Genomic DNA, 54,757 nt, shown 5'->3' with positions numbered 1-54,757 from the left:
CACCGTCGGCCCCTACTCCCAGCAGCAGTGGTACACCCGCGACAGCTCCGTCGGCGGCTGGACCAACGCCGTCTGGAACATGACCTTCTCCGGCGTCGAGGGCGCCCCCGCCCAAAGCTTCCCCAACCCGCCCTACACCACCCTCACCACCACCCCCGTCTCCCGCGAAAAACCCTTCCTCTACCTCGACGGCAACGCGTACAAGGTGTTCGTCCCCGCCAAGCGCACCAACGCGCGCGGCACCACCTGGGGCAATGGCGCGCCGCAGGGCCAGTCCCTGCCGCTCGACCAGTTCTATGTCGTCAAGCCGGGCGCGACCGCCGCGACGATCAATCAGGCGCTCGCCCAGGGGCTCAATCTGCTGTTCACGCCCGGCATCTACCACGTCGACCAGCCGATCAATGTGAACCGCGCCAACACCGTCGTGCTGGGGCTCGGGCTCGCCACGATCGTCCCGGACAACGGGGTGACCGCCATGAAGGTCGCGGATGTGGACGGGGTGAAGCTGGCCGGCTTCCTGATCGACGCCGGTCCGGTGAACTCTCCGACCCTTCTGGAGGTCGGCCCGCAGGGCGCGGCCACGGACCACTCCGCCAACCCGACCACCGTGCAGGACGTGTTCATCAGGATCGGCGGCGCCGGCCCCGGCAAGGCCACCACCAGCATGGTGATCAACAGCGATGACACGATCATCGATCACACCTGGGTCTGGCGCGCCGACCACGGCGCCGGCGTCGGCTGGGAGACCAACCGCGCGGATTACGGTATCCGGGTCAATGGTGACGATGTGCTGGCCACGGGGCTCTTCGTCGAGCACTTCAACAAGTACGACGTGGAGTGGTACGGCGAGAACGGCAGGACGATCTTCTTCCAGAACGAGAAGGCGTACGACGCCCCCAACCAGGCCGCCATCCAGAACGGCACCATCAAGGGCTACGCCGCCTACAAGGTCGCCGACACCGTCAACAACCATGAGGGCTGGGGTCTGGGCAGCTACTGCAACTACACCTCGGACTCGACCATCCAGCAGGACCATGGCTTCCAGGCGCCGGTGAAACCCGGAGTGAGGTTCCACGATCTGCTGGTCGTCTCCCTGGGCGGCATGGGCCAGTACAACCATGTGATCAACAGCATCGGGTCACCCACCTCGGGCACGTCGACGATTCCCTCGACGGTGACCTCGTTCCCGTAGAAGGTCCCACAGCAGGTCCCACAGGACGTCCTGTACGACGTCCCGTACGAGGTCCCGCGTGAAGGGGCCCGGCCTCGCACCGCGCACCACGCGCCGAGGCCGGGCCCCGCCCGTTACCCGACCCGTGGGCCGACGCCGTGCACTGACCCGGTGTAGCGCCCTCGTACGGCGCAACCATTCATACGATCGGCCGGGCGGCACACCGTAAAGCTGCGGCTTCCCGTGACGCGCCAGATGATGCGCCGAAGGCCCCGCCGCCCACGGGCCGGGCGCGGAACGTCTGCATCGAAGACGCGAGCGAGACCCGCACAAACAGCCGATGCCCGGAATGCACCGTTATGAACCTGTGCCCAGACTGACGGGATGTCGGGCAAACAGAGCGCGGGGCTCCTCGTGTACCGGGTCACGGACACCGGTGCCGAGGTGCTCCTCGGGCACATGGGCGGGCCGTTCTGGTCCGGCCGCGATGCCGCCGCCTGGTCGATCCCCAAAGGTGAGCACGGACCGGACGAGCGGCCGGAGGACGCCGCGCGCCGGGAGTTCCAGGAGGAACTGGGCCTGCCACCGCCCGACGGACCGTGGATCCCGCTCGGCGAGGTCCGGCAGCGGGGTGGCAAGACGGTCACGGTCTGGGCCGTAGAGGGGGATCTCGATCCCGCCCTCGCCGTGCCCGGCAGTTTCACCATGGAGTGGCCGAGAGGATCGGGTGTCCTGCGCGAATTCCCCGAGCTGGACCGTGTCGCCTGGTTCTCCCTGGAGAACGCCGTGGAGCCATTGGTGACGGGGCAGCGGGTCTTCCTCGACCGGCTGAGCGAGTGCATAGGTGACGGCCACAGGCCGTCCCCGCCCAGCCGCTGACCCCGCCATCCAGGTGCCGCCAGGCCGCGCCGTCCATCCGGTTCATTCAGGAAAGGGATCTTCTCCGTGCCCCGTCGTCCCCATGTCTTCGTCGCCGCCAGTACGGCGTTGCTCGCCGCCGCGGTCTTCCCCGCGACCGTGCTCCCCGCCCTGGCCCTGCCCGCCGAGGCGCCGCACGCCCCCGCTCCGCACACCCCCCTGTCCTTCGACCCAGCGGCCCGCGTCCCCGTGGCGTCCGCCCCTGTATCGCCCGCCCCCGTTACGCCCGCCCCCGTACCGTCCGCCCCGGTATCGCCCAAACGCCACGGCGCGCCGGGGCCCGCGGCCGGGCCGCCCGCCGGTAAAGAATCGTTCAGGCGCGACGGGTTCCCCGAGGACGGACCGGTCACCGCGGCGGCTCTGCTGTCCCGGGCCGGCGGCTGCGACCAGATCTCCAACGGGCGGTACCGCACCCGCGAGAGCACTCCGGCCACGATCCCGGTCTGCGACGCCAGGGGCGCCGTGTTCTGGGAGGCCGACATGGACATCGACTGCGACGGCCAGGCCACGGCCCACTGCAACCCCTCGGCGGACCCCTACTACCAGGACACCACCTCCTATACCCAGGCCGACGGCCGGGCGCTCAATGCGGAGGAGCTGCCCTATATCGTCGTGCCGCTGTCCAGCTCCATCTGGAACTTCCGCTCGTCGGGCATCCGGGGCGGATCCGTCGCGGCGGTCATCCACCGCGACAAGGTGGAGTACGCCGTCGTCGGTGACACCGGCCCACCGGGGATCATCGGGGAGGCGTCGTACGCGACGGCACGCGCGCTCGGAATCGTGCCCGACCCCTCGGGCGGCGGAGTCCCGTCGGGCGTGACGTACATCGTCTTCAAGGACTCCGAGATCTCCCGGCTGGACGACCAGGAGACCATCACGCGGCGGGGCGACGAGCTGGCGAAACAATTCATCAGGGACAACTGAGCGGAGCCGGCGGGAAGAACACCGGATAGCCGACGGGAGACGAGAGCACCGCGCAGACATCGCAGACGTGCGGCGGGAGCCCCGCCCTTGGGCCGGACCCCCGCCGCACACACCGCGTCCTTCCGGACGGGAGAAGGCTCAGACGATGCCTTCCGAAATCTCCGACTGCTCGCGCGCGTTGCCGTACGCCTGCGGGGTGCTGTACGAGCCACGGGCTATGTACCACCAGGCGGTCGCCAGGATCAGCACCACGGCCAGGGCGATCACGGCGTAGTTCATCGAGTCGATCGTCACCGGGTTCGACTGGGGCAGGCAGAAGAGGACGGTGACCAGAGCCACCCACACCACGGCGATCCAGCCGACCGGCTTGCTCCAGCGCCCCAAAGTCCAAGGTCCCGGCTCGAAGCGGTCCTTGGCGCGCAGCTTCAGGAAGATGGGAATGGCGTACGCCGGGGTGATCCCGATGACGTTGATGGCCGTCACCGCGCCGTACGCCGTCGCGGAGTACAGGGACGGCACGGCGAGCACACCCGCGACGATGACCGACAGCCAGACCGCGGGGACAGGGGTCTGGGTACGGCTGCTGACGCGCCGCCACAGCGCGGAGCCCGGCAGGGCGTTGTCGCGGCTGAACGCGAAGACCATCCGGCTGGCCGCCGCGACCTCCGCGTTGCCGCAGAACAGCTGCGCCACGATCACGAGCAGCAGCAGCGCCGTGGCACCGCTCGTACCGAGGGCGTCGATCAGGATCTGCGCGGGCGGCACGCCGGTGGCGCTGTTCTGGGCGCCCGCGTAGTCCTGGATGGCGAAGGTGAGACCGGCCAGCAGGGCGAAGCCGGCGATCCAGGAGACCCAGATGGCCCGGACGATCCCGCGCGCGGCGGTGACGGAGGCGTTCGAGGTCTCCTCCGAGAGATGGGCCGAGGCGTCATAGCCGCAGAAGGTGTACTGCGCGAGCAGCAGCCCGATGGCGGCCACGTAGAGCGGGTTCTGCCAGCCGGTGTCATTGACGAACTCGGTGAAGACGAACGACGGCGACTGGTGGTGGTCGGGGACGATCGCCAGAGCGCCGACGATGATGGCGACGCCGACCAGATGCCACCACACGCTGATCGAGTTGAGCACGCTGACGAGCTTGACCCCGAACAGGTTCAGCACGGCGTGCAGCAGCAGGATGCACAGGAAGATGACGAAGGTCCAGCCCGGGGTGGGGCTGAAGCCGAACTGGAGGTTGAGGAAGGCTCCGGTGAACAGCGCGGCGCCGTAGTCGATTCCCGCGATCGCGCCGAGCAGTCCGAGCAGGTTGAGCCAGCCGGTGTACCAGCCCCACTTACGGCCGCCGAGCCGGTCGGCCATGTAGTAGAGGGCGCCCGAGGTGGGATACGCGCTGGTGACCTCGGCCAGCGCCATGCCGACGCACAGCACGAACAGACCGACGCCCGCCCAGCCCCAGAGCATCACCGAAGGGCCGCCGGTGCCCATGCCGAAGCCGTACAGGGTCATACAGCCGGACAGGATGGAGATGACCGAGAAGCTGATGGCGAAGTTGCCGAAGCCGCCCATGCGGCGGGCGAGGACGGGCTGGTAGCCGAGCTCACGCAGCCGCTGCTCTTCGTCCTTCTGGGGCATCGGACCGGCCTTCGACCAGGTCGGTGGCGACGTGGACATGGAATGTACCTCCGGTGAGAAACAACAAGGGGGGACGGGTACGGAAGGTGCTGCCGGGGGGTGGGGACGCGAGCGGCTTCGCAGTGGGTGCCGCTCAGCCGTCCGGCCCGCCCCGCGGGTCGCGGGCCGCCGCGAGACACCGGGCGCGGGCGCGCAGGAACACGTCCTCGGCCTGCGCGGCGTCGCCGGGACTGCGCGTACGATACGCCCACGGCACGGAGACGTAGTACGGCCCCAGAGCCTCGAACACCCGGGCCCCCGCCTCGAATTGGAGCGATCCCCACAGCGCGTGCGCCAGCTGGTTGAGGTCGAGCAGCGAGGCCTCGGCCAGCACCGCGTGGTCGAACCACAGTTGCAGGGCCCGCAGCGCGTCACGGGTGGCGTCCTCCGTGACCCAGTGGAGGTCGAGCGCCTTCTCGTGGCCGTTCTCCCGGCGGTAGCGCTCCACCCGTACGAACAACGGCATGACGTGCAGCGCCGAGCCCTCGGGCGCCGAAGAGGCCGCCCACTGGACGAAGTTGACCGCTTCCGAGAGTGATCCGTCGGCCCGCCGCGCGTAAACGAACTGGAGCATGCGGTGGTACGCCTCGCGGTTGTACGGATCGCGTTTGTCGGCCTCCGAGAGCAGGGCCCAGGGACCGGGGAAGAGCATCGGCCCCGGCGGCGCCAGCCGGTGTTCCTCCAGCCTCTGCCTGCCGTCGAGTTGGGACAGGGCCAGCAGACATACCCAGGGCACCGGGTCGGCGGGAGCCTGGCGCGCGGCGGTGCCGCACGCCTCCCATGCCTGCTGCCACAGCTCCTGTGTGCGGGCGTGTCCCTCGCGGTGGGCCCGTACGGCGCGCTCCACCAGGACGCGGGTGTGCATCACGAGTGCGGCGACGCTTCTGGGCTCTTCGGACAGCCATGCCTGTACGGCGTCGGAGCCGGCGGCGACGGTGGCGAGCACCTGGGTGCGCTGGGTCCACAGGGCCCAATCGGGCGTGTCGGCAAGGAGGTTGCGCATCGAGACCCAGCGGCCGGTGCGCAGATCCTGGACGGCGGCGCGCAGTTCGTTGTCGTGGCCCGCCGGGTGGTAGACGGGGCGCATATTGTCGCTCGCCATCAGCTCGGCCCCGTCCGCGCGCGCGAGGACGGCGGGGCGGGGGAAGCTAGGGCCTGTTTCGGAAGTCCCGCCTGCCTGGCGGCGCCTGGCACGCACGCTCGCGGCGTTGTCGGGATCACCCCAGTACGTCCAGTACTGGGGCGACCCTCCGCCTTGCGATCGCACGCACCGCAGCGACATCCTGCCGCTGCCGCGGCGGGCGCCAGGCCCGCCCTGCGGGCGGACGGCGCTACTTCCGAAACACGCCCTAGCACCGGCCCTCCGTTCCCGGCCCCGGTGGCCCGGGGACACGGCGGTGACGGATGCTCCCCCGTCCCGGGATTCCGGAACTCCCGTGCCGCGGCGGCCGGGAGACGCCGGCCGCCGCGGGCTGCCTACAGGACGTACTGAGCCGGGCATGCCCGAGGAGGCGCCTGGCTGAAAATATGTTCGTCATAGATCCTCTAGGACGGTGGGGGGTGGAGCGATCCGGCGTCGTCGCAGAAGGCACAGACCTGCCATGCCGCAGGTGAGGAAGAGCCGAAGAGCACTCCCTGCCACTGCGGCGATCAGTGTAGGGGTCAGAGTGACATGGCTCGAACACTTTGCTGATCTTTCGCAACTCTCTGTTGATCAAAGCAGGTTGGACGCCCTCCGGCGGCGACGCCCGGACGATTTCCTCGGAGCGCGGGGACGGACCGCCGTCGCACCCGCGCACGGACGGTCCAGAGAACCCTTGACGCCCGCTCTGGCCTGCATCACGCTTTCGCTCAGCGATCAGGACCCCGCCGCGATCGCCGCGACCTCGTGCCCCCTCCGCGACCGAAGAACGGGATATGCCGCCAGCCCAGCACTCGCCCCACCCCCGCGCCGGATCGACCACCCTGCCGGTACTCGCCCTTGACCAGGGAACCTCGTCCACCAAGGCGCTGGTCATCTGCCCCGAACGAGGAGTGATCGGTACGGGTTCGGCCCCGGCGCCGCCCCGCTACGGCTCCGGCGGAATGGTGGAGGTCGATCCCGCCGTCCTGCTCCGCTCCGTACTCGACGCCGGGCACCAGGCGCTCGCGGACGCCGGGGAGCCGGTCGCGGCCGTCGGTCTGGCCAACCAGGGCGAGACGGTGCTCGCCTGGGATCCGGGTACGGGCACGCCGCTCACCGACGCGATCGTCTGGCAGGACCGGCGCGCGGAACCGCTCTGCGCCGAACTCGCGCCGCATGACGACCGGTTGAGGCAGCTGACAGGGCTTCCACTGGACCCGTACTTCGCCGCGCCCAAGATGGCCTGGATCCGGCGCGAGCTGACCCGCGAGGGCGCCGTCACCACCAGCGACTCCTGGCTGATCCACCAGTTGACCGGCGCGTTCGTCACCGACGCCGGCACGGCCGGGCGCACGCAGCTGCTCGACCTCGACCGGGTCGACTGGTCACCGGAGGCGCTGGACATCTTCGGGCTCTCCGGCGAGGCGCTGCCCCGAATCGTCGACGCGGCGGGACCGGTCGGCACGACCAGCGCCTTCGGTGCCGAGATCCCGCTGACCGGGCTGCTCGTCGACCAGCAGGCGGCGCTGCTCGCCCAGGATGTGACCGAACCGGGATCCGCCAAGTGCACATACGGCACCGGCGCGTTCCTGCTCGCACAGACCGGCGGCCTGCCGCGCCGGGGGACGTCGGGGCTGGTCAGCTGTGTCGCCTGGCGGCTCGACGGACACACCAGCTACTGCCTCGACGGACAGGTCTACACGGCCGCTTCCGCCGTGCGCTGGCTGACGGATCTCGGGGTGATCTCGGGGGCCGCCGATCTCGACACGGTCGGCTCCTCCGTACCGGACAGCGGCGGCGTGACCTTCGTACCCGCGCTCGCGGGACTCGCCGCGCCGTGGTGGCGCGGCGATCTGCGCGGCTCGATCACCGGCCTCGGCCTGGACACCGGCCCGGGGCAGCTCGTCCGCGCGCTCTGCGAGGGCATCGCCGCCCAGGTCGTGGAGCTGGCCGACGCGGTGGCCACCGAGCTCGGCACGCCATTGACGAGCCTGCGGGTGGACGGCGGTCTGACCCGGTCGGCGCTGTTGATGCAGACCCAGGCCGATCTGCTGCAACGGCCCGTCGAGGTCTCGGCGTTGCCCGATGTCACGGCGCTGGGGGTGGGCGCCCTCGCGCGTCTCGGTCTCGATCCCGCGCAGTCGTTGCGGCAGGTGATCCCGGAGTGGAAACCGGCCGCGGTCTACGAGCCGAGGATCGGCGCGGACGAGGCGGCGGAGCGTCTGGACGTCTTCCGCGCGGAGGTGGCGGCGCTGCTCGACCGTACTCCCCCGCCCTGAGCCGCGCGTCCCGGAACGTACCGAAGCGAACGCGAAGAGAACCCACGCGAATCGAACCCTGGCCCGAACCCCCGTCCCGGCCTGTCCCTGGAGCACCATGACTGTCACGACCTCGGGCACGCTGCCGGACGAGGTGTACGACGTCGCTGTCATCGGCGCCGGAGTGGTCGGCACGGCCATCGCCCGTGAACTGACCCGCTACCGGCTGCGGATCGCGCTGGTGGAGGCGTCCGACGATGTCGGCGACGGCACGTCCAAGGCCAACACGGCCATTCTGCACACCGGTTTCGACGCCGTGCCCGGTTCGCTGGAGTCCCGGCTCGTACGCGAGGGACAGCGGCGGCTGGCGGAGTACGCCTCGCGGACGGGGATCCCCGTCGAGCCGCTCGGCGCCCTGCTCGTCGCGTGGGACGAGGAACAACTGGCCGCGCTGCCCAGGCTGGCGGAGAAGGCCGAGCGCAATGAGTACCACGCGACACGGATCATCGGCGCGGACGAGCTGTACTCCCGCGAGCCTCATCTCGGCCCCGGCGCGCTCGGCGCGCTCGAAGTCCCCGGCGAGAGCATCATCTGCCCCTGGACGACGACGCTCGCGTACGCCACCCAGGCCGTCAGGGCCGGGGCGGATCTGCATCTCAACTGCCGCGTGGAGAGCGTCGCCGGCGCCCTCGGCGACGAGACGCCGCATGAACTGACCACCGGCCGTGGCGTATTGCGGACGCACGCGCTGATCAACGCCGCCGGACTGTACTCCGACGAGATCGACCGGCTGCTCGGCCGCACCGACTTCACCGTCACCCCGCGACGCGGTCAGCTCATGGTCTTCGACAAGTTCGCCCGCGATCTGGTCCGGCACATCCTGCTGCCGGTGCCCACCGCGCTCGGCAAGGGGGTGCTGGTGGCGCCCACGGTGTACGGCAATGTGATGCTCGGCCCGACCGCCGAGGATCTGGACGACAAGGCGGCGACCGGATCGACGGCCGAGGGGCTGGACTTCCTGCGGGAGAAGGGCGGACGGATCATGCCGGAGCTGCTCGACGAGGAGGTGACGGCTGTCTACGCGGGGCTGCGCGCCGCCACCGAGGACGACGACTACCGCATCCGGTCCCATCCCGGCCGGCGCTACATCACCGTGGGCGGTATCCGCTCCACCGGGCTGACCGCGTCCATGGCGATCGCCGCCCATGTCGTGGAGTTGCTGGCCGACTCCGGCCGGGACCTGGGCGCGGCGCGGGAGCTCGAACCGCTACGGATGCCGAATATCGGCGAGGCGTCACCGCGGCCGTACGAACGCGCCGATCTGATCGCGGCGGACCCGGAGTACGGCAGGATCGTCTGCCACTGCGAACGGGTCTCGCGCGGGGAGATCCGCGACGCCCTCGCCAGTACCGTCCCGCCCCGCTCGCCCGAGGGGCTGCGGCGGCGTACCCGTGCCCGGGGCGGCCGGTGCCAGGGCTTCTACTGCGGCGCCACCGTGCGCGCCCTGCTCGCCCCCGAAGCCCCCGACACGTTCAGTACGTCCGGCACGTCCGGCGGCGGCGAGCCATCCCTGCGGCCGGAGGTCGGACCATGAGCGCGACAGCAGACCGGGACGCCGTGTCCTCCGTCCCCGGCCCCGGCCGGCGGCGGCGCTCGGTCGATGTGCTGGTGGTCGGCGCGGGTCCGGCCGGTCTGGCCGCGGCCGAGCGACTGGCCGCCTCGGGCGCCGGTACGGTCGAGGTCGTCGACCGCGAGGAAGAGGCCGGCGGCGTCCCACGCCACTGCTTCCACACCGGATTCGGGGTGCGTGATCTGCACCGTCCGATGAGCGGTCCCGCGTACGCCCGCCACTGGCGCGATCTGGCGACCGGAGCGGGAGCGACGCTGCGCACCGGTGTCTCCGTCACCGGCTGGGCGGGACATCACGGGCGCGAGGACTCCCCCGGCGGCCCCGGGCCGCTCACCGTGGAGACCACCGGACCCGAGGGCCTGGAAAGCCTCTCCGCCGGGGCGGTCGTGCTCGCCACCGGCGCGCGCGAACGTCCGCGCGGCGCACGGCTGGTGCCGGGGACACGGCCGGCCGGGGTGTTCACCACCGGGGAGCTGCAACAGGCCGTCCATCTGCACCATCAGCGGATCGGGGTACGGGCCGTCGTCATCGGCGCCGAACCCGTCAGCTACTCCGCCGCGCGCACGCTGCGGAGCGCGGGCGTGGAGATCGCGGCGATGGTCACCGAACAGCCGCACCACCAGTCCTCCTGGGCCTCGGGCCTCGGGTCCCGGCTGCGTCACCGCGTTCCGCTGCTCACCGGCACGACCGTCACCGAGCTGCTCGGCCGGGGCCGGCTCACCGGCGTCGCGTTGCGACACGACGACGGCAGGACGACGACTGTCGGCTGCGACACGGTCGTCTTCACCGGGGACTGGATCCCCGACCATGAGCTGGCCCGCCGGGGCGGGATCGCCCTCGACCGGGGCACCCGTGGCCCGGCGGTCGACACCGCGTTCCGTACGGCCGCGCCCGGCGTCTTCGCCGTCGGCAATCTGCTGCACGCCATCGAGCCCGCGGGCACCGCGGCCCGGGAGGGCCGGCTCGTCGCCGGGCCCGTGCTGCGGTATCTGACGGACGGCGCGTGGCCGGGCGGTCAGGTGCCGGTGGAGGTGGACGCGCCCCTGCGGTGGGTCGCGCCGAACCGTATCGACCCGCGCGGTCCGCGCCCGCCGCTGGGCCGCTTCACGCTCCGTACGGCACGTTCGGCGGACCGGCTGTCGTTCCTCGTCGTCAGCCAGGACGGACGGGTGCTGCACCGGGCACGGCTGCGGCGTGGCGCGGTGCCGAACCGGCCGCTGTACGCCTCCGCCGACTGGATCGACCGCGCCGACCCCGGGGGCGGCCCGGTCGTGATCAGCGCGGGCTGAGCCCCTGGCCGCGGTGCCGCCGCGCCGCACGCGTACGGGCTCGGAGCGCGTACGGGCTCAGAGCTGGTCGGACCCCAGGACCGCCGCATAGAAACCGGCGCGCGCGGCGAGCGGCGTCAGCTCACTCGCCCGCCGGGCCGGGAAGCAGACCAGCGGATAGCAGTCCGACTCTATGTCCAGCACGGCGAGCGCCACCCCCAGATCCAGATGGAGCCGCCCTGCGTCGTTGAGGAAGGCGGCGGTGTCCAGCGCCACCGGGTCCGTGCCGTCCGCGTTCTCCGGGTCGGCGAGGGACCACGGGTCGACGGCGGGACGGGATTCGAGGGCCCGGAGCTGGCGCCTGATCTCGTCGCCGTCCTCCTTCCAGTCGACCTCGGCCAGCAGCCCCTGGGCGGTGAGGGCGTCGACGAGCGCGATCCACGCGAGGTTCTCGATGGGCGCATCGATCCCGCGGTCTTCGAGCCGCGTGGCATGCGTACGTACGTAGGCGTCCGGATCCTCGTACGCGAACAGGACCTCTTCGGCGACGGCCGCGCGGCCGGGCGCGAGGAGCTCGGCCAGCGCGGTGAGCGCCTGGGCGGCAGGGTCGGAGGCGGAGGCGGGACGGTCCGTCATGATGACTGGCTCCTCAGAGGTCGGCTCAAGGATCAGCGCGGGGATCGGCTCAGGGCAGGAACCGGCGCGGGGTTCAGGGAATCCAGGTGTTCAGCGCTGGAACACCGGCTCGGGAAACACCCTCCCACGCGGGTCTGACAACGGGCCTGTTCGCGCGAGGCCGCGGAAAGAGGAGCGGCCCCACCGGCGAGGGGGGACGCACCGGTGGGGCCGGGAGAGCTCGGGCGGCCGGGGGCGGCCGCGAGCTCGGCTCCGAGGTGCGTGTGCCCGGTCCGCCGCGACGTATGCCCACGAATTTCGAAGACCCCCCGCACGGGCCGCGCCTTCCCCGCAGAGTGAACGGTGAGTGACCGGCTCCGGTCCTGTGGCCATGGGCACGGCGACGGTTCACCGACGCGGTGATCCCTGTGTGGTGATGGGTGTTGGCCGTTGGAACGTCGTTCACGCGCAGGCCACGCCCGGTGTCAACCATCGAGGAGTAGCCAGGGGGCCGTCCCCGGCGCGCTTGTTGATGCGCTCGCACTCGGGAGACCGCAGAATGACACGCATACACTCCGCAGTCACCGCCGTCGACCGCCGCTCCTTTCTCGCTGCCACCGGAGCGGTCGGCGTCTCCGCCGGGATCGGGCTGGCGCTCGGCGCGGGCGGCGGTTCCGGGGAGGCGGCCGCCGCGCCCGGAACCGCCGCACCCTCCGTCCCCAGCCCCCGCACCCCGGCCGCCTCTGCCACGCCCACCCGTACCGTCCCGGCCCGTACGACGCTGGATTCGGTGGCCGCGCCCCGCGACTCCGCCGCGGCCTTCCGGCGGCTCGGCGACGGTCCCGGCTGGCGCAGGGTCGTCCGCGAGACGCTCGCGGCCCCGCGGCCCGGCCGCGCCCAGCGGCGTACCGTACTCAGCTCCTTCGTCCAGCTCACCGATCTGCATCTGGTGGATGTCCAGCACCCGGTGCGCACCGAGTATCTGCGCTCGCAGCAGCTCTCGGGGTGGCGGCCTCAGGAAGCGCTGACCGTGCCGGGGGCGGTGGCCCTGATCGAGCAGATCAACGCGCTGAAGGAGGGGCCCGCGACCGGGGCGCCGCTGTCCTTCGCCGTGACGACCGGCGACAACACCGACAACAACTCCCGGGCGGAACTGGACTGGTTCCTCACGGTGATGAGCGGTGGCCGTATCTCCCCCAACACCGGTGACCTCCAGCGCTACGAAGGGGTGCAGAACTCCGACGAGCGGTTGTTCTGGCACCCGGAGGACTCCCGCCGCGACACCGACAAACGGCTCGGCTACCCCCGTATCGACGGGTTCCTCGACGCCGCGATCCGCTCCGTGAACAGCCCGGGGCTGCGGATCCCGTGGTATTCGACCGTCGGCAATCACGACGGCCTGGCGAGCGGCGCGATGGCCGACCCGTCCGGTTTCCTCGCGGAGTTCGCCGTCGGTGCGAAGAAGCTGTACGGCATCCCCGACGCCGAGGCCAAGCAGCTGCTGAAGCTCCTCTCGAAGGGCGGGGACCCCAACGGGGCGAAGCTGATCGACCTGCTGCGCCGCTCGAAGCGCGCGATGCGGTCCATCACCGCCGATCCGCGCCGGGCGCCGTTCGGTCCGCGCGAGTATCTGACCGCGCACCTCGATCCGGCCCGGGCGGGCGCCGGTCCGGCCGGCCATGGCTACACCGCGGCCAATCTGGACAACGACACGCTCTACTACACGTTCCCGATGGGCGAGAACGTCACCGGCATCAGCCTCGACACCACCGACCGCGGCGGGCACTACACCGGCTCGCTCAACACCGCCCAGCTCAACTGGCTGAAGCGCAAGCTCGCGGAGCACCGGGACGGATACGTCGTCATCTTCAGCCATCACAACAGCTGGACGATGACCAACACCCACCCCGACCCCGCACACCCCGGCGAGGCCCGGCACCACGGCGACGAGGTCCTGGCACTGCTCAAGCGGAACCGCAATGTGCTGGCCTGGGTCAACGGGCACAGCCACCGCAACTCGATCCTTCCGCACGGCAGCTTCTGGGAGATCTCCACCGCCTCGCACATCGACTTCCCGCAGCTCGCGCGGGTCATCGAGATCACCGACAACGGGGACGGCACGCTCTCGCTGTTCACCACGCTGATCGAGTCGGCGGCGCCGCACAGGACCGACTTCGAGGATCTCTCGCAGACCGGTCTCGCCGCCCTCTACCGGGAGCTCTCGCACAACGCGCCGGGCTCGACCACCGCTCCGGCGGGCAAGTCCTCCGACCGCAACACCGAACTGCTGCTGAGCCGCTGACACCGCCGGCCGTTCACCGCGCTCAACAGATGACGCCGCCAAGGAAGGGACGCGCAGCCATCCACCCCGGTCCTGCCCGCGACCGCGCTCATCCGACCCGGCACACTGTCGGGGGCGGTTCCGGATCCGGTGCCCGCCCGACGACCGCCGTGGGAGGCACGATGGCGCTGCAGATCAGCGCGACCAATCCGGAGCAGCCGGCCGTGCTGCTGGATCTGCCGTGGAACACTCCGCTCGACCAGTGGCCGGATGAGTGCCTGGTCGCGCTCCCGCGCGGTATCTCGCGCCATGTCGTGCGCTTCGCCTCGGCGGGGCCCGAGGTCGTGGCGGTCAAGGAGATATCCGAGCGCGGGGCGGTCCGCGAGTTCGGTCTGCTGCGTGATCTGCACCGGCTCGGGATCCCGGCCGTGGACCCGGTCGCGGTGGTGACCGGGCGCGTGGACGCGGACGGCGCGCCCCTGGAGCCTGCGCTGATCACACGGCATCTCAAGGGATCGCTGCCGTACCGCTCGATGTTCGAGTCGACGATGCGGCCGACCACCGTCAAGCGGCTGATGGATGCGCTGGCCGTCCTGCTCGTACGACTCCATCTCGCCGGGTTCGCCTGGGGCGACTGCTCGCTGTCCAACGCGCTCTTCCGGCGTGACGCGGGCGCGTACGCCGCGTATCTGGTGGACGCCGAGACCGGGCAGATCCAGCAGAACCTGAGCCGGGGACAACGCGATTACGACATCGAGCTGGCGCGCGTGAACATCGCCGGGGAGCTGATGGACCTGGAGGCGTCGGGCGCGCTGCACCCTTCCGTCGATCCGGTGCCGTTCGGCGCGGCGATCGTCCAGCGGTACGAGGATCTCTGGCACGAGGTCACGCGCGAGTCGGTCTATCCGGTGGACAAGCGGCACTACATCGACCGCCGGATCCGCCGGCTCAACGATCTCGGCTTCGATGTCGCGGAGATGCAGATCGAGCGCTCCCCGGTGGGTGACACGGTCACCTTCCTGCCGAAGGTGGTGGACGCGGGCCATCACCAGCGGCAGCTGCTGCGGCTGACCGGCCTGGACGCCGAGGAGAACCAGGCGCGCCGGCTGCTCAACGACCTGGAGAGCTGGATGGCCGGCGAGGAGGACTACGCGCCCGGCGATCCGCTGGGGGCGCGGCCCGAGGTCCTCGCCCACCGCTGGGTCCGCGATGTCTTCCGGCCGACCGTACGGGCCGTACCGCTGGAGATGCGCGGCGAGATGGACGCGGCGCAGATCTACCACGAGGTGCTGGAGCACCGCTGGTATCTGTCGGAGGCCGCCGGGCGCGATGTCGGCCTGGACGCGACGATCGCGGACTACCTCGTGAACGTCCTGCCGCACACGGTGAACGCGATGACGCCTCCGGGGACGGACACGACGGGCGGTCTCTCGCCCTGATTCCGGGGCCCCGCGCCTCACTGGCCCCGCGCTTCACTGGCCCCGCGCCTTACTGGAGAGCGCGTACCGCCGCCGCGAAGACCGCGGGCATCCGAGCCGCCGCCGGGACGATCAGCCGGGCTCCCGTCGCGTGGCCGCCGACCCTCAGCAACCCCTCCGTCAGCAGCCGGTGGCGCCGGGACAGCGCGCGCCATCGCCGCTCGTACTCCTGCGGCCGGCCGGCCCGCAGACACCGTACGGCCGCCTCCGCCGAGGCCAGCGCGAGCGCGATGCCCTCGCCGGTGAGGGCGTCGACATACCCGGCCGCGTCGCCGACGAGCAGCACCCGGCCCGCGCTGCGGCGGCGTACCCGCTGGCGCAGGGGGCCGGCGCCGCGCACGGCGCCGACCGGCTCGCCGTCCAGCAGCGGCAGCAGCCGCGGGAATCCGGCCAGATGGTCGTCGTAACCGCCCTTCGCCGTGGTCAGGACGGCCACCCCGACCAGATCGTCCGCCAGGGGTGTCACATACGCCTCCCCCGCCCGCCCGGACGAAGACCAATGCACCTCCACGAAGTCCGTCCAGGGCTTCATCCGGTAGTGCCGCCGCTGCCCGTACCGCCGGGGCCGCCGGTCCGGAAGGTCCAGGCCGAGGCGGTGCCGTACGGGTGAGCGCAGCCCGTCCGCGGCGACCAGCCAGCGCGCCCGCAGCCCGCCCGCGGTCACGGAGTCCGCGCTCTGCTCCACCTCGCCGACCCGGCCGGTCACGGTCCTGACACCGGCCTCGGCGGCCCGTCGTGCCAGCGCGGCGTGGAGTTCCGTGCGCCGCACCCCGAGCCCGGGTCCGTCGTCGAACGGCGCCTCGGCCCGGTGGGTGCCATGGACATAGCGGATGCCGCGCAACGGATGGCCCGGGAGGAGGTCGAGGCCGAGGGCGGACAACGCGCGTACGCCGCTCGGCATCACGCCTTCACCGCACGCCTTGTCGACGGGGGTGGTGCGGGGTTCGATCACGACCGTCTCCAGGCCGGCCAGCGCGGCATGGACCGCGGTGGCGAGACCGGCGGGTCCGCCGCCCACCACCAGCAGATCGATCATGGCCGGGCGCCGGCGGTGGCGGACTCCAGCGCGCGGTTCTCGCACCGTATCCGGATCGTCAGCAGCACCGCGTTGAACGCGGTGAACAGCAGCGCGGTGATCCAGGCGCCGTGCACGAGCGGCAGCGCGATCCCCTCCGCCGCCACCGCCACATAGTTGGGGTGCCGCAGCAGCCGGTACGGGCCGCCCGTCACCAGCGGAAGTCCCGGCACGACCAGCACCCGGGTGTTCCAGCGCGGGCCGAGCGTACGGATGCACCACCAGCGCAGCGCCTGCGCGGCCAGCACGACGGCGAGCATCGGCCCGCCGAGTGCCGGGTCGAACGGCCGGTCGGCCAGCCATACTTCCGCGAGACAGCCGAGCAGCAGCAGGGTGTGCAGGGCGACCATCGGCGGGTAGTGCCGCCGCCCCCGCTCGACGGCGCCGCGCGCCAGACTCCAGCGCGCGTTGCGGCGGGCGACGACAAGCTCGGCCACGCGCTCCGCGCCCACGGCCAGTACCAGCGCGGTGTACCAGATCATGTCTCCCGTCCCTCCCTCTCTTCTCCCCGTCCCTCTGTCTCTTCTTCCTGTCGCTCTTTGCCGACGCCGCCGGCCCTACCAGCGGAGCAGCACGAGCTCGGAGCAGAATCCGGGCCCCATCGCCAGCAGCAGCCCGTACGTACCGGGCGGTGGCGGGCGCTCGGCCAGCGTGTCACGCAGTACATGCAGTACGGAGGAGGACGACAGATTCCCCACCGCCGCCAGCGAACGCCAGGTCATGTCGAGGGCATCGGCGGGCAGTTCCAGCACCTCTTCGACGGCTTCCAGCACCTTCGGCCCGCCGGGATGGCACACCCACGCGGTGATGTCCTCGCGCGTCAGCCCGTTGTCGGCGAGGAATCCGGCGACGTCCGCGGCGAGGTTCTTGCGGACAAGCTCCGGAACGCTCGCGTCCAGAACGATACGGAAGCCGGAGCCCGTGATGTCCCAGCCCATCGCCTGCTCGGTGTCCGGATACAGATGGCTGCGCGTTTCGACGACGACGGGGCCGATGGGCCGGCGCCGGGGGCCGCAGGCGACGACGGCCGCGGCGCCGTCCCCGAAGAGCGCGGTGGCGACGAGGTTGGCGGACGAGACGTCGTCGCGCTGGAAGGTGAGCGAGCACAGCTCGACCGAGAGAAGGACGGCCACATCGTCGGGCCGCCCGAGCAGATAGTCGTGCAGCCGCGCGATGCCCGCCGCCCCCGCCACACAGCCGAGCCCGAAGACCGGCACTCTCTTCACGTCGGAGCGCAGTCCGAGCCGCCCGACGAGGCGCGCGTCCACGGACGGCGCGGCAATACCCGTCACCGAGGTGAACATCAGCAGATCGACATCGCGCGGGGAGAACCCCGCCGCGTCGAGTGCCCCGCCGACGGCCTCGGCTCCGAGCGGTAGCGCCCCGGCGATGAAGGCGTCGTTCACGGCCCCGAAGTCCTTGAGCCCGTCGTACTGTTCGAGTGGCAGTGCCGTATGGCGCGTGTCCACGCGGGCGCCGCGGTGCAGCCGGTCGAGTACCTGCCGGTCGGCACCTGCGGGCAGACAGGTCTTGGCGACCATGTCCGTGATGTCGTGCTGGGCGTACCGATGCGGAGCCAGGGCTCCATGGACGGCTGCGATGCGAGTCATCTGCGGTCCGAGGTCGGGGGCGACTGACGTGCAATCCCTGCCCCCGCTCGGTCGTGCCACACACGAAGTCGCCTGTACGGCCCCTCAGGGTCGGTTTCACGACCGCGCCATGACGGGCGGTCCGGCGTCGGGAGCCGTACGGACGTGACGGACCGCCCGCTGTCGGTGGGGCTGCCTACGATGGGCGCGTGGACGTTACCGAGCAGGCGGGGAGCACCGTGCGTAGGCCGCTCGGCGGGGCGCCCGGAGGGTGGCCGCGCCAGTTGGCCGCGCTGCTGGGGGCGTGCCATCCGGGGCCCACGGTCGCGGTGACGCTGCTGGTCGCGGGGCTCGCGGTGGCCGCCGGGCAGGACGCGTCCGGCTGTCTGCTGGTGACCGCCGCCGTCCTGACGGGGCAGTTGTCGGTCGGCTGGAGCAATGACGCCGTCGACGCGGCGCGGGACACGGCGGCCGGCCGGCGCGCCAAGCCCGTGGTGGGCGGGGCCGTCGGCGTGCGTACCGTACGGGCCGCGGCCCTGACGGCGCTGGCGCTGTGCGTTCCGCTGTCGCTGGCGTACGGGGCGCTCGCGGGCGTGGTGCATCTGCTGGGGGTGGCCGCGGCCTGGCTGTACAACGTCCGGCTGAAAGCGACGGTGCTGTCGTGGCTGCCGTACGCGATCGGGTTCGCGTCCCTGCCCGCCTTTGTGACGCTCGGTCTGCCGGGACAGCCCCGGCCGGACTGGTGGATCGTCACCGCCGCGGCGCTGGTGGGGGTCGGCGCCCATCTCGGCAATGTGCTGCCGGACATCGAGGCGGATCTCGCCCTGGGGGTACGGGGCTGGCCGCAGCGGCTGGGGCCGGCCGCGGTGCGGCTGCTGCTGCCGGCCCCGCTGGTGGCGGCGACGGTCCTGCTCGCGCTCGGCGGAGTGGGCGCGCTCGGTGCCGTCGCCGTCGCCCTGGCGCTGATCACGGCGGTCGGCGGCTCACTGCTGGGCCGCCACCGTCCCAAGGCGCCGTTCCTCGCGGCGATCGTGGTCGCGGGCGCCGATGTCGGGCTGCTGCTGTGGCAGGGGGCCGCGCTCAGCTGACCCGGCTCGGCCGGACCCTGCGTCGACCGCGGTACGGCGTCAGCCGGAGGCGCCGAGCCGGTCGCGGAGGAAGGCGATCGTACGCTCCCAGGCGAGCGCGGCGGATGCGGCGTGGTACGCCTCGGGGCGGCCGTCGTTGAAGAAGGCGTGGCCCGCCCCCGAGTAGAGATGGAGGACCGGAACGATCCCGGACTGGGACTCGATCGCGGTACGCAGCTCCTTGAGGGACGACGGCGGAACGGTGTCGTCGTCCTCGCCGTAGTGGCCCAGGATCTCGGCCTTGAGGTTCGAGAAGTCGGGCACTCCGTCCCGGTTGACGCCGTAGAACGGTACGGCCGCGGAGATCCGCTGGTCCTTGGCGGCGAGGCTGAGCACGAATCCGCCGCCCATGCAGAAGCCGACGGTGCCGATCGTGTCGCCGTCCGTCTCGGGCCGCGCGAGCAGATAGTCGACGGCGCCGGAGAGAAGCTCGACGCCCCGCTCGGTGGGCAGTTCGCCCATCATGCGCAGCGCCTCGCCGGAGTCATGGGCGACCCGGCCGCCGTACAGATCCGGGGCGAGCGCGACAAATCCCGCCCGTGCGAAGCGGTCGGCGATGTCCTTGATGTGGGCGGTCAGGCCCCACCACTCCTGGATGACGATGACGCCGGGGCCGTGTCCGGCGGGCGGTACGGCGAGATAGCCGTACGCGGTCGTTCCCGCGCTCGGGAACGAGACGTTCTGCAGGGTGGATTCGGTGGGCGCGGTGGAGTCGTTGGAGTCGATCGGCTCGGTGGCCATGGCGGGTGCTCCCAGCTCTGGTGCGGTGACGGGGCGACCTCGCGATCGTATGAAAAGGGGGCGTCCGGCGGGTGTACGCCTCTCCGGACCGCGCCCGGGTCCACCCGACGGGCACGCTGCGGCGGTCTCGCGCGTTGTCGGAGTGGCTCTGTGTGACACCTGAGGAGAGATGACGGAATGGCCCTGTGGGACCGGTTCAAGGAATCCGCCGCGACGATGCAGACGCAGCTCATGGCGAAGAAGAACGACCTCAAGAGCGGCTCGTTCCGCGACGCGAGCATGGCGATGTGCGCGCTGGTCGCCGCGGCCGACGGCTCCGTCGACCCCGCCGAGCGCCAGCGGGTCGCCTCGTTGATCGCCACCAATGAGGTGCTGCGGAACTTCCCCGCGGAAGACCTCCAGCGCCGCTTCGACGACTATCTCAACAAGCTGACGGCCGACTTCGCGTTCGGCAAGGTGGGCGTCCTCCAGGAGGTGGGCAAGGCCAGGAAGAAGCCCGTCGAGGCACGGGCCGTCATCCAGATCGGCATCGTCATCGGCGGCGCCGACGGCGACTTCGACAAGACGGAGCAGGCCGTGGTCCGCGAAGCCTGCTTCGCGCTCGACCTGCCGCCGCACGAGTTCGACCTCTGATCCGGCCGACCGGTCGGATACGCGCGGGGCGGTGGCCGTCGGCCACCGCCCCGCGGTCGTACGTCCAGGTCCCCTGGCGTCCTCGCTCAGCTCTTTCCGCGCCGCCCGGCGGGGTCGGTCCTGAACGCCCATGCCATCTCGGGCTCCAGCGCGAAGCGGAAGAGCCGCTGGACCGGTGGCGTACAGAGCAGCGTGACGACCACGCCCGCGAGGACGGTGACGAACACCGCGCCCATGGGCCGGTGCAGCCAGTCGGCGTCGTACCAGTCCCAGGTGCTCGCGCTCTGGGCGAGGAATCCGTGCAGCAGATAGCCGCAGAGCGTGCCCGCTCCCAGCACCGTGAACCACATACGGCGGCCGGGAACCCAGGCGAAGAAGCAGGCGGTCAGTACGAGGGAGCAGCCGAAAAGGGCGAGCGTCATCAGAATCCCGCTCCACCAGGGCGCGCCCAGTTCCTGCGCGCTGTCGCGGTGGAAGAACCACGCCATGTTCATCCGGGTGACGGCCCAGTACGCGAAGACGACCGTGGCGGCGAAGACCGGAACGGCCAGGAGGCGTACTTCCCTGCGGCGGACGAGCTGGAAGTGCTCGGGCTTGAGCCGCAGACCGAGCACGAAGAACGGCAGGAACTGCAGGACCCGCTGGAGATCGAGGTCGTCGCCGATGTCCGGTGAGAGGGTGGCGAGCATGGCGATCGCCAGCGCGACCGGGAGGGGCCACCGCACCAGACGCCAGATCGGCGCCGTCATCCGCCAGACGAAGAGGGCGAGCAGGAACCAGGTCAGATACCAGGGGTCGAGCAGGGTGATCCGCATGGACGGATCGTCCGCGGCCCATCGGCGGAAGAGGCTGTAGGCGACCTCGAACACGATGTACGGCACGGCGATGCCGGTGATCAGCCGGCGCACCCGGTCGGGACGGAAGTCGAAACTTCGGGAGAAATAGCCGGAGATGATGATGAACGCCGGCATATGGAAGGTGTAGACGACGATGTAGAGCGCCGAGACCGCCCGGCTGCCGTCCCGCAGCGGCTCCCACGCGTGTCCCATCGCGACCAGCACGATCGCCAGGAACTTGGCGTTGTCGAAGAACGCGTCCCGCTTCTTGGCCGGTGGCGCGGCCGACGCGGCTTCCGCCGGTTTCGCGGTCGCCGTGACCCGTACCGACTGATCAGTGAGCTGCGTCACATGGCCTCCCAGAGGGAACCCAGATCAGCGAACACGCCTCTTACAGAAAATGTGGGGGGAAAACGAGGGGCAAACATTCAAGGCACCCTAACCAGGGCTCGCGCCGCCTCTCCACCTGGGTGGCGCGGATCGGGCGGCCCCTACCGAGCCGTCACACACTCGCCACACGGCCTCCTTCCGGCCACATCCCCTCAGGCCGCGAGGAGATCCCTCCACTAGACCTTGAGAAGGTCCGCCGCGAGCTGGTCGATCCTGGTCCGCCAGGCTGCCAGGGCCGCGTCCGCGTCGGCGCCCTCGGGACCGGTCTGGGTCAGCACCAGCCGGGCCCCGTGCCCCGTCCCCTCCCCCAGCTCCCAGGTGACCGACCCCCCGGGCCGCCAGGTGTAGGTGAGCGACCTCGGCGCCCGGACCTCCGCGACATGGCCCGCCGGTACGTTCTCGGCGGTGAACCCGATGGGGACGGGCAGGCCCGCCACCGGCTCGATACCGGCCGACAGGACGTCCCAGACGGTCGCGGCCGGCCGCACCAGCTGACGTTCCAGCCGGATCCGCGGACCGGCGGTGTCGCCCCCGGCCGGCTCGGTGGTGCCACGGCCGAGGCCGAACCGCCGCACGTACGTCTCGTGCAGTTCGCCCGTGTCACGGCCGACGGTGACCGGGCCACCGGCGAGCAGCTGGGCCAGGGCGGTGATGCAGAGGTGCCAGCCGGAGGCGAAGCTCGCCGCGCCGGGAAGATCGTCAAAGGTGTGGACGAGCGTGAGCAGCGAGCCCTCGCCGTCGGGCGTGATGGACCAGCTCAGATGGTCGGCGCCCCAGGTGAACGCGAAGAGGCGGGGCTCGTCGACGTCCGTGACGGTGCCGGTCATGCCCGGTCCGCTGACACCGGGGAAGTGGAAGCCCATCGCGCCACCGGGGGTGAGGTCGACGGTCACCTCGGAGGGGAACCACTGGGCGAGAGCGGCGGGTTCGGTGAGCGCGGCCCAGACCCTCTCGGGAGGGTGCGGGAGCCTGCGTTCCATCCGCAGGGCGGTCCGGCCGTCGGGGGCGGTCGTGAGCGTGTCGTCCTGGGAGATGTCGTGCCAGGTGTGGTCGTACGGGGTGCCGTCGTGCGGGTTCGTGTTCATGAGGGGTGTCCTCCATCGCGTCGAGACCTGCCGGACCCCGGCGAGGCCGGCGTCGCGCGGTACCCGCAGATGCTGGCATATGACCCCAGGGCAATGGACGCTCCATCGCGGCGCGGTGTCATGAAATTTCCGCCATACGGGGCGGCGATTACGCTCCGAATCTGGCCGGATCCGTGTCGTGACAGGACGTCAGTAAAGGCTTCATAGTTGGAAGTTCGGGCATTCCAGGGTCGTTTTCCACTCCCCCGGGAAATCGCTCCGCCACGGCGCCCGACGGCACCCGCGCAACGTCACTGCAAAAGCACTGCGGCCCAGGCCATCAGGCCCACGGAACGGCGCAAGGAGAGCGGCCGTGCATGACGAATTCCTGTGCCATGTCACCGCGTACGGAATCAGCGGTGGACAGCGTATCGGCGTTCCGCTGGGAACATATCGCGCTCCCACTCTGGCACTTGCACTGTGGTGGTTGCGGGATCGCGCGACCTGGATCGCGGAACGGCTCGATCCCAGCCCGGAAAGCGAACATTTTCCGGCCGCCGCGCTCACTCCGGTGGCGCAGAGCGTGCCGGACGTACCGACGACACTCCGGACCTGGCGGGACGACACGGCCCATCAGGACATGGTCGCCGAGCATTTGGCGGCCGGGCGTCTCATCCGTGTCGCCACCCGCGACGACACCACGGAATACGAGTTGCTGGCGGAATCGGTGGACGCGCTGCGTATGGACCGCGCGCTGCCGGCTCTGATCACACCGGAAGCCCTGCCGGAGCCGCTTCGCCGGGAACGCCCGCTGGTCGCTTCCGCGCCGGCCTCCGCCCACGAGTACCGAGGACACGGCGGCGATCCGGGCCGGAGGATCGGGGGTGATGATTCCTTCGGGGACACCTTGGAGTTCGGCCGGATATACCGGTAGGGCGGATTACGGGGGAATCCCGGGTTATCGGTGACGGCGCCGCCGGTCAGCGCTCGGGGTTCTCTCCCTGCGCGATCTCGATATGGGTGTGCAGGTCGCTCGCCGCCCCCACGGCCGAGACGCCGGACAGCGTCAGGCACACCAGCAGGGCGCCCGCGACGAGGCGGCGGGTCCGGGGCGTGAGCGCGGGCCGGCCGCTCGCGCCGGTGCCGAGCAGCGCGGCGACCCGCCGGGGCACGGGGCCCGCGGTCGCCGCGAGTACGGTGCGGGGCCTGACCGCCCCGGACAGGCCCGGCACACCGCGGGCGGCCAGCGCGGCGCGCCCGATCGCACGGGCGGCCAGACGCCGGTCGCCGACGGCCGCCGCGGCGGCCTCGTCCGCGGCGCGCTCCAGCGCGTAGCCGAGCGGCTCACGCAGCGCGCGCAGGGCGGGGTGGCAGAGCGCCGCCAGCTCCGCCGCCGCGAGCAGGACATGGTGACGGCCACGCAGATGGGCGCGTTCATGGGCGAACAGCGCCTCACGCTCGGGCGGTTCCAGAGCGCGCAGCATGCCCGTGGTGACGACGATCCGGCCGGGGCGCCCCGGCAGCGCGTACGCGTCGGGCCGGTCGTCCCGTACCACCGCCAGCTCGTCGTCCGTACCGCCGGTGACGGTCCTGGCCCGGCGCAGTTCCGCCCGGTCGCGCCGCGCGGCGGCGGTGAGGGCCGCCGTACGCCAGACCAGCAGCGCCCCGGCGACGAGCGCGAGCGCGATGGTCACCGGAGGCGGTCCGGCCGTCAGCGGCTCGGCGAGTTCACCGAGGACGGCGACGGCGGGCAGATACGACGCGCCCGGCACGACCAGCAGCACCAGGGCCGCCGAGCTGCTGACGGCCAGGACCAGCGCGGCGGCGGTGAGCAGCCAGGCCGCGCGGCGCGGCGGGAGAACGGCGGCGACCCGGCAGGCGGCGGGCGCCGCGAGGAAGGGCATCAGCAGCGGGATCAGTACGAGGTAGGTCATCCGGCCTCTCCGCCGTCCAGCAGGGAGCGCAGCATCCGCTCGTCCTCGTCGTTGAGCTGGGAGACGAAGCGGGCGAGCACCGCGCTGCGGTCCTCGTCCTTCGCCAGCTCGGAGTGCATACGGCGGGCGGTCAGCCCGGGGGCGTCCTCGGTCGGGGAGTACGCGTAGCCGCGCCCCGATCGGATGCGCGTGACACTGCCCTTCTCGTACAGCCGCGACAGAATCGTGGTGACGGTGGTGCGGGCGAGCGATCCACCGAGCGCTTCCTGGACGCGTCCGGGCGTGAGCGGCTCCTCGGCCGCCCACAGCGCGGCGAGCACACCGGCTTCCAGCTCCCCCGCCGGCCGCCGCTCCGCGCCGTCGTCGCCCATGGGAACGCTCCTCCCGTTCTCTTCGTCTACAGTGAAGTAGACCGTCTACAGAACTGTAGTCAATCAGATCGTCAGCGGGACACCTCTGTCCATCCTCCGTCCACCATTATGGGAGCAGCCCTTCAATGGACGTATCCGCCCTCGCGACGATGCCGCAGGCAGTGAACCTTCTCGACGCGGGATCACTGCTCTCCGCGTTCGGCGCCCTCGGCATCGCCTTCGTCCTCTTCGCCGAGACCGGCCTCCTCGTCGGCTTCTTCCTCCCCGGGGACTCGCTGCTCTTCACCGCGGGGCTGCTCTGTGTCTCCGGCGCGAACGGGACCTCGCATCTCTCGCTCCCGCAGGTCCTGATCGCCTCGGTCCTCGGAGCGCTGCTGGGCGCGCAGACCGGCTACTGGATCGGCCGACGGGGCGGCCGGGCGCTGCTGGCGCGCAGCCGCGCCCGCAAGCTCCACGAGGGAGCGGCCCGCGCGGAGGAACTGCTCGACCGGTACGGCCACGCGAAGGCCATCGTGCTCGCCCGCTTCGTCCCGGTCGTACGCACCGTGCTGAACCCGCTGGCCGGCGCCCTGAACGTGCCCGCACGCCTCTTCACGCTCTGGCAGGTCCTCGGCGGCGTGGTCTGGACCGTCGGTCTCGTGCTCGCCGGATACGCGCTCGGCTCGTCCGTACCCAACGTCGACCGTTATCTGCTGCCCATCGTCGCGGTGATCGTGATCATCTCGCTCATTCCGCTGGCCCTGGAGGTACTGCGCTCGCGCCGGGCGGGCACATCCCCGGCCGGGACCGGAGCCGCCGGATCCGTGTCCGAGTCCCCCGAGGAGGCGCGTTGACGGCGAGCGCGTGGGCGGGGACGGCGTCCGCGTCCGAGGACCGGTGGTTCGACGAGGGCCTGTACAGGTCCGTGACCGGCCTGGCGGACCACTCGCCCGGCTGGCTGGACACCGCCGTCTCCCTCTGGTCCACGTACGGTCTGGTCTTCTTCGGCGCGCTCCTGCTGGCCGCGTGGTGGCGCGCCCGGCCGGCGGCCGCGGCCCCGCGCTTCTCGGCGCGGCCCGTCATGGCGCTCGCCGCGCCCCTCGTACTGGTCCTGGCATACGTCGCCGGACTGGCCCTCAAGTCGGTGATGCGGGAGCAGCGGCCCTGCCAGACGCTGCACACCATCACCATCGAGGCCTGCCCTCCGCTGGGGGACTGGTCGCTGCCGAGCAACCACGCCGCGATCGCGGCGGCGGCGGCCGTCGCGCTGCTGTTCGTCGACCGCGCGCTCGCGGCCGTCGCGGTCCCGGCCGCGCTGCTGATGGCCGGATCACGGGTCTGGGTCGGGGCACACTACCCGCACGATGTCGTCCTCGGGCTGCTGGTCGGGACGGTCGTGGCCTGGGCGCTGATGAGCCTCGCGCGACGTACCGCTCCGCTGGCCGAACGGCTCCATGACACCCCGCTGCGCCCGCTGGTGGCCCGGCGGTGAGCCGTGCCGCACCGCCGGTCCGCAGAGCCGTCCGTACGGCGCCGCTGACCGTCACCGCGCTCTGCGCCGCGGCCTTCGCCCTGCTGGCCGTGCTCGTGACCGGCCGCAGCGGCGCCCCGTTCCCACTGGACACGGACGCGCTCGACTGGTCGCTGGGGCACCGCTCGTCCCCGGCGGGCGTCACGGCGGCGCGGGCCGTGACAGCGAGCGGCACCGGGCCGTACCCCTATCTCTGCGCCGTCGTGGCCGGGCTGCTCGCCGGCCGCGATCCGCGGCACCGGCTGCTGGCGGCGGCCGGCGCGCTGGTGTTCCTCCTCGCGGGGCAGGCCGCCCGCTATGGCCTCCTGGCGGCGGTGGCCCGTCCCCGGCCACCGATGGCGGACTGGCTGACCCATGCCTCCGGTTACGCGTTCCCCTCCGGGCACACCACCACATCGGCGCTGGCGGCGGGTCTGCTGATCTGGGGCCTCGTACGCCTCGGCCGCCGGTCCCACGCGATCCCCGGATGGCTGAGAGGCGTGCTCATCGCGCTCCTCGTCTGCTGGGCCGTCGCCGTGGGGCTGAGCCGGATCTATCTCGGGGTGCACTGGGCCACGGATGTCGTGGGCGGATGGCTCTACGCCGCCACCTGGCTCGGCCTGGGCGCGTCCTTCATCCCGGCCCGACGGCCGCATCCGTAAGCGTGTGCCCGTAAGCGCTCGCCGTATCGGCCGCCGGAACGGCCGATGAGTCCCGGACGCCGCGGGCGTCTACCTCTTCGACAGCCTTTATCGAGGAAGGACGGCCGTCATGTTCGGCAACAGCAGAGCGTTCAGCGGATTCGCCGTGGACGACATCGAGAAGGCCCGGCAGTTCTACGGCGAGACGCTGGGACTGAAGGTGGAAGAGGAGCACGGCCTGCTGCGTCTGCGTCTCGCGGGCGGCGCCGCCGTGCTCGTCTACCCGAAGCCCGGTCACACACCCGCGTCGTTCACGATTCTCAACTTCCCGGTGGACGACATCGACACGGCGGTGGACGAACTGGGCCGCCGCGGCGTGACCTTCGAGCGCTACCCCGGTATGGAAGCGGACGAGAAGGGCATCTTCCGGGGCGGCGGCCCGTACATCGCGTGGTTCACGGACCCGGCGGGGAACATCCTGTCCGTGCTCCAGGACCGTTAGGGCCTCTCGTTCGGAGAAGCGCTCTCAGAGCGCGCGGTGCATGATGTGCACCCCGACATAGCCGTGCGCCGGGTGCAGGAAGCCCTCCGGGAGCGTGCCCAGTACCTCGAAGCCGAGCGACCGGTACAGCTTCACCGCGTGCACGTTGGTCTCGACGACGGCGTTGAACTGCATCGCGCGGTACCCCGCCGCACGGGCCCAGTCGATCGTGTACGTACAGAGCGCCCTGCCCACCCCGCGCCCCGCGTGCGCCGGGTCGACCATGTAGCTCGCGCTCGCGATGTGCGAGCCGTTGCCCATGTGGTTCCGGTTCATCTTCGCCGTGCCCAGGACCGTGCCCCCGTCGTCCACGGCGACGACGGTACGGTTCGGAGGCGCGACGAGCCACATGTCGCGCCCGTCGGTCTCACTGAGCCCGAGGGGGTAGGTGAAGGTCTCGCCGGCGGCGACGATCCGGTGGAAGAACGGCCAGATGGCGGGCCAGTCCTCGGTGGTGGCTTCCCTGATCAACATGCGGCCAGGATGCCCGTACGCCCCGCGCACCCACCAGTACTTTTCCCGCTCACGCCTTGGTGACGGCCACGGCCGACCGCAGTGGGGCGCCCGCGTCGTGCAGGCTTCTGAGCGCCTGGCGGTAGGAGGTGAGGAGACTCGTCTCCAGATAGTCGATCCCGAGCTCCTGGCAGTAGCGCCGGACGACGGGCTGCGCCCGGCGCAGATGCGGGGTGGGCATGCTCGGGAAGAGATGGTGCTCGATCTGGTAGTTGAGCCCGCCCAGCGCGAGATCGGTGAACCAGCCGCCGCGCACATTGCGCGAGGTGAGGACCTGGCGCCGCAGGAAGTCGGGGCGGTCGTCGCCGGTCAGGGTGGGCATGCCCTTGTGGTTGGGGGCGAAGATCGAGCCCAGGTACAGGCCGAACAGACACTGGTGGACGGCGAGGAAGGCCACCGCCTTGCCGGGCGGCAGGACCACGAACAGCGCGCCGAGATAGAGCGCGAAGTGGGTGAAGAGCAGCAGACCCTCCTGGCGCCGCTGCTTCAGCGAACGGTCCGCCAGCGCCCGTACCCCGGCCACATGGAGGTTGATGCCCTCCAGCGCGAGAAGCGGGAAGAACAGATAGGCCTGCGAGCCGCCGATCAGCCGGGGCAGCCCCTTGGCCGCGCGCGCCTGACCGCGGGTCCACACCAGTACGTCGGGCTCGACGTCCGGATCCAGCTCCACGTGGTTCGGATTGGCGTGGTGCCGGGAGTGCTTGTCCTGCCACCAGCCGTATCCCATGCCGATACCGAGATTCCCGGCGATCCGGCCCGCCCAGGCGCTGGCCCGGCGCAGCCGGAAGACCTGGCGATGCCCCACGTCATGCGCGACGAGGGCGACCTGTCCGAAGACGACCGCGAGGAACGCGGCGACGGCGAGCGTCCACCAGCTGTCGCCGAGGAGGGCGAAGGCCGCCCAGCCGGCCGCGTAGCACGCGGCGATGAGTGACATCCGCACCAGGTAGTACCCGGGACGCCGGCGCATCAGACCGGCCGCGGTCATTTTCCTGGCCAGGCAGGCGAAATCACTGCCGGCTTCCCGCCGCTTTTCGAGAACCGCGGGTTCACCTGAGGGATGGATCGGCATTCAGCCACGCCTTTCGGGTCGATCACGACCGTCTTGAGCCGGCTGTGTGAATTTCGTACACCGACCGGGAATGTTTTTCGAGTGTAACCGTCCGCCATCCCCGAACGGCGGATACGGACGCGGTCGGCATCGGTCCGATGCCCCCGCCGGGTACTGCCATGAACATACGGATAAGCAGAGGATAAGCAGAGGAGAGGCGAGTTGCTCATGTTCGAAGCTGAGGACATCCGGGAGTGGCGCGGCCATGCTGTGGTCGATGCCGAAAAGCGGAAGATCGGCTCGCTGGAAGCCATCTACGTCGACACCGCGACGGACGCCCCGTCGTTCGCCACGGTCACGATCGGTCTGCCCACGAAACGGCGGCTGGTCTTTGTCCCGCTGGCCGCGGCCACTGTCGGACCGAATTATCTGAAGGTCCCGTGGGACCGGAAACTCGCCAAGGACGCCCCGTCGATCGATACCGACGGGGAGCTGCTCGCCGAGGACGAACCGCGGATCTTCTCGCACTACGGACTGCCCTACGCGACCGGCGCGCAGGGCGAGCGCCGGCTCGGCCGCCGCTGAAAAAGACGCCGCGGGGCGCGGTGCCGCCACAGGGAGTATGTGCCGCGCCGCGCGCCGGGGGCCGCTGGGGAATCAGGCGAGGTTTTTCTCGATATTCGCCAGATACGCGGGCATGAAGTGGTCGCGAATTCCGTCGGAGGCGGGCGCGAACAGATCGGCGGTACGCCCCTTGATCCGGTCCTTGAGCCCGTCGATCAGCGGCATCCGGTCGTGGAGTACGCCGTCGGCGTCGAAATACTTGACGTGGTCCACATGGGTGAAGACCGGCGCCGGCGGGACCTGCGGAACGATGTCGTTGTTGTTGACGAAGCGGTAGGTGCGGCCCTTCAGCGCGGTGTTGTGCGCGGCGGCGAGCAGCCGGTCGCAGGTGCGGGGCTGTCCGTACGTATAGATACCGTCGGCGAGGATCCGCGGCTCCTCGAAGTACAGCCGGCCGCCGGCGAGCATGGCGAGGGCGCCGCCCAGGCTGTGCCCGGTGAACCACACCGTCTGGCCGCCGGTACGGAACTTCTCGATGGCGGACCGTACGTCCGGATACACCGAGGCGAGTGCCCGGTGGAAGCCGAAGTGGACGAAACCCTTGTCGCCCGGTCCCGGCACGGGCGGGGTGTTGGCGTCGGTCAGCCAGTCACGGATCTCCAGCGGCTGGGTGCCGCGGAACGCGGCGATGATCATCCGGTCGCTGGCGGCGACGTACGCCTGGGTGTCCTCCAGGGGGAACGGCAGTTCATGGCGGGCCTCGACGTGCCGGAATTGGCCGAACCCCCAGCCGGCGAGGACGGTCCGCACCTCGTCCTCGTCCTGGTAGGCCAGCTCCGCGGCCTTCGCCAGCCAGTAGGCATGGGCCAGTTGATAGCCGGTCGTCTGGTGGTCGAGCGGGGCGACGGGCATGGCGGACCTCCGGGGCGTACGTGAACACGGGCGTGAGGTGACGGGTCCGATGATTGATCATTCTCCGGACCCGCCACAGGCCCGCGTTCACCCGCACGGGCGGCGTGCGGGAGCGCGCGGGGCGTACCGGCTCGCCGCTCCCGCGTGCGTTCCGCACCCCGGCTGCCGCCGGGCTCGTGCCGTCGGCGTCCTCAGGACACCGGCCGCCGGGGAACGTCGAGACGCTCCGTCGGTCCCCCGAAGGGCAGGAACAGCGACCGGGCGGCGAGGAGCCACTCGTCCCCGACCTTGCGGAAGGTGTCCTCGTAATGGCCGACGTTCGCCGGTGGCCGGGCCGGGACGATGCCCTCGGTGTAGCCGTCGACCCGATAGGTCGCGAAGTACGAGAGGGCCGTGGCCGTGGTCGGGGAGTCCACGGTGACGAGGACGTTCGTACTCATCCGGCGCGACAGCCGGTCCGCGGGCCGGGAGCCGAAGTAGGCGCGGAGCGCGTCGCGCCCTTCCACCCGACGGCCGTCATGAGCCCACTCCCAGACCCCGTCGGGCGTGAACAGGTCGGCGACCGTGCCCGGTTCCCCGAGGTCGAGCCGGCGGATGAACTCGGTGATCAGACGTTCGCACGCCCGCTCCGCGAGCAGACGTTCCAGGGGGCCGAGGTGGTCCGTGGTCATCTCCATCGCCACTTCCTAGCAGGCGACGCCCCGTCAGCGCCTGGCGATTTCACGGGTACGGCGCCCATCGCCCGAGCCGGTCGAGGTGGCCGAAACTCGACGATCATTCGTCCAATTGGTCTGGACCACATAGGCGGTGACCGCTAGGGTCCCTGCCAGCCGACACCCCGCACCGAGCACCCCCCGACCGGCCCCACCCTGCCCCGCTCCCCCTGTCGGCTCCGTACCAAGGACCGAAGTACCGTGATTGATATCGTTGTCGTACTCCGGGCCGAGGACGCCGTCCTCGACTTCCTGTCCGTACTCACCGACGACGGCGGTGGCGAGACCCGGGTGATCCTCGCCGATCGCGCCGAGACGCTGATCCTCGGCGCGGGCATGGACGCGCCGGAACGCCTCGCCCTGATCGCGTCCCATGTCGGGCCCGTGACGGACGGCATCGCCTCGCCGGGGCCCGAGGTACTCGCCACGCTTCTGCGTCAGGCGGCCGCCGGGCGGCCCTGCCGGATCTGGACGCACTCCCCCGCGGACAACCGGCGCAGTCGCGGGCGCCTCGGCCGTGACACCGCCCTCGCCCGCGCCGCCGACGCCGAAGACGCCGATGCCGATGCCGGCCTCACGAGGGCCGAGTTGCGGCACGCCGTCGGGTTCTCGCCGTACCTCCAGATCCTCAGCGATCTCGACCGCCCGCTGGGGCGCGAACACATCGCCGCCAAGCTGGACTTCGTCAATGGCTCGTGCGGGCATCTGCTGGCCGAGGCCGACCCGGAGTTCGTCGTCCAGACACCGCATGTCCCGGCCGTCGAGCGCTTCTTCGACACCGACCCCGATCAGCGTGAGCGGCTCTTCGCGCTGCTCGCCAGCCTGGACGACGAGGCGGCGTCCGTGGTCGACCCCTGGGAGTTCGGCAGTTCGCCGTACGAGGCACGGCGGCTGGACGCCACCGCGGCGTGGGTACGGGAGCGGTGCACAGGAGTTGGCTCCGGCGGCACGCTGGTGGAGGTGGGGGCCTGTGAGGGGGCGCTGACCCACCGGCTCGCCGCCGCCGGCTTCACCGTACGGGCCACCGAACCCAACGCGGTCTTCCGGCCCCGGCTCACCGCCGCGCTCGCCGGTACCGACGGGGTCACCGTGGACGGCGCCGACCTCGCGGAACTGGCCAAGGAAGACGCTCCCCGCGCCACCGCGCAGCTGCTGATCGAGATGCTCTACTACGGCCAGGATCTGGCGCTCCTCGACGATCTGGCCACGGATCTCGTCTTCGTCGCCCTCGAACCCGACGCGCTCGCCTCGCGCGTACGCCCCTGGCTGGAGCGGTCCGCCACCTGGCGGGCGGACGAGGAGATCGTGCTCGTGCCCCCGCAACTGGAGACCGTCTGCGCGGGACGCGCGTATCTGAGCAAGCGCGGCAGCGTGGGGCTGCTCCTGCGGCGCACGAACGGCTGACCGCCCCCGGGGAGACCGGAGATGTTCGACATGTACGACGTGTACGACCGCTGTGTCGGGCTGGGCTACCACTGTGAGTCCACCCATCAGATCCGCCGGATCACCGGCCATGACCGCGCGCACTTCTTCGACTGGCTCGATCTCGACTTCGAGTCCGTCGTGGAGACGATCGCCGGTGACTTCGCCGATGTGCTGCGGCCCGGGATGGTCGAACCGTTCAGCGACGGTCTCTGCGCGCTGGATCGCGGCTCCGACATCCGCTTCTTCCACGACTTTCATGCCTCGTCCGGCACCGCGCTCACCCGGTCCGACATCGACCGGCAACTCGACGGTGTGCGCGCCAAGTTCCGGGCGCTGGCCGAGCGCTGGCGTACGCTCGCGCGCTCGTCCGCGTATGTGCTGTACGTCCACCACGACGCCTTCGACGAACTCACCGCGGCCGATCTGCGCCGGCTGCGGCTGGTCATCGCGACGGCGTATCCGCGCCACCGGTTCGATCTGCTCTGGCTGCGCCGCACCCCACCGCCGGACGGCGGCGCCCTCGGCCCCGGGATCAGCTGGGGCACGGTCGCGGCCGCCCCCGGGCGCTGGGAGGGCGACGACGCCGAGTGGGACGCCGCGTTCCGTGACGTGCGCTTCGCCCCGCCCCCGCCCCGGCCCTCACCAGAAGCAGCACCAGACCCATCTGTATCGCCCGGAGCATCCGCAACGCCCGCACCATCCGTCACCGACAGGAGCACGTCCGTATGACACCGCCCCCGCCCTCCACCGTGATCCTCTCCCCGCACTTCGACGACGCCGCGCTGTCGCTCGCGGGTCTGATCCCCGCGCTCGACTCGCCCGTCACCGTCGTGACCGTGTACGGCGGCGCGCCGTCTCCTGGACAGGAGGTCTCCTGGTGGGACACCACGTGCGGCTTCTCATCGGGCGGCGAGGCACATCTCGCCCGGGTGGCGGAGGACACCCGGGCCTGTGCGCTGCTCGGTGTCGAGCGGGTCGTCCTCGGGCACCCCGACGGTCCGTACGGGGACGGCGGCCCGCTCCATGAGATCGACACGTATCTCGCCGATCTCGACCCCGGCACGCGGCTGCTGATTCCGCTGGGCACCAACCAGGCCGATCACGCGAAGGTACGCGACCGTGCGCTGCGGGTCCTCGGCGAGCTCGGCAGGCCGCTCCCCCTTGTCTACGCCGACCTTCCCTATACGGGGCATCTCAAGGAGTGGGGCAGCGCGGAGACCGACACGGCCCTCGCCGGGGACGAGCACTTCGGAGTCGCCTACCGGGAGATCGCGAGCCGCTACCGGACGCGGGCCGTCCACGATCTGACGCTGTCCGACGACCTGTGGGCGGTCAAGCGCGCGGTGGTGCTCTGTTACGCCTCGCAGCTGGCGCCGCTCACCATCGACCACGGGAACGTGATGGCCCGGGGCGGTCCGCTGCGTGCCGAACGCGTCTGGTCCCTGGAGGAGGCCGAATCCCCGGGAGAGCCCGGGTGATACACGCCCCGCCCGCGTCCTGCCCGCGCGGGCGGGGCCGGGCGGGGCGCGCGGCACCCATCCGGGGGCCGTACACGGGTGCGGCGCCCTCGGCGGGTAGTAGACGACCTATGACCCGCAAGCGTTTCGGTGCGACGGAGCACGGACACCGGTTTCAGAGCCTGTACCGCTCGATCACCGCGTCCGCCGTGCTCGCCTGGAACCGCGGCCGCGGGATGGAGCTGATGCACCGGGCGATGAGCTTCGCCGCGCTCGGCTTTCTCACTCTCGTCCCCCTCCTGATCCTCGTCGCCGCGGCCGACCCGGCGAGCGGCCAGGGGTTCGCCCGCTGGCTGGGGCAGGGGCTGGGGGTTTCGCCCTCCGCGCAGCAGGAGATCCAGCAGCTGTTCGGCAGACCCGGCCAGGCGTTGCAGCGTACGACGGCGTTCGGGCTCGCCGCGCTCGCCGTGTTCGGGCTGACGTTCGGGTCCGCCGTACAGACCGGTTACGAGCGGGTCTGGGAGCTGCCGACGGCGCGCTGGCACACCATGTGGCGCCATGTGCTGTGGCTGGCGGTGCTCGTCTTCTTCCTTCTCGTCTTCGTCAATACGCCCGTCACCTCCGAGTCCGTCGTCGAGATCGTGTTCGCCACCGTGGGCGATCTGATCGGGACGTGCCTCTTCTTCTGGTGGTCGCAGCGAGTGCTCCTGGCCGGCCGCGTCCGCTGGCAGGCGCTCCTGCCGGGCGCCGTCGCGACCGCGCTGGGCCTGCTCGGACTGCGGGTCTTCTCGCGTGTCGTCTTCTCCCCGCTGATCGCCGCGAACGCGGTCACCTACGGCCCTTTCGGGACGGTTCTGGTCATCCAGTCCTGGCTGGTCGGCGTCGGCTTCGTCGTCTACGGCGGCGCGCTGGTGGGCCGACTCTTCCACGAGAACCGCACGTACCGGCGGATCCAGCGCTGTATCGACGCCGGGGGCCCCTGAGGAGTGCCCTCCACGCACCGGTACGGTGATCGTTCCCGCGCGAGCCATCGAGGTCTCCGCACCCCGTGCCCGCTGGAGATCCGTTCCCCGTGTCGTCGCTCGCCGCTCCGCTGCCCGCCCCCGTACCGCGCCGGGCCTGGCTCACCGATCTGCCCGTGCTGATGGTCGCCGTGGTCTGGGGCGCCAGCTATCTCGCGGCGAAGGGCATCACGACCGCGGACACGGTCATCGCCGTGCTCGTGCTGCGCTTCGCGCTGGTCCTGCCGGTCCTGGTCGTCGCCGGGTGGCGAAGACTGCGGGCGCTGAAGGCGGCCCAGTGGCGCGGCGCCGGGCTGCTCGGACTCGTGCTGAGCGGGATCTTCCTGCTGGAGACCTATGGCGTCGTGCACACTTCGGCGACCAATGCCGGGCTGATCATCAGCCTCACCATGATCTTCACACCGCTCGCGGAGGCCGCGGTCACCCGGACCCGGCCGCCCGGGTCCTTCGTCGCCGCCGCCGGGCTCTCCGTGGCGGGGGTGGTGCTGCTGACGCAGAGCGGCGGGTTCACCGCGCCCTCGGCCGGCGATCTGCTGATGCTGCTGGCCGCGCTCGCCCGTACCGTCCATGTGCTGGCCATGGCCAGGACCAAGGCGGTGCGCCAAGCGGATTCGCTCTCGCTGACGACCGTCCAACTGGGCGGCGCCGTCGCGGTGTTCGCGGTCCTGGCCGCCCTGCCGGGCACCGGTCCCGCGCCTTGGACGGTGGCGGCCGGCTTCGGCGCCCGCGAGTGGGCGGCGCTGGCGTTCCTCTCCGTCTTCTGCACGCTGGGGGCCTTCTTCGTGCAGATGTGGGCCGTACGCCGCACCTCACCGTCCCGGGTCAGCCTGCTGCTCGGTACGGAACCGCTGTGGGCGGCGGCGGCCGGTATCGCGATCGGCGGCGAGCACTTGGGAGCGGCCGGGGTACTCGGAGCCGTGCTCGTCCTGACGGGTACGAGCTGGGGACGCCGCGCGGCCGATCGCTGAATCGGCGGCGTACCGCGCGGGCGTGCGAGGGGCGTGCCGTACGGGGGACGGCACGCCCCGGCTCATGACCGTCAGAGGTCGAACTCGCTCGGCGCGATGCCGACCGCGAAACAGGCCTCGCGGACGACCGCGCGCTCGCTCTCGTCGAAGTCGCCGTCGGCGCCGCCGATGACGATGCCGATCTGGATGACCGCGCGGGCCTCGGTGGGCTTCTTGGCGACCTTGCCGATGGTCTGCAGGACGCCGACCTTGCCGAAGTCGAAGTCGGCCGTCAGCTTCTGGCAGTAGTCGTTGAAGCGCGTCTGCAGATCGTCCGCGGGGAAGTTCTGCAGTACGTCGTTGGTCATGATCAGCGAGGCGACGCGCTGGCGCTCGGACGGGTCGATGGATCCGTCGGCCGCCGCGACCAGGGCGCACATCGCCATGCTGGCGTCACGGAAGGCGCCGCTCTTGAGGTCGTTCTTCTTCGCGTTCAGCTGCGTCTGCATCGACGCGGCGGAATCCTTGATGCGGTCCCACAGGGCCACGTGGAGTCTCCTGGATAGTGAGTGGCGGGGGTGATGGATGCCGGACAGGGCGTCCGGAGTAATGGGGTCAGAGGTGAGGGACGACGGCCGGCATGAGGTCCTGGAACGTACGTCCCTCGGCGGGGGTGCCGATGGCGGACATCTGCCAGCCACTGCCGGAGCGGTACACCTTGGCCATGATCTGCGCGGTGTGCTTGCCACCGCCGGTGAGTGTGTGGCGCGCCAGTTCCTGGCCGTTGGTCTCGTCGACCAGCCGGCAGAAGGCGTTCTCGACCTCTTCGAAGGTCTGGCCGGTGAACGAGTTGACGGTGAAGACGATCTGGTCGACATGGACGGGGACGCGCTGGAGGTCCACGACGATCGACTCGTCGTCACCGCCCTGTCCCGCGCCGCCGACCCGGTTGTCGCCGGTGTGCCGCACGGAACCGTCATCGCTGGTCAGGTGCTGGAAGAAGACGACATCGATGGCCTCCTTGCCGGCGAAGAGCAGCGCCGAGGCGTCCAGGTCGATCTCGCGGGCGGTCATACGGGCGAAGAAGCCCTTGCGGGCCGCCTGCCAGCCCAGGCCCATGCGGATGACGGTGAGTTCACCTCCGCCGGACTTGGTCAGGCTGATCTGCTGGCCCTTGGCAAGGTTGACGCTCATCGTTCGCTCCTGGGGGCGTGGGGTCGGACGCGCGGGTCGGTACGGCGGATACGGGTACGGAGGTCAGACGTTGACGCCGTAGTCGGAGGCGATGCCGGCGAGGCCGGAGGCGTACCCCTGGCCGATGGCGCGGAACTTCCACTCGGCGCCGTTGCGGTACAGCTCGCCGAAGACCATCGCGGTCTCGGTCGAGGCGTCCTCGCTCAGGTCGTAGCGGGCCAGCTCGGCGCCGCCCGCCTGGTTGACCACCCGGATATACGCGTTGCGGACCTGCCCGAAGGACTGGCCGCGCGACTCCGCGTCATGGATCGACACCGGAAAGACGATCTTGGTGATATCGGCGGGCACGGCGGCCAGATTGACCTTGACCGTCTCGTCGTCGCCCTCGCCCTCGCCGGTGAGGTTGTCCCCGGTGTGCTCGACCGAACCGTCCGGGCTGGTCAGGTTGTTGTAGAAGACGAAGTGCCGATCGGAGGCGACCTTGCCGGAGCCGTCGACCAGCAGGGCGCTGGCATCCAGATCGTGATCGGCGCCGGTGGTGGTCCGTACGTCCCAGCCGAGGCCGACCAGAACGGCGGTCAGACCTGGAGCCTCCTTGCTCAGCGAGACGTTGCCGCCCTTGGCGAGGCTCACACCCATATTGCTTCCCTTCCTCTGTCCCGGAACCGGGCACGCCGGACGTCCCGGCGCGACGCGGTGCCGTGTGGCACCATCGTAAATCTACAACACTGTAGAAGTTGGCCGCCGTAAAGGTGCGCCGCGAAGAGCTGGTTAGGATGCCCCGGCCCCAGGGCGGCTGGGGCGGCGGTGTGGGAGGAGGCCATTTCGTGGCCGGGAACGTCGGGAACAGGGACGACCGGGACCAGGCGTCCCGTACCCGCAGACGCGGCCAGGGCCAACTGGAGGCCCAGGTGCTGGCCGTGCTGGGCTCGGCGACCTCACCCGTGGCGGCGACCTGGGTGCAGGAACGGCTCGACGGGGAGCTGGCGTACACCACCGTGATCACCATCCTCACGCGCCTCCTCGGCAAGCAGGCCGTGACCCGCAGCCGGTCGGGGCGCTCCTTCCTGTGGACGCCGGTGGCGGACGAGGCGGGCCTCACGGCCCTGCGGATGCGGCGGCTGCTCGATGAGCGGGACGACCGCGACGCGGTGCTCTCCAGCTTCGTGTCGGCGCTGTCCCCCCATGACGAGCAGGTGCTGCGCTCACTGCTCAAGGACGCCGGCCCCGAACCCCGATCCGAACCCGGTCCCGAAAGCTGATCCATGGGCGTCTTCGTCTTCCTGCCGCTCGTCCTGCCGCTGACCGCGCTGCCGATCGCGCGGCTGGCCGAGCACCATCTGCATCCGCGCAACGCCGCGGTGTTACTGACCTCCGTCGCCGTGGTTCTGGCGGCGTGCAGCACGTTCTGTCTCGGTCTGCTCGTGGTCGTCGGCACCGCGCAGCTGCCCGGGAATCCGCTCCCGGACAGCTGGTCCGATCCCGAGGTACGGGCGGCCGTGCCGTACGACGAGATCGCGGGCAAGGCCGCCATCGTCGCGCTGGGCCTTGTGGTCGTGGCGTGTGCGCTGACCGTACGGCGGCATCTGCGCTTCCGTTTCCGCGCGCACCGGGCGCTGGCAGGGCTCCGGTCCGATGCCGGATCAGGCCCCGACGCCGGCTCCGGCTCCGGCTCTGACCCCCGCTCCGAGGTGGCCGTCCTGGACGATGAGCAGCCCTACGCGTACGCGCTGCCCGGCTCCCCCGGCCGGATCGTCGTCTCCACGGGCATGCTGTCCTGTCTGGACGCGGCCGAGCGGCGGGCGCTGCTCGCCCATGAGCGCGCCCATCTGGCCGGACGGCATCACCGGCTACTGCTCGCCGTCCAGCTGGCCGGCTGCGCCAACCCCTTCCTGCGGCCGCTGCGGGCCGCGGTGACATACAGCACGGAGCGCTGGGCGGACGAGGAGGCGGCGCGGGTCACCGGCGACCGGCGGATCACGGCGCGCGCGGTGGGCAAGGCCGCGCTGTTCTCCCGCCGGGTCGCGACGCCGGGGCTGGCGGCGTTCGCCTCGGCGGGCCCGGTGCCGCGCCGGGTGGCGGCCCTGCTCGGTCCGGTGCCGCCGCGCAGGAGCTGGCCGCCCGCACTGACCCGGGCGGGGATGGCCGCCTGCGTGGCGGCCGCCGGAACCGCCGCGTCCACGCTGTCCGCCCTCAACTCGGCCCTCGCGCTCTTCGTCGTCCTCGAAGCCGCCACACCGCTGTGAACGGCGGCGGAACACCCAGTTGTTTCTACAGAGTTGTAGAGCCAGTAGAGTGCATCCGTCGCACGGGGCGATGACCGGTCCGTCCGGACGAACGGCGGCCGGTAACGGGGCACGGAGGATCAGCGTGGGCAGGGAATCCAGCGGGCGGCGGGGCCGCTCCGCGGGCGGGGGTCACCGCGGCGGCCGGAGGGCGGGCCGGGCCCGACTGACCCGGCGGGGCCGAATAGCCGTCTGGTCGGGCGGGGCACTGGCCGTGGTGCTCATCGGGGTCTCCGGTGCGGCGGCCTGGATCTACCAGGACCTCAACGGCAATATCCACTCCGCCGACGTGGACAACAAGATCGGCGGCGGCCGGCCGGTCAATCTGAGCCCGGGGTCGAAGAACATCCTCGTGGTGGGGTCCGACTCGCGGGGCGGCGACAACGCGAAGTACGGCAAGGGCCTGACCACCATGCAGTCGGACACGCTGATGGTCCTGCATGTGTCCGCCGACCGTAAGTGGGCCACGGTCGTCTCGCTCCCCCGCGACTCGTGGGTGGACATACCGTCCTGCGACAAGGGGGACGGCAGCAAGTCCGCGCCGCACAAGTTCAAGATCAATGAGGCGTTCGCCATCGGCGGTACGTCGGGCGAGGTGTCCGGCGCCGCCGCCTGCACCATCCGGACGGTGGAACAGAACACCGGTCTGCGCATGGACCACTTCATGTCCGTCGACTTCCAGGGCTTCAAGGGCATGGTCAACGCGCTGGACGGCATCGAGGTCTGCCCCGAGACCGCCATCCACGACGAGAAGGCCCATCTCGACCTGGACGCCGGGTGCCAGACGGTCAAGGACGAGGAGGCCCTCGGGTACGTACGGACGCGCTACAGCGTCGGGGACGGCTCCGATCTGGGGCGTATCGGCCGGCAGCAGGAGTTCATGGAGGCCCTGGCCGCCAAGGCCCAGGAGAAGCTGACCAGCCCGAACGCGCTGTACGGGTTCCTGGACTCGGCGACGAAGTCACTGACCACGGACAAGGCGCTGGCGGGCATCAAGCCGCTGTCCGGTCTCGCGTCCGAGGTCAAGGGAATCCCCACCGACCGGCTGACGTTCCTGACAGTGCCCAACTACGCGCGGGAGGCCGATGTGCCGACCGACAGGGCGAACGTCGTCTGGCAGTATCCGCAGGCGGCGGAGTTGTTCGCCTCCCTGGCGAAGGACACCGAGGTCGACAAGGAGAAGCTGGAAGCAGACGCGAAGAGCCCGGTCTACGCCCATACGGTGCGGGTCCAGGTCCTCAACGGCTCCGGCACGACGGGCCGGGGCGCGAAGGTCGCGGAGACGCTGCGGTCGGCCGGATTCACGATCGTCGGGGTCGGGAACGCGCCGGAGGACACCAAGAAGACCACGGTCGGTTATCCGCAGGACCAGGCGGGACCGGCCGAGGTGCTGGCCTCACGGCTGCCGGGCAGCGTCGCCCGGGAGGACGCGGGGGCCGCCCCGGGAGTGGTGACACTGACCGTGGGCAAGGATTTCGACGCCGTCCGATGACGCGATGCGGTCCGATGATCTGAGCGATGTCGTGAGTCGGACACAACATTGCGCTGCTTTGCGAATCCTTTACTATTGCTGGACGGGGTGCCCACCCCGTCCCTACCACCTGACCCGAGAAGGAGCTGCGGTCCCGCAATGGGTGAGCCTCCCAGTACGAGCCGTGCCGTCCCCGTCCCGTCGAGCGATGGACCGGAGGTGGCACGGTGACCGAAGTGCTTCTGTTGCTCCTCGCCCTCGCGCTCACCCTCGCCTGTGCGGTGTTCGTCGCGGCCGAGTTCTCCCTGACCACCATCGAGCGCGGCGAGCTGGAACGCGCCGCCGCCGCCGGTGAGCGTGGCGCCGCGAGCGCGCTGGCGGCGGCCAAGCGGCTGACCTTCCAGCTCTCCGGCGCCCAGCTGGGCATCACGGTGACCTCACTGGTCATCGGCATGCTCGCCGAACCGTCCCTGGCCGTGCTCCTGCGCGGCCCGCTGGAAGCGGTCGGCCTGCCGACGGGCGCGGTGTCCACCGTCGCCACGCTGCTGGGCGTCGCCATGTCCACCGTCGTGCTGATGGTCATCGGCGAGCTGGTCCCGAAGAACTGGGCGATCTCCAGCCCGCTCGCGGTCGCCAAGGTCGTGGCCGGGCCGCAGCGCGGGTTCACCGCCGCTTTCGGCCCGCTGATCCGGCATCTCAACAACACCGCGAACCGTCTGGTACGCCGCTTCGGGCTGGAGCCCGCCGAAGAGTTGGCCTCCGCCCGTACCCCCGAGGAACTGGTCGCCCTGGCGCGGCACTCGGCCCGGGAGGGCGCCATAGAGGCGGATTCCGCCGAGCTGTTCGTAAGGACCCTGCATCTGGCCGACCTGAACGCGGAGAACGTGATGACGCCGCGCGTGGACGTACGGGCCCTGGAGGCCCATGCCACCGCCACGGACGCGGCGAACCTGACGCTGGCCACCGGCCTGTCCCGCTTCCCGGTCTACCGCGACAGCCTCGACGAGGTGATCGGCACCATCCATATCCGCGATGTCCTCGCCCTGGACGAGAGCAAGCGCGACGACACCCTCGTGACCGAGCTGGCCACCAGCCCGCTGCTCGTCCCGGACTCCCTTCCGGTGGACCGGCTGCTGCGGCGCCTGCGCGAGTCACGGACGATGGCCGTGGTCATAGACGAGTACGGCGGCACCGCCGGCGTCGCCACCGTGGAGGACATCGTCGAGGAGGTCATCGGCGAGGTACGTGACGAGCACGACCCCGACGAGACGCCCGACCTGGCACCGGGCCGGCCGACCGCCGATGGCCGCCGCGTCTGGGAGGCGGACGGCAGTGTCCGTCTCGACCAGCTCGAAGAGATCGGCTTCGGCGCGCCGGAAGGCCCGTACGAGACGCTGGCCGGGCTGCTCGCGACCCGGCTGGAGCGGCTGCCCGTGCTGACCGACACGCTGGAGATCGAGGGCTGGCAGTTCGCGGTCCTGCGGATCGAGCACCACCGGGCCGACCGGGTGAGGATCACCGCACCCGCCCCGGCCGCCCAGCTCGCGGAGGAGAACCGATGACCGGCCTGCAGCTCGCCATCGGCGTGCTCACCCTGTTCACCAACGCGTTCTTCGTCGGCGCGGAATTCGCGCTGATCTCCGTACGGCGCAGCCAGATCGAGCCCCTGGCGATCAAGGGCAGCCGCCGGGCGAAGAGCACCCTGTGGGGCCTGGAGCATCTGTCCGCGGCCATGGCCACGGCTCAGCTGGGTATCACCATCTCCTCGCTGGTGCTGGGCGCCGTCGCCGAACCGGCGATCGCCCATCTGCTGGAGCCGCCGTTCGAGGCGATCGGTGTGCCGGAGGCGCTGATCCATCCGATCGCGTTCGTGATCGCGCTGACGCTGGCGACGTATCTGCACATGCTGATCGGCGAGATGGTGCCGAAGAACATCGCGCTGGCCGCGCCGGCCCCGACCGCGCTCGCGCTGGGGCCCGCCCTGGTCGGGCTGACCCGGGCGCTGCGCCCGGTGATCTTCGGGATCAACGCGTTCGCCAACGCCATCCTGCGGCTGCTGAAGGTCGAGCCCAAGGACGAGGTCGCGTCGGTCTTCACCGACGACGAACTCGCCCGTCTGGTCAAGGACTCCAGCGAGGCGGGGCTGCTGGACCCCGCGGACGGCGAGCGGCTGCGCGACGCCCTGGAGCTGGGCACGCGTCCGGTGGGTGAGGTGATGGTCCCGCTCAACCGGATGATCACCGTCGACCATCAGACCACTCCGCAGCAGCTGGAGCGTGCCGCGGCGTCCTCCGGCTTCTCACGGCTGCCGGTCACCGGACCCGACAACACGATCCTCGGCTATCTGCACATCAAGGACGCCCTCGGTGCGGGCGAGCGGACCCTGCCGTTCCCGCGCAGCGCGCTGCACACGGTGATCAGGGTGGAGATCGACACTCCGCTCGACGACACCATGACGGCCATGCGCGCCGCCGGTACCCATCTCGCCGCGGTCAGCGGTGACAAGGGGACCGTCATCGGCTTCGTCACCATGGAAGACGTCCTGGAGGAACTGGTCGGCCCCGCGGCCGGCTCACCGACCGCCGCGTAGCCGCGCGGTGGACGAGCGGCCGGTGCCCCGCCCCGGGCACCGGCCGCTTCCCTGTCCGCATCAGCTTCATCCGTGTCCGTATCAGCTTCATCTTCATCAGCTTCTGTATCCGTGTCTGTATCAGCTTCCGTATGGGGAATGGGTTCATCTGATGTCCGACGGGACGAGCCGGTTACAGCGGGCTCTCGCCGACCGCAGCCGGCGCATCGTGGAGTCCGGCGGTTTCAACACCGCGGTGTTCTGCCTCATCATCGGCAACGCCGTCCTGCTCGGCATCGAGACCTACACCGGCGCGGTCGACCAGTGGCGCGGGGAGCTGAAGGCCGCCGAGCATCTCTTCCTCGCCGCCTTCGCCTCGGAGATCCTGCTGCGCGCGGCCACTTACGCGGAGCGCCCGAAGGACTTCTTCCGCGATCCGTGGAACGTCTTCGACCTGGTGGTCGTGGGGCTCGCCCTCACGCCCTTCGCCCGCGAGAACGCCACCGTCCTGCGGCTGCTCCGGCTCGCGCGCGTGCTGCGCGCCGCGCGCTTCCTGCCCCAGCTGCGTATCGTCATCGTCGCCGTCGGCAAGAGCCTGCCGGGCACGCTGAGCTTCGTTCTGATCGGTGCGCTGCTGCTGTATGTGTACGCCATGCTCGGCTGGGTCTTCTTCGCCGCGGCCGACCCGGAACACTACGGTTCACTGGGCCGCGCGGCCCTCACACTCTTTCTGCTGATCACGCTCGACGGTCTGGGGGACGCGGTCCGGGGCGGCCTGGAGATCTCCCGCTGGGCGATCGTCTACTTCGCCTCGTTCGTGCTGCTCGGATCGTTCCTGCTCGTCAATCTGCTGATCGGGGTCGTCATCAACTCCCTTGAGGAGGCACGTGAACTGGAGGACGAGCGGACCCGCGAGAGACCTGCCGTACCGGTGACACCGGCCATGGACGAGTCACGGGCGGTGCTGCTCGCCCGGATAGCCGCCGCGCGCCGCGCGCTGGACGAGGTCGAGGCCGGACTCGCGGTGGCGAGCAGCGAGAGCGACGGGCACCACCGCGCGGCGCCGGCTGGCGGTCAGGGTTTGCGCGCCACGCCGACGTAGCAGGCGGCTTCCTTGTTGGTGACGTTCCCGCTCCGCTCGTGGGGGTCGGGGTGCCACTCGTGCGAGGGCGTGATCCCCGGGTCGAGCAGCTGCCAGCCGGCGAAGAAGCGGGCGATCTCCTCGCGGGTGCGTGCCTGTCCCGGCGTGCCCGCGGCGCGGTAGGCGGTGGTGAGCCGCGCGATGCCCTCGGGGTCGAACTCGGTGGTGACATGCGCGATGGCGAGCGTGGAGCCGGACGGCAGCGCGGACTTGAGGCGTTCGACGATGTCATGGGCGTCGTGCTCGTCGGTGACGAAGTGGAGCAGCGCGTTGAGGCTGAGCGCTATGGGGCGGGTGAAGTCGAGCGTCGCGCGTATCTCCTCGGCGGCCAACAGGCCCTCGGGGTCGGTGACATCGGCCTCCGCGTACGCGGTGCGTCCCGCGGGATGGCTGTGCAGCAGCGCGCGGGCGTGGGCCAGCACGATCGGATCGTTGTCCGTGTAGACGATGTGTGCCTCCGGGACCTCACGCTGGGCGACCTCGTGGAGGTTCGGGGAGGTGGGGATTCCGGTGCCGATGTCGAGGAACTGCCGCATGCCCCGCCGCGCGAGGAAGCGGACGGAGCGGTGCATGAAGCGCCGGTTGATCCGGGCGGTGGAGAGAATGGAGGGGAAGGCGGAAATGGCCCTCGCGGCGGCCTCGCGGTCCGCGGGGAAGTTGGTCGTCCCGCCCAGGTAGTAGTCGTACATCCGGGCGGAATGCGCCCGGTCCAGTTCAAGATCCACCGCACCGTTGTCGCCCATCGCGCGACCCCCGTTCTCATCGCCGGCTGACAGTCGGTGACTTCCCACCGCCGCATGCGGACAACCGTACGAGATGGCCCAACTGTCCTGACGGGCGGGCCATATGAGGGAGGGCCGGGCGCATGGGACGGCGGAACGATACGGAAACACCACCCACCCTACGGCCCAGTAATCATATGATGACTGTCCGCGAGTAAACCCCGGGGTGTGTGCCGCACGTTGACGGCGCTCATCCGGTTGGCTGACAGGTGAAGAGAGGCACACCTCTCGCACCGGCGCCCTCCGCCGTGGAGCGGCGCGGTGTCCAGGGAACGGGGCATGTGTGCACGTCGATCCGGAACGTCCGGTGGTCCGCGTCTCCCACGGCGCTCAGGGCGTGGACGACCGCGGCCTTCCGGACCCCCCGGACGGGACGGTCCACCGGCTGGCGCTGACCTTCGACGCGTTCGACGCGCGCCACCACACGCTGTGGCTGCGCTACGCCCATACGCAGGTGGGCGGTCGCGCCGCCGCCGAGACCGTGGTCGACACCACCTGCGCCCGGCTGCTGGAGCACTGGCCGCATGTGCTGACCCAGGAATCGGTGGCCCGGTACGCGTGGGCGCTCCTCAAGGAGGAGGTGGCGTGGTGGCTGGACGACCACGCCAGGGAACCGGCGCTGGTCGACACCGCCGCCTTCCACGCAGCGGTCCGCAAGCTCCTCAACATCGAGAAGCGCGATCAATTCGAGGTGCTGCAGCGGGAGATGAGGCTGTACGGGGCCATCTCCCGGCTTCCCGAGCGGCAGTACGACGTGGTCGTGCTGCGTTACGTCCTCCAGGTCCCGGACGAGGAGGTCGCGGAGTACATGGGCATCGAGGTCGCCACCGTACGGTCCCATGTACGGCACGCCCGCAGACGACTGGCCAAGCACCTCGATGTACGAGAGACCGAGACGGAGGAGTAGACCGTGCGCCACCCCGACGAACCCGACCCCGGACCGGTCGACGCGCTGCTGGACGACGCGGAAGTCCTCACCGACACCTATGACGACTACGACACCGCCGCGGCGCGGAGCCGGGCCGCGGCGCGGCGTACGGTGCGGGGAGCGGCGTGGCGCCCGGACCCGGGCGCGGCGCCGCACCGTTATCCCTCGGCCCATGAGCAGGCCGCGCATGACCTCAGCCTCGCCGTCGCGCTCGTCCTGAACGCGCCCGAGGCAGCGGCCAGTCTGTCCCGGCTGGTGGACCATGACCGGATCGATCCCGAGGGCGCCGTCGTCTTCGCGGCCCTTCTGCATCTGACCGGGCATCGTGACGCGGCCCAGTTCTGGTGGCAGTTCGCGGCCGGCGGCGGCAATCGCACCGCGGCCTTCTGTCTCTTCCTCGCCCATCAGCAGCGGGCCGAGTTCAAGGACGCGGCGTACTGGCGCGGCCAGTCCCGTCATCTGCCGGGGCCGGGACGGCCCGCGGCGCCGCCCGCGCTCTCCTCGCTGCTGCCCGAGACGGTCCGGCACGATCTGCTCAGCCAGTGCCACCACGGCCGTCACCCCACGCTGCCCGCCGCGCTGGAGGCCGTGATCAACCGGCTCCGCGTGGACAGCGCCGACGAGGACTTCGGTGAGGTCCCGCAGCCCAACCCCTCCCTGACCGCCGATCTCACCCGCGGCACCGGCGGCCGTCCTGCCGGATAGCGCGCTGTCCGGCGCGTCACCTCTTCTGCCGGTCCCGGATGGCACAAAAGTCCGAGAGGGGCATTTGATGTATCCAAGCGTGCGCCCCTCTGGCGCACGGTGGCCCTTCACGGTGAGAGAGAGCCGCCCGTGGAGTTCGGTAAAGGGAGCAGCGCCATGCCTCTTGATCCCACGCCCTCCGACGACGCACCGATACGGACCCTGCTCTGGACGGCGGCGACCGCCCGGCCGCTGGACGAGGTACGGCAGCTGGTCGCCCTGCGGTTCGGTGCTGATGCGCCGCCGGAGAACGGCCGGTCCGGCCAACGACGGCTGATTCCCCCCGTGATGCCGTGACGCCGTGACGCCGCGCCCGCGGCCGGCCGCGCCTCGTCGCGGCGGTTCCGGGCGCGGCGTCCGTGCCGGTCGTATGGGGCTCAGTGGACCGGGCTCAGTGGACCGGGGTCGGAGGACGGGGCTCGAACGACGGGGGCTCGGAGGACGGGGGCTGGTATGACGGATCGCGCGCACGGAAGCCGGCGACTCGGCTATCCGGTGGCCGCCGGGGTGTTCGCCGTCGGTATGGCCGGTACGACGCTGCCCACCCCGCTGTACGGGCTCTACCGCGAACAGCTCGGCTTCTCCGAGCTGATGGTGACGGTCGTGTTCGCCGTCTACGCGCTCGGGGTGATCGCCGTACTGCTGCTGGCGGGCGACCTCTCCGACCAGGTGGGCCGGCGGCCTGTGCTGCTGGCCGCGCTGGCCCTGGCCGCCGCGAGCGCCTTCTGCTTCCTGTTCGAGGGCGGGCTTCCGCTGCTGTTCGCGGGCCGGCTGCTGTCCGGCTTCTCCGCCGGGCTGCTCAGCGGCGCGGCCACCGTCACCGTGCTGGAACTGGCCCCGCCCGGCCATGAGGCACGGGCGGGGCTCGCCGCCACCGCCGCGAACATGGGCGGCCTGGGCTGTGGCCCGCTGCTGGCCGGGGTGCTCGCGCAGTACGCGCCGTGGCCGCTGCGTCTGCCCTTCCTCGTCCATCTCGCGCTGGTGGCCGTGGCATCCGTACTGACCTGGTTCCTGCCGGAGACGGTGGCGCACCCGGAGCGGCGGCCCCGGCTGAGGCCGCAGGGGCTGGTGGTGCCGCCGGAGGTGCGTGGAGTGTTCGCGCCGTCCGCGCTCGCGGCGTTCGCGGGCTTCGCCCTGCTGGGTCTGTTCACCGCGGTGGCGCCGTCCTTTGTGGCCCAGACCCTCAACGTGCGCAATCTGGCCGTCTCGGGGGCGGTCGTCTTCTCGGTCTTTCTCGCCTCCACGATCGGCCAGTCGCTGATGGGGCGTCTGGGGGTGCGCCGGGCGCTGCCGAGCGGCTGTCTGGTGCTGGTGGTCGGTCTGGTGGTGGTGGGGACGTCGCTGGCGGTGGAGTCGCTGGCGCTGCTCGTCACGGGCGCGGTCCTGGGCGGTCTGGGCCAGGGGCTGGCCTTCCGCGCGGCGATGACCGCCGTCAGCGGCGCGGCGCCGCCCGAGCACCGGGGCGGCACGGTCTCCGCCCTGTTCGTCGTCGCGTACGCGGGAATCTCACTGCCCGTCGTCGGCGTCGGCGCGCTGACGCTCGGGCTGGGACTGAAGGGCGCGGGGCTGACGTTCACGGCCTGTGTGGTGGTGCTGGTGGCGTGCGTAGCGCTGTATCTACTGCGCCGGCCCCTGGCGGAGAGCTGACGGGGGCGTCGGCGCGGCGGGCTTCTCAGGGGCGTCCCGCCGGTGGGACCTCCTCTCCCCTCGGCACGGGACCGGGCGGTGTTCCGTCCCCGAACGGCCGTCCGCCCAGCTCGTCCCGGTGGTGCGCGGTCAGCCAGCCGGACAGATCGGGGCCGAGGGGCACGATGCCGGTCGGGTTGATACCGGTGTGCACCTGGTAGTAGTGCCGCTTGATGTGGTCGAAGTCGACCGTGTCGCCGAACCCGGGGGTCTGGTACAGATCCCTGATGTAGGCCCACAGCACCGGATCCTCGGTGAGTTTGGACCGGTTGCATTTGAAGTGTCCGTGGTAGACGGCGTCGAAGCGCACCAGCGTGGTGAACAGCCGGATGTCCGCCTCGGTGAGGGTGTCCCCCACCAGATAACGCTGGTCCGCCAGCCGTTCCGAGACCTGGTCGAGTCGGCGGAACAGCGTGCGGTAGGCGTCGTCGTAGGCGCTCTGCCCGTCCGCGAACCCGGCGCGGTACACGCCGTTGTTGATATCGCGGTAGATCCCCTCCATGACCTCGTCGATCTCGTCGCGCAGCGGCCCGGGGTAGAGATCGGGGGCGCCGGGCCGGTGCAGCGCCGTCCATTCGGTGGCGAAGTCCAGCGTGATCCGCTGGAAGTCGTTGGTCACCAGTTTCCCGCTCGGTACGTCCACGATCGCGGGCACGCTGACCCCGCCGGGGTAGCCCGTCTCCCGCGCGTCGTACGCCTCGCTGAGGAAGCGGATGCCGAGTACGGGGTCCCGGCCGTCCGGGTCCAGGGTGAAGCGCCAGCTGCGGTCGTCCTGGATCGGGTCGGCGATCGCGAGCGAGATGGCGTCCTCCAGGCCGAGGAGCCGCCGGGCGACCAGGGCGCGGCTTGCCCAGGGGCAGGCCCGGCTGACCACGAGCCGGTAGCGGCCGGCCTCGACGGGCCAGCCGTCCCTGCCGTCGGCCGTGATCCGGTCGGCGAAATGGCTCCTCGAACGTTTGAAGGGCTTCTTCCCGTACTCCGCGTTGCTCTCCGTGGGGGTGCTGCTCATCGCTGGTCTCCTTCCGGTGGTGTGGACGCTGGGTGGGTGAAGGGCCCCTCCGGTCCCGTACCCCGCTTTCTGTCCCGGTGCGCCGTGGCCACATCGGCGAGGGCGACCAGCAGCGCCGCGATCACGAACGCCAGCGAGACGATCAGCCCGCGGTCGAACGCCGTCGCCCAGCCGTCCCGCCCCACCTGGGCGAAGAAGACCGATCCGACGGCGGCGATACCGACCGCGGAGCCGACCCGCTGACCGGTCTGGAGTGTGCCGCCGGCGCTGCCCGCCATGGGGACCGGTACCTCGGACAGGGTCAGGGTCTGGTTCGGCGTGATGACGAGCCCGCTGCCGAGGCCGGCCACCAGCAGCGGCGCCGCCATCGCCCAGCCCGCGCCGCGTCCCGGCACCAGATGTACGGCGAGCGCGGTGGCCGCGAGGCCGACCGTCACCATGCTCAGTCCGACCACGACCAGGGGTCTCCCGAAGCGGTTGACCAGCCGTCCGCCGATGCCCGCCGCCACGCCGGAGCCCACCGCGAAGGGGGTGATGGCCAGTCCGGCCTCCAGTGCGGAGTAGTGCAGTCCGCTCTGGAGATAGAGGGTGCTGATGAAGAAGATCGTGGTGAACCCGGCGAAGTACAGCAGGATCAGCAGACACCCCAGCCAGTAGGAGCGGATGCGGAAGAGCCGCAGGTCCAGCACCGGCTGGGTGCCGCCGGGCCGGCACCGGGACTCCCATTTCACAAAGCCGGCCAGCAGCGCGGCGGCGACGATCAGCAGCAGCCACTTCTCCCCGCCGTGCCACTGCTGCGACTGGACGAAGGGCAGCAGCAGCGCCAGTACGCCGGTGCCGAGCAGCAGTACCCCGAAGGGGTCGAGATCACGCGGGCGGACAGGGGCCGCCGACGGGGTGTCCGGCAGCAGCCGCCGGGCCAGCAGCAGGCAGATGATGCCCAGCGGCAGATTGACGTAGAAGACCCAGCGCCAGCCCTCCTGCGCGCCCGCCGCCTGGATGATGAGACCGCCCAGCAGCGGCCCCACGGCCGTGGAGATGCCGACCACCATCCCGAACATGCCGAACGCGCGGCCCCGCTCACGGCCGCCGAACATCTGCTGGATCAGCGCCGAGATCTGCGGGGTGACGACGCCTCCGGCGAAGCCCTGCACCAGCCGGGCGATCACCAGCCAGAGACTGGACTGGGCGGCTCCGCAGGCCGCGGAGGCCAGGGTGAAGAGGGCGAGCCCGACCATGAAGACCACGCGCCGGCCGCGGGCGTCGCCGAGCCGTCCGGCGGGGATCAGGAAGAGGCCGAAGGCGAGCGCGTAGCCGGACAGCACCCACTGGAGGTCGGAGACGGGGGTGTGCAGCCCCTCGCGGATCGACGGCAGGGCCACATTGACGATGGAGACGTCCAGCAGCGTCATGAAGCCCGCCACCAGACAGACGGCGAGCGCCTTCCAGCGCCGCGGGTCCGGCACCGCGGCGGCGTCCTGTCCGCTCCCCCGCCCTGTATCTCCGGCCATGAATCGCACCCTAGTTCGCGCGCCCCGATCCCTCACCTGGAGCGTGCCGACCGGTGGACGGGGCGGGCGGAGGGGTACGGGCCCGCGCGTGGAGCGCGCGGGCCCGTACCCCGTCGGATCAAGCGCTGTGACTCAAGCGCGGTGACCGACCGCGTGCATCACTTGACGTTGATGGCGGTCCAGGCGGCGCCGACCGCCTTGTACTCGGCGCTGGTCGTGCCGTACAGGGCGCCCGCCGCGCTCAGCGTCGCGGTGCGCGCCTTCGCGTAGTTGGTGGAGGACGTCATATACGTGGTGAGCGCCTTGTACCAGATCTGCGTGGCCTTGTCGCGGCCGATGCCGGTGACCGTCGAACCGTCGTACGTGGGGCTGTTGTAGCTCACGCCATTGATCGTCTTCGCGCCGCTGCCCTCGGACAGCAGGTAGAAGAAGTGGTTGGCCGGGCCCGAGGAGTAGTGGACGTCGATGCTGCCCAGATTGGACGCCCAGTAGTCCTTGGAAGCGCCGTCCTTGCTCGGCTTGTCCTGGTAGCGCAGCGGCGTGCCGTCACCGTTGATGTTGATCTTCTCGCCGATGAGGTAGTCGCCCGGGTCGCTCGCGGTGTTGGAGTAGAACTCGACCGCGGTGGCGAAGATGTCGGAGGTCGCCTCGTTGAGACCGCCGGACTCACCGCTGTAGGTGAGGTTGGCGGTGGCGGCGGTGACGCCGTGGCTCATCTCGTGCGCGGCCACGTCGAGCGAGGTGAGCGGGTTGGCGTTGCCGGAGCCGTCGCCGTAGGTCATGCAGAAGCAGCTGTCGCTCCAGAACGCGTTCACGTAGTTGTTGCCGTAGTGGACGCGGGAGTAGGAGGCGACCCCGTTGTTCTTGATGCCGTTGCGGCCCAGCACGTTCTTGAAGAAGTCCCAGGTCTCGGCCGCGCCGTAGTGGGCGTCGACGGCGGCGCTCTGCCTGCCGCCGCCCCAGACGTCGTCGGCGTCGGTGAAGAGCGTGCCGGTGCCCGAGGTGCCCTGGTTCAGGTCGTACGTCTTGTGGCCGCCGCGACCGCCGTCGGTCAGGTTGTACGTGGTGCCGCTCTTGGTGGTGCCGAGCGTCACCGAGCCGTTGTACTTGCCCGTACCGGTGCCGGCCTCGATGGCCTCGTCGGTGAAGAGCTGCTTGCCGGTGGCCGCGTCGGTGATGACGTGCAGCTCGCTCGGGGTGCCGTCGGCCTGGACGCCCTTGACGACGGTCTCCCAGGCCAGCACGGGCTTGCCGTCGGCGGCCCAGATCACCTTGCGGGGCGCGGTGTCCGCCGCCGCCTTGGCGGTCTTCTCCGCCGAAGCGGCCTTCAGTGCGCTCGACTTGGCGGTGGCCGCGGGGAGTTCGGCGTCGGTGGAGGGCACGGCTATTCGGGCCGTGGTCGCCTTGGTCACGCTGCGCGCGCCGGCCGGGGCCTCGTGGACGACGAGGTCGCCGCCGAGGACGGGCAGGCCCGCGTAGGTCCGCTCGTAGCGGGTGTGGACGGTGCCGTCGGCGTCCTTGATGACATCGCGGACGACCAGCTTCTCCTGGGCGCCGAGGCCGAGAGCACCGGCCTCGCTCGCGGCGTCCGCCTGGGCGGACTTGATGGCGTCGACGCGCTGGGCCGGGCTGAGCTCCAGAGCCGTGGCGCCGCTCGCCCGGGTGGGGTCGGGCTGGGCGGCGGCCGGTCCCGACTGGACGCCGACGACCACCATGGCGGCGGAGGCGACCAGGGCCGCGACACGGACGACGTTCTTGCGGGGGGTGTGGGTGCGGGGCGTGGAAGCTACGAGTCTCACTCAGTCTCCAAGAATGCCGGGCCGTCGGGAACGGCCCTGTGTGGGGAAGCGGCGGCCATGGATGGACCGCCGCCCGGTGGTGCTGAGCTGTGCGAGTGCCAGGGGCTCACCGCGTGATCTACGCGCGCTGAGCCGTCCAGAGAGTGACATCGATCGGACTCGTAAGAACAGATCAGATACCAGGATTTGACCTTGTGTTGTCAATTCACTGCGGCATACAGACATCAATCGGTCGCATTGATACGGCACTTGACAGCGGGAGGGCCCCGCGCCGACGACGGCCGGGACCCTCCGTGAGCAATCGGTCATACGCCCCGAAAAGCCTCCGCTATTCGAAGAGATCGGCGTACGAGCCGAGGGCCAGCGCGATATCGGCCTGCGCCCAGAAGCGGTGGTACGTGAAGCTCGGCGCGGCCCCGCCGTTCAGATACGCCTCGACCTTGGACCAGGCCGGGTCGCTCTCGTAGAAGGACCGGATCGACGCGAAGGTGGAACTCCCGTTGATCGCGTCGCCGTTGGGCATCGTGCCGGTCCAGCCGCTCGGCACGTAGACCGGGTCGTCGAAACGGCTGTAGTCGGCGCGGGTCTCCGGAACCGCGATCCCCAGCGCGTCCCGGTGGTGGTCCCACATCCCGTCGAGAAGCGCCTTCGCGGTGGTCCTGGCCGCCGTGTTGCCCGACTTCGCCGCGTAGTAGGAGAGGGTCTTGGCGTACGCGGCGGCCACCCCGACGTCATTGGTGTAGTCGGCGACGGTCACATGCAGACCGGTGTTGGCGCCGGGCGTGGTGGCGTTCCAGGTGTCGGGCTTGCCGGACCACTGGAGGGTCGACGGGATCCGGTACGTACCGTCGGGGTTGACGGTGGTCTTGGACAGGGCCCAGGCGACCCACTTGTCCAGCACGGCCTTGGCGGCGCTGTCGCCGGTCTGGTGGTAGTACTCCGCGACCCGCTCCATGGACCACGCCTGGAAGCCGAACCACTGGTTGGACGGCGGGTCGTGGTAGACGGGCGCCTCGTCGTAGTACATGCCGTAGAAGGTCGGGGTGCCGGCCGGGGGCTGCGCGTACCGGCCCTGCCAGCTGTTGGTGGCGCCGCCCGCGATGCCGCCCTCCGAGGACTGGAGCCAGCGGTAGAACTCCAACTGCCGCTTGAGGCTGGTGTTCCAGTCCTGCTGACCGGTGGCGGACCTGGGCTTGAGATCGGCGTACGAACTCAGCGCCCAGGCGGCCATCGGGTTCTGGTAGCCGCTGTGGCTGAAACTGGAGCCGA

The 54,757-nt window shown here is 70.9% G+C and carries 52 protein-coding genes and 2 pseudogenes (1 of these 54 only partly in view); 31 read left to right on the top strand and 23 right to left on the bottom strand.

Going from position 1 to position 54,757, the window contains the following annotated elements; translation table 11 throughout:
• The 3 genes and pseudogenes from IF11_RS0116290 to IF11_RS0116280 all read left to right on the top strand — a co-directional run.
• A pseudogene (locus IF11_RS0116290) lies at positions 1 to 1,192 on the top strand (coagulation factor 5/8 type domain-containing protein); the annotation flags it as partial.
• Positions 1,193 to 1,555: 363 nt separating this feature from the next.
• A complete protein-coding gene (locus IF11_RS0116285) occupies positions 1,556 to 2,050 on the top strand; it encodes an NUDIX hydrolase (protein WP_030352324.1) in 495 nt (164 codons plus the stop codon).
• Positions 2,051 to 2,116: 66 nt separating this feature from the next.
• Entirely contained in the window at positions 2,117 to 3,013 is an 897-nt protein-coding gene (locus IF11_RS0116280) for a glycoside hydrolase family 75 protein (RefSeq protein WP_051745973.1), read from the top strand.
• A gap of 138 nt (positions 3,014 to 3,151) precedes the next feature.
• Here IF11_RS0116280 and IF11_RS0116275 read toward each other — a convergent pair whose 3' ends face one another.
• Positions 3,152 to 4,681: an amino acid permease gene (locus tag IF11_RS0116275; RefSeq protein ID WP_030352322.1), complete on the bottom strand. Its 1,530-nt coding sequence runs from the start codon at positions 4,679 to 4,681 to the stop codon at positions 3,152 to 3,154.
• 94 nt (positions 4,682 to 4,775) lie between these two features.
• Positions 4,776 to 5,783 (bottom strand): hypothetical protein, encoded by a 1,008-nt coding sequence (locus tag IF11_RS0116270; protein ID WP_030352321.1) that lies wholly within the window; start codon positions 5,781 to 5,783, stop codon positions 4,776 to 4,778.
• A gap of 815 nt (positions 5,784 to 6,598) precedes the next feature.
• Here IF11_RS0116270 and IF11_RS0116265 point away from each other — a divergent pair.
• The 3 genes from IF11_RS0116265 to IF11_RS0116255 all read left to right on the top strand — a co-directional run bounded on the left by IF11_RS0116265 (position 6,599) and on the right by IF11_RS0116255 (position 10,981).
• The gene (locus IF11_RS0116265; protein ID WP_051745972.1) at positions 6,599 to 8,083 is read left to right on the top strand and encodes an FGGY family carbohydrate kinase; all 1,485 of its coding nucleotides are present in this window, start codon (positions 6,599 to 6,601) and stop codon (positions 8,081 to 8,083) included.
• A 97-nt stretch (positions 8,084 to 8,180) separates the two neighbouring features.
• Positions 8,181 to 9,656, top strand: coding sequence for an FAD-dependent oxidoreductase (locus IF11_RS0116260; RefSeq protein ID WP_078490720.1), 1,476 nt, complete (start codon positions 8,181 to 8,183; stop codon positions 9,654 to 9,656).
• A complete protein-coding gene (locus IF11_RS0116255) occupies positions 9,653 to 10,981 on the top strand; it encodes an NAD(P)/FAD-dependent oxidoreductase (protein WP_051745971.1) in 1,329 nt (442 codons plus the stop codon). Before IF11_RS0116260 ends, IF11_RS0116255 begins: the two co-directional genes overlap by 4 nt.
• A gap of 57 nt (positions 10,982 to 11,038) precedes the next feature.
• Here the strand turns inward: IF11_RS0116255 and IF11_RS0116250 are convergent, their stop codons facing one another.
• Complete coding sequence (locus tag IF11_RS0116250) at positions 11,039 to 11,596, bottom strand: DUF6630 family protein (protein ID WP_030352317.1); 558 nt, start codon at positions 11,594 to 11,596, stop codon at positions 11,039 to 11,041.
• A gap of 538 nt (positions 11,597 to 12,134) precedes the next feature.
• Here IF11_RS0116250 and IF11_RS0116245 point away from each other — a divergent pair.
• Both IF11_RS0116245 and IF11_RS0116240 read left to right on the top strand, forming a co-directional pair.
• Entirely contained in the window at positions 12,135 to 13,877 is a 1,743-nt protein-coding gene (locus IF11_RS0116245) for a TIGR03767 family metallophosphoesterase (RefSeq protein ID WP_030352316.1), read from the top strand.
• A 161-nt stretch (positions 13,878 to 14,038) separates the two neighbouring features.
• Positions 14,039 to 15,295, top strand: coding sequence for a DUF4032 domain-containing protein (locus tag IF11_RS0116240; RefSeq protein ID WP_051745970.1), 1,257 nt, complete (start codon positions 14,039 to 14,041; stop codon positions 15,293 to 15,295).
• 49 nt (positions 15,296 to 15,344) lie between these two features.
• Here IF11_RS0116240 and IF11_RS0116235 read toward each other — a convergent pair whose 3' ends face one another.
• The 3 genes from IF11_RS0116235 to IF11_RS0116225 all read right to left on the bottom strand — a co-directional run bounded on the left by IF11_RS0116235 (position 15,345) and on the right by IF11_RS0116225 (position 18,019).
• The gene (locus tag IF11_RS0116235) at positions 15,345 to 16,370 is read right to left on the bottom strand and encodes an NAD(P)/FAD-dependent oxidoreductase (RefSeq protein ID WP_030352314.1); all 1,026 of its coding nucleotides are present in this window, start codon (positions 16,368 to 16,370) and stop codon (positions 15,345 to 15,347) included.
• Positions 16,367 to 16,891 carry an isoprenylcysteine carboxyl methyltransferase family protein gene (locus tag IF11_RS0116230; RefSeq protein WP_030352313.1) on the bottom strand — a complete coding sequence of 175 codons (525 nt, stop codon included), beginning with the start codon at positions 16,889 to 16,891 and terminating at the stop codon, positions 16,367 to 16,369. Before IF11_RS0116230 ends, IF11_RS0116235 begins: the two co-directional genes overlap by 4 nt.
• 75 nt (positions 16,892 to 16,966) lie before the next feature.
• On the bottom strand, positions 16,967 to 18,019 hold the full coding sequence (locus tag IF11_RS0116225) for a type III polyketide synthase (RefSeq protein ID WP_030352312.1): 1,053 nt from the start codon (positions 18,017 to 18,019) through the stop codon (positions 16,967 to 16,969).
• A gap of 188 nt (positions 18,020 to 18,207) precedes the next feature.
• Here IF11_RS0116225 and IF11_RS0116220 point away from each other — a divergent pair, with 188 nt between their 5' ends.
• Entirely contained in the window at positions 18,208 to 19,086 is an 879-nt protein-coding gene (locus tag IF11_RS0116220; protein WP_030352311.1) for a UbiA family prenyltransferase, read from the top strand.
• A gap of 39 nt (positions 19,087 to 19,125) precedes the next feature.
• Here the strand turns inward: IF11_RS0116220 and IF11_RS0116215 are convergent, their stop codons facing one another.
• Positions 19,126 to 19,866 (bottom strand): dienelactone hydrolase family protein, encoded by a 741-nt coding sequence (locus IF11_RS0116215; protein ID WP_030352310.1) that lies wholly within the window; start codon positions 19,864 to 19,866, stop codon positions 19,126 to 19,128.
• 177 nt (positions 19,867 to 20,043) lie between these two features.
• Between IF11_RS0116215 and IF11_RS0116210 the strand changes: the two genes are divergently transcribed.
• Complete coding sequence (locus IF11_RS0116210; RefSeq protein ID WP_030352309.1) at positions 20,044 to 20,499, top strand: tellurite resistance TerB family protein; 456 nt, start codon at positions 20,044 to 20,046, stop codon at positions 20,497 to 20,499.
• An 86-nt stretch (positions 20,500 to 20,585) separates the two neighbouring features.
• On the opposite strand, the gene IF11_RS0116205 is transcribed toward IF11_RS0116210, so the two are convergent.
• Both IF11_RS0116205 and IF11_RS0116200 read right to left on the bottom strand, forming a co-directional pair.
• Complete coding sequence (locus IF11_RS0116205) at positions 20,586 to 21,686, bottom strand: acyltransferase family protein (RefSeq protein ID WP_240627718.1); 1,101 nt, start codon at positions 21,684 to 21,686, stop codon at positions 20,586 to 20,588.
• A 215-nt stretch (positions 21,687 to 21,901) separates the two neighbouring features.
• A complete protein-coding gene (locus IF11_RS0116200) occupies positions 21,902 to 22,810 on the bottom strand; it encodes an SRPBCC family protein (RefSeq protein ID WP_078490719.1) in 909 nt (302 codons plus the stop codon).
• Positions 22,811 to 23,162: 352 nt separating this feature from the next.
• On the opposite strand from IF11_RS0116200, the pseudogene IF11_RS0116195 reads away from it, so the two are divergent.
• Positions 23,163 to 23,570 (top strand): annotated as a pseudogene (locus IF11_RS0116195) (hypothetical protein); the annotation flags it as partial.
• 199 nt (positions 23,571 to 23,769) lie between these two features.
• On the opposite strand, the gene IF11_RS0116190 reads toward IF11_RS0116195, so the two are convergent.
• Entirely contained in the window at positions 23,770 to 24,723 is a 954-nt protein-coding gene (locus IF11_RS0116190; RefSeq protein ID WP_030352305.1) for a M48 family metalloprotease, read from the bottom strand.
• Positions 24,720 to 25,094 (bottom strand): BlaI/MecI/CopY family transcriptional regulator, encoded by a 375-nt coding sequence (locus tag IF11_RS0116185; RefSeq protein WP_030352304.1) that lies wholly within the window; start codon positions 25,092 to 25,094, stop codon positions 24,720 to 24,722. The genes IF11_RS0116190 and IF11_RS0116185 overlap by 4 nt, the downstream gene beginning before the upstream one ends.
• A 125-nt stretch (positions 25,095 to 25,219) precedes the next feature.
• Here IF11_RS0116185 and IF11_RS0116180 point away from each other — a divergent pair, with 125 nt between their 5' ends.
• From IF11_RS0116180 to IF11_RS0116165, 4 genes are all read left to right on the top strand, one after another.
• Positions 25,220 to 25,927 (top strand): DedA family protein, encoded by a 708-nt coding sequence (locus IF11_RS0116180; RefSeq protein ID WP_030352303.1) that lies wholly within the window; start codon positions 25,220 to 25,222, stop codon positions 25,925 to 25,927.
• Complete coding sequence (locus IF11_RS0116175; RefSeq protein ID WP_420894559.1) at positions 25,924 to 26,565, top strand: phosphatase PAP2 family protein; 642 nt, start codon at positions 25,924 to 25,926, stop codon at positions 26,563 to 26,565. Before IF11_RS0116180 ends, IF11_RS0116175 begins: the two co-directional genes overlap by 4 nt.
• Complete coding sequence (locus tag IF11_RS0116170) at positions 26,562 to 27,245, top strand: phosphatase PAP2 family protein (protein WP_051745969.1); 684 nt, start codon at positions 26,562 to 26,564, stop codon at positions 27,243 to 27,245. The genes IF11_RS0116175 and IF11_RS0116170 overlap by 4 nt, the downstream gene beginning before the upstream one ends.
• Before the next feature lie 109 nt (positions 27,246 to 27,354).
• Positions 27,355 to 27,726: a VOC family protein gene (locus IF11_RS0116165; RefSeq protein WP_030352300.1), complete on the top strand. Its 372-nt coding sequence runs from the start codon at positions 27,355 to 27,357 to the stop codon at positions 27,724 to 27,726.
• 24 nt (positions 27,727 to 27,750) lie between these two features.
• Here the strand turns inward: IF11_RS0116165 and IF11_RS0116160 are convergent, their stop codons facing one another.
• Entirely contained in the window at positions 27,751 to 28,239 is a 489-nt protein-coding gene (locus IF11_RS0116160; RefSeq protein ID WP_030352299.1) for a GNAT family N-acetyltransferase, read from the bottom strand.
• A 49-nt stretch (positions 28,240 to 28,288) separates the two neighbouring features.
• Entirely contained in the window at positions 28,289 to 29,350 is a 1,062-nt protein-coding gene (locus IF11_RS0116155) for a fatty acid desaturase family protein (RefSeq protein ID WP_030352298.1), read from the bottom strand.
• A 207-nt stretch (positions 29,351 to 29,557) separates the two neighbouring features.
• On the opposite strand from IF11_RS0116155, the gene IF11_RS0116150 reads away from it, so the two are divergent.
• A complete protein-coding gene (locus IF11_RS0116150) occupies positions 29,558 to 29,914 on the top strand; it encodes a PRC-barrel domain-containing protein (protein ID WP_030352297.1) in 357 nt (118 codons plus the stop codon).
• A 72-nt stretch (positions 29,915 to 29,986) separates the two neighbouring features.
• Here the strand turns inward: IF11_RS0116150 and IF11_RS0116145 are convergent, their stop codons facing one another.
• On the bottom strand, positions 29,987 to 30,805 hold the full coding sequence (locus IF11_RS0116145; RefSeq protein WP_030352296.1) for a lipase family protein: 819 nt from the start codon (positions 30,803 to 30,805) through the stop codon (positions 29,987 to 29,989).
• A gap of 191 nt (positions 30,806 to 30,996) precedes the next feature.
• A complete protein-coding gene (locus tag IF11_RS0116140; protein WP_030352295.1) occupies positions 30,997 to 31,476 on the bottom strand; it encodes a nuclear transport factor 2 family protein in 480 nt (159 codons plus the stop codon).
• Positions 31,477 to 31,719: 243 nt separating this feature from the next.
• Here IF11_RS0116140 and IF11_RS0116135 point away from each other — a divergent pair, with 243 nt between their 5' ends.
• The 5 genes from IF11_RS0116135 to IF11_RS0116115 all read left to right on the top strand — a co-directional run bounded on the left by IF11_RS0116135 (position 31,720) and on the right by IF11_RS0116115 (position 36,390).
• Positions 31,720 to 32,922, top strand: coding sequence for an SAM-dependent methyltransferase (locus IF11_RS0116135; protein WP_030352294.1), 1,203 nt, complete (start codon positions 31,720 to 31,722; stop codon positions 32,920 to 32,922).
• Between the two features lie 21 nt (positions 32,923 to 32,943).
• Positions 32,944 to 33,672 (top strand): DUF1796 family putative cysteine peptidase, encoded by a 729-nt coding sequence (locus IF11_RS0116130; RefSeq protein WP_078490718.1) that lies wholly within the window; start codon positions 32,944 to 32,946, stop codon positions 33,670 to 33,672.
• Complete coding sequence (locus IF11_RS0116125) at positions 33,669 to 34,421, top strand: PIG-L deacetylase family protein (protein WP_030352292.1); 753 nt, start codon at positions 33,669 to 33,671, stop codon at positions 34,419 to 34,421. The genes IF11_RS0116130 and IF11_RS0116125 overlap by 4 nt, the downstream gene beginning before the upstream one ends.
• A gap of 110 nt (positions 34,422 to 34,531) precedes the next feature.
• Positions 34,532 to 35,383 (top strand): YhjD/YihY/BrkB family envelope integrity protein, encoded by an 852-nt coding sequence (locus IF11_RS0116120; protein ID WP_030352291.1) that lies wholly within the window; start codon positions 34,532 to 34,534, stop codon positions 35,381 to 35,383.
• Positions 35,384 to 35,472: 89 nt separating this feature from the next.
• Positions 35,473 to 36,390, top strand: coding sequence for a DMT family transporter (locus tag IF11_RS0116115; RefSeq protein WP_030352290.1), 918 nt, complete (start codon positions 35,473 to 35,475; stop codon positions 36,388 to 36,390).
• A 71-nt stretch (positions 36,391 to 36,461) separates the two neighbouring features.
• Here IF11_RS0116115 and IF11_RS0116110 read toward each other — a convergent pair whose 3' ends face one another.
• The 3 genes from IF11_RS0116110 to IF11_RS0116100 form a co-directional block, all read right to left on the bottom strand.
• Positions 36,462 to 36,917: a tellurite resistance TerB family protein gene (locus IF11_RS0116110; RefSeq protein WP_030352289.1), complete on the bottom strand. Its 456-nt coding sequence runs from the start codon at positions 36,915 to 36,917 to the stop codon at positions 36,462 to 36,464.
• A 67-nt stretch (positions 36,918 to 36,984) separates the two neighbouring features.
• Entirely contained in the window at positions 36,985 to 37,563 is a 579-nt protein-coding gene (locus tag IF11_RS0116105; RefSeq protein WP_030352288.1) for a TerD family protein, read from the bottom strand.
• A 63-nt stretch (positions 37,564 to 37,626) separates the two neighbouring features.
• Positions 37,627 to 38,202: a TerD family protein gene (locus IF11_RS0116100; RefSeq protein ID WP_030352287.1), complete on the bottom strand. Its 576-nt coding sequence runs from the start codon at positions 38,200 to 38,202 to the stop codon at positions 37,627 to 37,629.
• Between the two features lie 188 nt (positions 38,203 to 38,390).
• On the opposite strand from IF11_RS0116100, the gene IF11_RS0116095 reads away from it, so the two are divergent.
• The 6 genes from IF11_RS0116095 to IF11_RS0116070 all read left to right on the top strand — a co-directional run bounded on the left by IF11_RS0116095 (position 38,391) and on the right by IF11_RS0116070 (position 44,990).
• Positions 38,391 to 38,825: a BlaI/MecI/CopY family transcriptional regulator gene (locus tag IF11_RS0116095; RefSeq protein ID WP_030352286.1), complete on the top strand. Its 435-nt coding sequence runs from the start codon at positions 38,391 to 38,393 to the stop codon at positions 38,823 to 38,825.
• A 3-nt stretch (positions 38,826 to 38,828) separates the two neighbouring features.
• Positions 38,829 to 39,809, top strand: a complete 981-nt coding sequence (locus IF11_RS0116090; RefSeq protein WP_030352285.1) for a M56 family metallopeptidase — start codon at positions 38,829 to 38,831, stop codon at positions 39,807 to 39,809.
• Between the two features lie 70 nt (positions 39,810 to 39,879).
• Entirely contained in the window at positions 39,880 to 41,340 is a 1,461-nt protein-coding gene (locus IF11_RS0116085) for an LCP family protein (protein ID WP_078490716.1), read from the top strand.
• A gap of 206 nt (positions 41,341 to 41,546) precedes the next feature.
• Positions 41,547 to 42,881: a hemolysin family protein gene (locus tag IF11_RS0116080; protein WP_030352283.1), complete on the top strand. Its 1,335-nt coding sequence runs from the start codon at positions 41,547 to 41,549 to the stop codon at positions 42,879 to 42,881.
• Positions 42,878 to 43,909, top strand: coding sequence for a hemolysin family protein (locus IF11_RS0116075; protein ID WP_030352282.1), 1,032 nt, complete (start codon positions 42,878 to 42,880; stop codon positions 43,907 to 43,909). The genes IF11_RS0116080 and IF11_RS0116075 overlap by 4 nt, the downstream gene beginning before the upstream one ends.
• Before the next feature lie 151 nt (positions 43,910 to 44,060).
• On the top strand, positions 44,061 to 44,990 hold the full coding sequence (locus IF11_RS0116070) for an ion transporter (protein ID WP_030352281.1): 930 nt from the start codon (positions 44,061 to 44,063) through the stop codon (positions 44,988 to 44,990).
• Here IF11_RS0116070 and IF11_RS0116065 read toward each other — a convergent pair.
• Entirely contained in the window at positions 44,963 to 45,772 is an 810-nt protein-coding gene (locus IF11_RS0116065; protein ID WP_030352280.1) for an SAM-dependent methyltransferase, read from the bottom strand. The two genes, IF11_RS0116070 and IF11_RS0116065, sit on opposite strands and share 28 nt — an antisense overlap.
• A gap of 322 nt (positions 45,773 to 46,094) precedes the next feature.
• Here IF11_RS0116065 and IF11_RS0116060 point away from each other — a divergent pair, with 322 nt between their 5' ends.
• The 4 genes from IF11_RS0116060 to IF11_RS0116045 all read left to right on the top strand — a co-directional run bounded on the left by IF11_RS0116060 (position 46,095) and on the right by IF11_RS0116045 (position 49,130).
• On the top strand, positions 46,095 to 46,718 hold the full coding sequence (locus IF11_RS0116060) for an RNA polymerase sigma factor (RefSeq protein ID WP_051745968.1): 624 nt from the start codon (positions 46,095 to 46,097) through the stop codon (positions 46,716 to 46,718).
• A gap of 3 nt (positions 46,719 to 46,721) precedes the next feature.
• The gene (locus tag IF11_RS0116055; RefSeq protein ID WP_030352278.1) at positions 46,722 to 47,444 is read left to right on the top strand and encodes a hypothetical protein; all 723 of its coding nucleotides are present in this window, start codon (positions 46,722 to 46,724) and stop codon (positions 47,442 to 47,444) included.
• Positions 47,445 to 47,600: 156 nt separating this feature from the next.
• Positions 47,601 to 47,780, top strand: a complete 180-nt coding sequence (locus tag IF11_RS0116050; RefSeq protein WP_030352277.1) for a hypothetical protein — start codon at positions 47,601 to 47,603, stop codon at positions 47,778 to 47,780.
• Positions 47,781 to 47,936: 156 nt separating this feature from the next.
• A complete protein-coding gene (locus IF11_RS0116045; RefSeq protein ID WP_030352276.1) occupies positions 47,937 to 49,130 on the top strand; it encodes an MFS transporter in 1,194 nt (397 codons plus the stop codon).
• A 25-nt stretch (positions 49,131 to 49,155) separates the two neighbouring features.
• On the opposite strand, the gene IF11_RS0116040 is transcribed toward IF11_RS0116045, so the two are convergent.
• From IF11_RS0116040 to IF11_RS0116025, 4 genes are all read right to left on the bottom strand, one after another.
• Entirely contained in the window at positions 49,156 to 50,178 is a 1,023-nt protein-coding gene (locus IF11_RS0116040; RefSeq protein WP_030352275.1) for a glutathione S-transferase family protein, read from the bottom strand.
• Positions 50,175 to 51,689, bottom strand: coding sequence for an MFS transporter (locus IF11_RS0116035; protein WP_078490715.1), 1,515 nt, complete (start codon positions 51,687 to 51,689; stop codon positions 50,175 to 50,177). Before IF11_RS0116035 ends, IF11_RS0116040 begins: the two co-directional genes overlap by 4 nt.
• A 158-nt stretch (positions 51,690 to 51,847) precedes the next feature.
• The gene (locus IF11_RS0116030; protein WP_078490722.1) at positions 51,848 to 53,404 is read right to left on the bottom strand and encodes a M4 family metallopeptidase; all 1,557 of its coding nucleotides are present in this window, start codon (positions 53,402 to 53,404) and stop codon (positions 51,848 to 51,850) included.
• 412 nt (positions 53,405 to 53,816) lie between these two features.
• Positions 53,817 to 54,757, bottom strand: the final stretch of a protein-coding gene (locus IF11_RS0116025; RefSeq protein WP_078490714.1) for a glycoside hydrolase family 48 protein. The gene runs 2,062 nt beyond the window's last position; 941 of the gene's 3,003 nt are visible here — the last part of the coding sequence; its start codon lies off the right edge, out of view; its stop codon occupies positions 53,817 to 53,819.

This window comes from Streptomyces scopuliridis RB72, assembly GCF_000718095.1.
In the GTDB taxonomy this organism is placed as follows: domain Bacteria; phylum Actinomycetota; class Actinomycetes; order Streptomycetales; family Streptomycetaceae; genus Streptomyces; species Streptomyces scopuliridis.
Note: the sequence above shows the minus strand (reverse complement) of the source record. Positions and strands in the feature narration are given on the sequence as shown.

Excerpts from the sequence above, each read along its gene's own strand:
- IF11_RS0116285 (WP_030352324.1), top strand. The coding sequence starts at position 1,556 with ATGTCGGGCAAACAGAGCGCGGGGCTCCTCGTGTACCGGGTCACGGAC.
- IF11_RS0116275 (WP_030352322.1), bottom strand. The coding sequence starts at position 4,681 with ATGTCCACGTCGCCACCGACCTGGTCGAAGGCCGGTCCGATGCCCCAG.
- IF11_RS0116270 (WP_030352321.1), bottom strand. The coding sequence starts at position 5,783 with ATGGCGAGCGACAATATGCGCCCCGTCTACCACCCGGCGGGCCACGAC.
- IF11_RS0116265 (WP_051745972.1), top strand. The coding sequence starts at position 6,599 with ATGCCGCCAGCCCAGCACTCGCCCCACCCCCGCGCCGGATCGACCACC.
- IF11_RS0116260 (WP_078490720.1), top strand. The coding sequence starts at position 8,181 with ATGACTGTCACGACCTCGGGCACGCTGCCGGACGAGGTGTACGACGTC.
- IF11_RS0116255 (WP_051745971.1), top strand. The coding sequence starts at position 9,653 with ATGAGCGCGACAGCAGACCGGGACGCCGTGTCCTCCGTCCCCGGCCCC.
- IF11_RS0116250 (WP_030352317.1), bottom strand. The coding sequence starts at position 11,596 with ATGACGGACCGTCCCGCCTCCGCCTCCGACCCTGCCGCCCAGGCGCTC.
- IF11_RS0116245 (WP_030352316.1), top strand. The coding sequence starts at position 12,135 with ATGACACGCATACACTCCGCAGTCACCGCCGTCGACCGCCGCTCCTTT.
- IF11_RS0116240 (WP_051745970.1), top strand. The coding sequence starts at position 14,039 with ATGGCGCTGCAGATCAGCGCGACCAATCCGGAGCAGCCGGCCGTGCTG.
- IF11_RS0116235 (WP_030352314.1), bottom strand. The coding sequence starts at position 16,370 with ATGATCGATCTGCTGGTGGTGGGCGGCGGACCCGCCGGTCTCGCCACC.
- IF11_RS0116230 (WP_030352313.1), bottom strand. The coding sequence starts at position 16,891 with ATGATCTGGTACACCGCGCTGGTACTGGCCGTGGGCGCGGAGCGCGTG.
- IF11_RS0116225 (WP_030352312.1), bottom strand. The coding sequence starts at position 18,019 with ATGACTCGCATCGCAGCCGTCCATGGAGCCCTGGCTCCGCATCGGTAC.
- IF11_RS0116215 (WP_030352310.1), bottom strand. The coding sequence starts at position 19,866 with ATGGCCACCGAGCCGATCGACTCCAACGACTCCACCGCGCCCACCGAA.
- IF11_RS0116210 (WP_030352309.1), top strand. The coding sequence starts at position 20,044 with ATGGCCCTGTGGGACCGGTTCAAGGAATCCGCCGCGACGATGCAGACG.
- IF11_RS0116200 (WP_078490719.1), bottom strand. The coding sequence starts at position 22,810 with ATGAACACGAACCCGCACGACGGCACCCCGTACGACCACACCTGGCAC.
- IF11_RS0116190 (WP_030352305.1), bottom strand. The coding sequence starts at position 24,723 with ATGACCTACCTCGTACTGATCCCGCTGCTGATGCCCTTCCTCGCGGCG.
- IF11_RS0116185 (WP_030352304.1), bottom strand. The coding sequence starts at position 25,094 with ATGGGCGACGACGGCGCGGAGCGGCGGCCGGCGGGGGAGCTGGAAGCC.
- IF11_RS0116180 (WP_030352303.1), top strand. The coding sequence starts at position 25,220 with ATGGACGTATCCGCCCTCGCGACGATGCCGCAGGCAGTGAACCTTCTC.
- IF11_RS0116165 (WP_030352300.1), top strand. The coding sequence starts at position 27,355 with ATGTTCGGCAACAGCAGAGCGTTCAGCGGATTCGCCGTGGACGACATC.
- IF11_RS0116160 (WP_030352299.1), bottom strand. The coding sequence starts at position 28,239 with ATGTTGATCAGGGAAGCCACCACCGAGGACTGGCCCGCCATCTGGCCG.
- IF11_RS0116155 (WP_030352298.1), bottom strand. The coding sequence starts at position 29,350 with ATGCCGATCCATCCCTCAGGTGAACCCGCGGTTCTCGAAAAGCGGCGG.
- IF11_RS0116150 (WP_030352297.1), top strand. The coding sequence starts at position 29,558 with ATGTTCGAAGCTGAGGACATCCGGGAGTGGCGCGGCCATGCTGTGGTC.
- IF11_RS0116145 (WP_030352296.1), bottom strand. The coding sequence starts at position 30,805 with ATGCCCGTCGCCCCGCTCGACCACCAGACGACCGGCTATCAACTGGCC.
- IF11_RS0116140 (WP_030352295.1), bottom strand. The coding sequence starts at position 31,476 with ATGACCACGGACCACCTCGGCCCCCTGGAACGTCTGCTCGCGGAGCGG.
- IF11_RS0116130 (WP_078490718.1), top strand. The coding sequence starts at position 32,944 with ATGTTCGACATGTACGACGTGTACGACCGCTGTGTCGGGCTGGGCTAC.
- IF11_RS0116125 (WP_030352292.1), top strand. The coding sequence starts at position 33,669 with ATGACACCGCCCCCGCCCTCCACCGTGATCCTCTCCCCGCACTTCGAC.
- IF11_RS0116120 (WP_030352291.1), top strand. The coding sequence starts at position 34,532 with ATGACCCGCAAGCGTTTCGGTGCGACGGAGCACGGACACCGGTTTCAG.
- IF11_RS0116105 (WP_030352288.1), bottom strand. The coding sequence starts at position 37,563 with ATGAGCGTCAACCTTGCCAAGGGCCAGCAGATCAGCCTGACCAAGTCC.
- IF11_RS0116100 (WP_030352287.1), bottom strand. The coding sequence starts at position 38,202 with ATGGGTGTGAGCCTCGCCAAGGGCGGCAACGTCTCGCTGAGCAAGGAG.
- IF11_RS0116090 (WP_030352285.1), top strand. The coding sequence starts at position 38,829 with ATGGGCGTCTTCGTCTTCCTGCCGCTCGTCCTGCCGCTGACCGCGCTG.
- IF11_RS0116085 (WP_078490716.1), top strand. The coding sequence starts at position 39,880 with ATGACCGGTCCGTCCGGACGAACGGCGGCCGGTAACGGGGCACGGAGG.
- IF11_RS0116075 (WP_030352282.1), top strand. The coding sequence starts at position 42,878 with ATGACCGGCCTGCAGCTCGCCATCGGCGTGCTCACCCTGTTCACCAAC.
- IF11_RS0116070 (WP_030352281.1), top strand. The coding sequence starts at position 44,061 with ATGTCCGACGGGACGAGCCGGTTACAGCGGGCTCTCGCCGACCGCAGC.
- IF11_RS0116065 (WP_030352280.1), bottom strand. The coding sequence starts at position 45,772 with ATGGGCGACAACGGTGCGGTGGATCTTGAACTGGACCGGGCGCATTCC.
- IF11_RS0116050 (WP_030352277.1), top strand. The coding sequence starts at position 47,601 with ATGCCTCTTGATCCCACGCCCTCCGACGACGCACCGATACGGACCCTG.
- IF11_RS0116045 (WP_030352276.1), top strand. The coding sequence starts at position 47,937 with ATGACGGATCGCGCGCACGGAAGCCGGCGACTCGGCTATCCGGTGGCC.
- IF11_RS0116040 (WP_030352275.1), bottom strand. The coding sequence starts at position 50,178 with ATGAGCAGCACCCCCACGGAGAGCAACGCGGAGTACGGGAAGAAGCCC.
- IF11_RS0116035 (WP_078490715.1), bottom strand. The coding sequence starts at position 51,689 with ATGGCCGGAGATACAGGGCGGGGGAGCGGACAGGACGCCGCCGCGGTG.
- IF11_RS0116030 (WP_078490722.1), bottom strand. The coding sequence starts at position 53,404 with ATGGTGGTCGTCGGCGTCCAGTCGGGACCGGCCGCCGCCCAGCCCGAC.